The following is a 56,277-nucleotide window of genomic DNA, read 5'->3' as shown; positions in this document are numbered from 1 at the left end:
ACCATCCGCAGGTGATCGCGACGCTGGCCGACCGGGCCAACGAGATCCTCAACGGCGCCAATTTGATGAACTGCCAGATGTGCAAGTACCGGGAGCAGATCCTGGGCTTCGAGGCGGAGATCGGACTGCCGCAGGAAAGCCACCACCATCACGTGGAGGGCGTCGGGTCGGGCTGCGATCTGTGCAACGCGGACGGCAGCTGCAACGGACGCTGCCAGGACGCGGCGCATACCCATGCCGGCGGCGAGCACCACCACGGTCACGACCATCATCACGACGACCATGGCCACGCGCATCATCACGATCATGATCACGGGCACAGCCATTCGCATGGCCATGACCACAAGCATGACGCCGGGCATGACCACGGGCACCACGGCGGGCATGATCATCACCACCATCCCTATCCGCATGCGGACCATCCGCTCGGACCACGCTCGATGAAGCGGCATTGAGGCGGCGATGGAATATCTGCGCGACGGCGCCGAGATCACCCGGCGCTCCTTCGCCATCATCGAGGCGGAGTGCGATCTTGCGGCGGTGCCGGCCGATCTGAAGGCGCTCGCCAAGCGCGTCGTGCATTCGGGCGGCATGCCGGATCTCGTGGGCGACCTTGCCTGGTCGGAGGGGGCGGGAGCGAAGGCCCGCACGGCCCTTGCCGCCGGCGCGCCCATCCTCTGCGACGTCGCCATGGTGGCGGCGGGTATTGCGAGAAAGCACCTTGCCGCCGGCAACGAGATCGAGGTGGCGGTCAGTCAGCCGGATGTCGCCGTTCTCGCCAAGCGCCTCGGCACGACCCGCTCGGCCGCCGGCTTCTCGGCGCTGAAAGAAAAGCTCGGCGGCGCGATCGCCGTCATCGGCAACGCGCCGACGGCGCTCTTCCATCTCCTGGAGCTTGCCGAGGATCCGGCGCTGCGCCCGGCGCTCGTCCTCGGCTTTCCGGTCGGATTTGTCGGCGCGGCGGAATCGAAGGCGGCGCTGATCGCCAACTCCTTTGCCATTCCCTTCGTCGCCCTGCGCGGCCGGCGAGGGGGCAGCGCCATGGCGGCCGCCGCCCTCAACGCGCTCCTCATCGGCGAGGAAGCGGCATGAGGCTCTGGCTTTCGGTGATCGGTCTCGGCGAGGACGGCCTTTCCGGCCTTTCGCCGGCGGCGCGCGCGCTCGTCGAAGCCGCGGAGGTTCTGGTCGGCGGCGAGCGGCATCTGGCGATGCTGCCGGAAGATGGTCGCGAGCGGATTGTCTGGCCGAGCCCGCTCTCGGAACTTGTGAGTCGCCTGACTGACTATCGTGGGCGGGAGGTCGCGATCCTCGCCACGGGGGATCCGATGCTCTTCGGCATCGGCACGACGCTGGCGCGCTCCTTCGCCCCGGAGGAGATGACGATCATTCCGGGCCTTTCCGCCTTCTCGCTCGCCGCCTCGCGGCTTGCCTGGCCGCTCGACAGGGCGGAGATGGTGACGCTGCATGGCCGCCCGCTCGAAAAGCTGGCCCTCGCCCTTTATCCGGACGCCAGGATCCTCGTCCTCTCGCATGACGCGTCGACGCCGGCGGCGGTCGCCGCCTTCCTCAGCGAGCGCGGCTTCGGCGAGAGCCGCATCACCGCGCTCTCGCATATGGGCGGGGAGAAGGAAGCGCGGCTGGAGGGTTCCGCCGAGGCCTGGAGTGGTGAGGTCGCCGATTTCAACACGCTGGCCATCGAATGCGTCGCCGGGCCGGGTGCCGCCTGGCTGCCGCGCACGGCCGGCCTGCCGGACGAGGCCTTCGAGCACGACGGCAAGATGACGAAGCGGGAATGCCGGGCGCTGGCGATCGCCAGGCTCGAGCCGCATCCGGGTGCGCTCCTGTGGGATATCGGCGCCGGGGCCGGCTCCGTGGCCATCGAGTTCATGCGCGCCGCGCCGCATGCGCGGGCGATTGCGCTCGAACCCCGGCCCGAAAGACGGGCGATGGCGGCGCGCAATGCGGAAAATCTCGGCGTGCCGGAGCTCGACCTTCGCCATGGCGAGGCGCCGGCGGGCCTGGCGGGCCTGCCGGAGCCGGACGCGGTCTTCGTCGGTGGCGGTGTCACGCCTCAAACGCTGGAGGCCGCCGCCGCCGCGCTGAAACCCGGCGGGCGGCTCGTTGCCCATGCGGTGACGCTGGAAAGCGAGGAGGTGCTCCTCGCCGCTTCGGCGGCCCATGGCGGGGAGCTGACCCGCCTTGCCGTCGCCCGGGCGGAGAAGATCGGCGCCTATCGCGGCTGGCGCCCGGCGATGCCCGTGACGCAATGGGTTTGGAAAAAGGGCGGGTCTGGAAGAAGGGCGAATAGGCCATGACGGGAACGCTTTACGGCATCGGCGTCGGACCGGGCGATCCGGAGCTCGTCACGCTGAAGGCGGCGCGGCTCATCGCGGCGGCCCCGGTCGTCGCCTATCCGGCGCCGGATTCGGGTGAGAGCTTCGCCCGGCGTATCGCCGCCGCGCATATCGCCTCCGGCACGAGGGAGATCGCCATCCGCATCGCCATGCGGCCGGGCGCGGTGCCGGCCGAACCCTATGACCGGGCGGCCGAGGCGATCGGGGCGCATCTGGAGGCCGGCCGCGGCGTCGCTGTCCTGTGTGAGGGCGATCCCTTTTTCTACGGCACCTTCATGTATCTGCATGACCGGCTCGCGGGCCGGTTCGCCTGCGAGGTCGTGCCCGGCGTTTCTTCGCTGACGGCCGTCGCCGCCGCGGCCGGCCGGCCGCTGACGCGGCGCACCGCGGGGCTCAGCGTCTTTCCGGCAACGCTGGACGACGAGGCACTCACCGCGCGCCTTAACGCCTGCGAGGCGGCCGCCATCCTCAAGGTCGGTCGGCACCTTTCCCGCCTCAAGGCCATCATCGCCGCCCTCGGGCGCACGGAGGAGGCCGTCTATGTGGCGCATGCCAGCCTGCCGGAAGAGAGGGTGGTGCCGCTCGCCGAGCTTGCCGAAGATGAAGCGCCCTACTTTTCCATGATCCTCGTCGCGAAGGCCGCGCCATGAAACCCGTCTTCCTCGCCCTCACCGCCACGGGCCTTGCCACCGCGCAGAGGGCGCGCGCGGTGGCCGGGGGCGAAGTCCACGCGCTGAAGAAGGTCGTGGAGGCCGGGGCCGGGCCCGCGAACCTCGCCTTCGAGGATGTGGGAGCGCATTGCCGCAGCCTCTTTTCGACCGGGCGGCCGATCGTCGGGGTCTGCGCCGCGGGTATCCTCATCCGCTTTCTCGCCCCGCTGCTGGCCGACAAGCGCGCCGAGCCGCCGGTCATCGCGCTTTCGGAGGACGGGCGTGCGGTGGTGCCGCTTCTCGGCGGGCATCATGGCGCCAACGCGCTGGCCCGGCTGATCGCCGGCCACCTGTCGGGCTTTGCGGCCGTGACGACGGCGGGCGACACCCGCTTCGGCATCGCCCTCGACGAGCCGCCGGAGGGATATGTGCTGGCCAACCCCGAAGACGCCAAGGGGGCGATGTCGGCCTGCCTCGCCGGCGCAAGGCTGGAGCTTGAGGGCAGGCTTCCATGGATCGAGACGAGCGAGTTGCCGCGCGGCGCCGACGCCGCGATCCGGCTCGTGGCGACCAGCGAGGACAGAAAGGGCGACGGCCAGACGCTCGTCTATCACCCGAAATCGCTTGCCGTCGGTGTCGGCTGCGAACGTGATGCGGCGCCCGAAGAGGTTCTCCGGCTTGTCGAGGAGACGCTCGGCGAGGCCGGGCTATCGCCGCTTGCCGTCGCGGCACTCGTCTCCATCGACCTCAAGGCCGACGAGGCGGCGATCCTCGCGGCGGCGGAAAAGCTCGGCGTGCCGGCCCGCTTCTTCGATGCCGCGCGGCTGGAGGAAGAGACGCCGCGCCTTGAAAATCCGTCGGAGACGGTGTTCCGCGAGGTCGGCGCGCATGGCGTCGCCGAGGCCGCGGCGCTGGCCGCCGCCGGAGCGGAGGGCATGCTCGTCGTCGCCAAGAAAAAGAGCGCGCGGGCGACCTGCGCCATCGCCGAAGCGCTCGACCCGATCGATGCGAGCGCCATCGGCCGGGGCCGCGGACGGCTTGCCATCGTGGGGATCGGACCAGGAACGGCCGCCTGGCGGACGCCGGAGGCCGCCCAGCTGATTGACGATTCCGACTCTATTATCGGCTATAAGTACTATCTCGACCTTATCGACTCGTTGATCGGCGCCCGCGAGCGGATCGATTCCACCCTCGGGGCGGAGCGCGAGCGGTGCGCCGCGGCGCTGAAGCTTGCCGGAGAGGGCAGGAAGGTCGCTCTCGTCTGTTCCGGCGATCCGGGCATCTACGCCATGGCCAGCCTCGTCATGGAGCTCCTCGAGGCAGAGCCCGACAATTCTCCGGCAAGACGCGCGGAGATGGTCGTGGCGCCGGGCATCTCGGCGTTTCAGGCCGCTTCGGCACGGATCGGCGCCCCCTTCGGCCACGATTTCTGTCTCATTTCGCTCTCCGATCTGCTGACGCCCTGGGAAACGATCCTCCAGCGGGTGGGGGCGGCGGCCGAGGGCGACTTCGTCGTCGCCTTCTACAATCCGGTCTCGCAGAAGCGCCGGCACCAGCTCGCCGATGCGCGGGACATTCTTCTGACCTGCCGGCCGGGCGAAACGCCGGTCCTCATCGCGCGCCTCTTGGGGCGGGAGGACGAGCATCTGAAGCTGACGACCCTTGCCGAACTCTCCATCGACGAGGTCGACATGATGAGCCTCGTCGTCGTCGGCTCCTCGCAGAGCCGAACGTTCCGGGCCGGCGGACGGGACTTCCTCTTCACGCCGCGCGGCTACGACCGCAAGCAAACGCCGGAAAAAGCCAGGGAAGACGCGCTATGAGCGAGACGACCGGCAAGGTTCATTTCATCGGCGCCGGCCCCGGCGCGCCCGACCTCATCACGGTGCGCGGGCTGAAGCTCATCGAAAGCTGCCCCGTCTGCCTCTATGCCGGTTCGCTGGTGCCGGAAGCGGTGGTGGCGGCGGCGCCCGAGGGCGCGCTCGTCAAGGACACGGCGCCGATGGCGCTGGACGAGATCGTCGCGCTGATGGAAGAGGCCTGCCGCGCCGGGAAGGATGTTGCCCGCGTCCATTCAGGCGATCCTTCGCTCTATGGCGCGATCGCGGAACAGATCCGACGGCTGAAGGCGCTCGGCATTTCCTACGACGTGACGCCGGGCGTGCCGGCTTTCGCGGCGGCGGCCGCCGCGCTCGGCCAGGAGCTGACGATCCCGGAGGTGGCGCAATCCGTCATCATCACCCGCACGGCGATGAAATCCTCCAAGATGCCGGAGGGCGAAAGTCTTTCGGCCTTCGCCAGGACCGGGGCGACGCTCGCCATCCATCTTTCGGCGCGTAATCTTCTCGCCATCGAGCGCGAGCTGATGCCGATCCTAGGAGCGGATTGTCCCGTCGTCGTCGCCTACCGCGTCAGCTGGCCGGACGAGGCGTTTCTTCGCACGGACCTTGCGGGGCTTCGCGCGGCGGTGCGCGAAGCCAAGCTCACCCGCACCGTCCTCATTTTCGTCGGGCGGGCGATTGGCATGGAGGATTTCCGCGACAGCGCCCTCTACGATGCGGCGCACGTGCACGTCCTCAGGCCCAAGCGGGCGAAGCGGGCCGGGAATGGCTGAAACCTTCTTCTGCCTGGGCCTGCGGGTCACACGCCGAATCCCGGATTGACCTGGCGGCTGCCGGCGCTTGGGAATATCGCGCAGATTGGCCCGGCCGTCCGGCGGCCGCGCTCGATCTCCGACGAAATGGCCTGTTCCCGGCAGCTTTTCAGCGGCCCCTCCCGTCCCAGACGCAGCAGCGACGGCGCATGCGCGGCTCCTGCTGCAAGGCCCAGCTTGCCCATTCGTTCCTCCCAACGATCCTGGCCGTTTTGCCGCTGCGACGGTTTTCCACGACTATGGAATGCCCTCGGAAGGGCCCATTTGATCCAGATCAAGGCTTTGGGGCGGTGTGGAAAGGCTCGGGGGGCGGGGTTGTCAGGGGCCGAGCGGGTCGATGACGTGGAGGAAGGAGCCCAAGACGTTGGCCCGCCGGAGACCGGCCTCGGCGAGCCGGTCGCCGAAGGCGTCCTCGGCCGCAAAGAGCCGGTCGGCGTCGCCCTCACGGACGATCGAGGCGTAATGGAATTCATGTGCCGCGAGCGGGCCGGGATAGGGCTTGTCGGAGAGGGGGCGAAGGCGCCGATAGCCGAGGTGGAGCTTCCTCTCGCGGAAGGATGTGACGAGCGGCAAGAGCCCGGCCATCTCGTGTGAGACGCCCTCGGCGTCGATGAGCGCTTCGCCGAGGGCCATGAAGCCTCCGCATTCGCCGTAGACCAGCGCGCCGCGCCCCGCCGATGCGGCAAGGCCGGAGCGGAAGGCGGAAGAAGCCGCCAGCTTTCCGGCATGCAGCTCCGGATAGCCGCCGGGAAGAAAGATTGCGTCGGCATCGCCTGCCGGCGCCTCGTCGGCCAGCGGCGAAAAGAAGGAAATCGCGGCGCCGGCCGCCCGCCAGTCGGCGAGCGCGTGCGGATAGGCGAAGCGGAAGGCGACGTCGTCGGCGACGGCAATCCTCTGACCGAGCGGGGGCAGACCGGAAAGCGGATCCGCCCCGGCGAGCGGCGCGGCCGCCTCGCAGATCGCGTCGAGGTCCGTATGGGCCTCCATCAGCCCGGCGGCCCGGGCTATCACCTCGGCAAGACCGCCCTGCTCTTCCGCCTGGACGAGGCCGAGATGGCGGGAGGGGAGCGCCAGCGCATTTTGCCGCGGAACGAGGCCGATAAGCGGCACGGAAGAGCGCGAAAATCCCTCGCGGATCAGGGCGGTGTGACGCTCCGAGCCGGTGCGGTTGACGATGGCGCCGGCGATGGCAAATCCGTCGGCGAGGCGCGTAAAGCCCTCGGCCACCGCCCCGGCGGACTGGGACATGCCATCGGTGGCGACGACGAGAACTACCGGCAGGCCGAGAATGCGCGCGAGCGAGGCAGTCGAGCCGAGCCCGCCCGCGCCGCCGTCGTACAGGCCCATGACGCCCTCGACGACGAGAAGGTCGGCGCCGGCCGCCTGGCTCGCGGCGAGCGCCCCCAGCCGCTCCGGCGACATGGCGAAAGTATCGAGGTTGATGACCGGCGCGCCGCTCGCCGCATCGAGGAATTTCGGATCGATGTAATCCGGGCCGCATTTCGCCGCCCGTACGTTCAGGCCGCGTTGCCTGAGGGCGGCGATCAGCCCCGCCGTCAGCACCGTCTTGCCGGAATGGCTCGAGGCGCCGGCGATGAGGATGGCGCGGGGCTTTCCCGTCAAGCGGTCCTGCCGGTGGCCGGCGTCTCGCGGCCGAGCGGGTCGGGGTCGAGCCTGCGCCCCGAAAGCGCCCCGAGCCAGTCCAGCCCCTGCCGAAGGCGCACCACCTCGCCGAGGACGACGAGGGCCGGCGGCTCCATGCCCGCGGCGGCGCAATCGGCGGCGGCGCGCCCGAGGCTCGTCTCCAGAACCCGCTGGCGGCTCGTCGTCGCTTCCGAGACGACGGCGACCGGCTCCTCCGGTCCGCGTCCGGCGGCGAGCAACTCGCCGGCGATCTTTTCCAAATGCTTGATCGCCATATACATGACGATGACCGGGGAGCCCCTGGCCAGCGCCTGCCAGTCGATCGAGGAGGGCGTCAGCCCGGTCTGGTCATGGCCCGTCAGGAAGGTGACGGCGTGGTTGATGTCGCGGTGGGTGGAGGGAATGCCCGCATAGGCAAGGCCCCCGACGCCGGCCGTGACGCCCGGCACGATGCGAAAGGGCACGTTGTGGGCGACCAGCGTCAGCGCTTCCTCGCCGCCGCGCCCGAAGATCAGCGGATCGCCGCCCTTCAGCCGGCAGACGCGGGAGCCGGCGCGGGCAAGTTCGACGAGCTTCAGGGAAATGTCGCGCTGCTTGGGCGAGGGCTTGCCGCCCCGCTTGCCGGCATATTCGACGACCGCGCCCGCCCGCGCATATTCCAGCACCGAAGGGTCGACCAGCGCGTCGTAGACGACGTGATCGGCCTGGGCGAGAGCGTTCACCGCATGCAGCGTCATCAGGCCGGGATCGCCCGGACCCGCGCCCACGAGCCAGACGGAGCCTGGCTCGAACACGGGTAGGCCGGGAAAGGGGGCGGGGCGGACTTCTTCCATGGCTTCCTTCTGGCAAGGCGCGCGCCACAAGACAAGGTGGCAGAAGCGGCCGTTGGTCGGGGACGGAGAGAGGGCTATAGAGCGGCTGGGATTTGCGGCGGAGACGGGCATGCCGAAGGTGATGATACTCGGGGGAACGGCGGAAGCCGGCGAACTGGCCGCCAGGCTCGCCGGCGATGCCCGCCTCGACACCGTCACCTCGCTCGCCGGTCTGACGCGCCTGCCGAACGTCTCAGGTCATGTCCGGCGCGGCGGCTTCGGCGGCCCGGACGGGCTTGCCCAGACGTTGAGCACGGAGGGCTACGATGCGCTGATCGACGCCACGCATCCCTTTGCCGGCCAGATCGCGCGCCATGCCGCCGAGGCGGCCGAGCGGGCCGGCGTGCCGCGCATCAAGCTGGTGCGTCCCGGCTTTGAGCGCCTGCCCGGCGATCACTTCATCGAAGTCGCCGATATGACGGAGGCGGCGGCGGCGATCCCGGAGGGGGCGCGCGTCTTCCTTGCCGCCGGCCGGCGCGAAGCCCGCGCCTTTGCCGGACGGAAGGATCTGTGGTGCCTCGTGCGCATGATCGAGCCGCCGGTTGCCGGCGAAGAGATGCCGCGCGGCGAGGTGATCCTCGGAAGGCCCCCCACCGATCCGGAGAAAGAGATGGCGCTCCTTGCCGAGCACCGGATCGAATGGATCGTCTCGAAGGATTCCGGCGGGCGGGCGAGCGCCAAGATTGAAGCGGCGCGCCGGCTGAAGATTCCCGTCGTTCTGGTGAGGCGCCCGGCGCCGCCTTCCGGCCCGCAGGCGGCTCAGCTGGAGGCGATCCTCGCCTGGCTTGAAGAGACGCTTTTTCCGGCTCCCTGAGCTCCGCGTCCGTCGCTCTCGATCCAGCGATCCAGGAAGGTGTCGAGCCACCGCCGCACGGGCGGATCGTAGCGGAACCAGCTCGCCATGTGCTCGGTGCGCGGGCGCGCGCCCGGCAGCTTCATGCGCTCGGCCCCGCGCACCGTCCAGCGGCATGCCATGGCGTAGGTGAGCTCGGAATGGAACTGGACGCCGAAAGCGGCAGGTCCGTAGGAAAAAGCCTGGTTCTGGAACAATTCGCCGCGGGCAAGCAGCGTCGCGCCGTCCGGCAGGTCGAAGCCTTCCCGGTGCCACTGATAGACATGGGTCGGCCAGTCGATCAGCTCCTTGCCCTCGATCGTCGGCGAGAGGCGGTAGAAGCCGATCTCGGCGCAGCCCTCGCAATGGCTCGTCACCTGCCCGCCGAGATGCTTCACCAGCATCTGCGCGCCGAGGCAGATGCCCAGAAAGGGGGCTTTTTCAGCGAGAGGCACGCCGATCCAGTCGATCTCGCGCCGAACGAAATCGTCCGTGTCGTTGGCGCTCATCGGCCCGCCGAAGATGATGGCACCGGAATGCTCGTCCATCGATTCCGGCAGGGGATCGCCAAAGCGCGGACGCCGGATGTCGAGCGGATAGCCCTTGGCGCGCAGAAGCTGGCCGAGCTTTCCGGGGCTCGACGTCTCCTGATGGAGAACGATCAGGACCGGCCGGCCGGCCGGTCCGGTCAGCCCGGCGTGGCTACCGTTCATGCCCTTGCCGTTGATGCTCAAACTGTTCATTTCGGCTCAGTTTTCTCCTGCGCCGTCCTGACGGTCGGCCACGGAATGCTTGAGCGCGATGCGCGCGTTCCGGTCGACGCCCAAAAGCTCGGCGACGCGCCAGACGAGGTTGTCCTCGAATTCATGCACTTCGCCGTCGACATAAACGATCTCCCACAGCCTTTCCACCGCACGGATCCGCTCCTCGATGGTCATCTCGCGTTTCAGCACGGAGGTGAAGCGGTAGAGGTCGATCGCCTCCGCATCGACGCGCTCGGCCGCCGAGATGAGCTCCTCCAGATCGGCGCCGGTGAGGGCGTATTCGGTCTGCAGGATGGCGCGAACCTTGGCGCGCTCGGCGCTGCCGGAGACACCGTCGACGGAGACGCAGTGGACGAGCAGCGCGGCGAAGGCGAGGCGCTTGTCGTCGTCCGTGTAGGTCGGCATTCCGCTCGCGCCGCCGAGCGTGCCGAAGAGATTCTTCAATTTGTCGAGCATCGGGCCTGTCCGTTCGTCCTCGCCCTCAAGCTAGGGCACCTGCAAGCGCCTTGCCAATGACGCTCCTGCAACGTTCGGAAAGCATCTGAAGTTGCTCATATTCTTTGAGGAAGCCGCCCGGCGGGCGTTGCCGCCGTTACCGCATACGAAAAGGGCGGCGCTCTAGCGCCGCCCCTCCCGCCGCATCTCCCCGTGGGAAGATGTCTTCAGGCCGCCGCGCGGCAGGCGCCGAAGATCGCCTCCACGTGTCGGTGGTCGGTGCCGCAGCAGCCGCCGAGGACCGAAAGGTTCGGCAAGAGCCGCCGCAGGCCGCGGTAGAGCTCGCCGAGCTCGGCAGGATTGCCCTCGTCCAGCGTCTCCGCCTCGTCGAGTTCGGCGTGGCTGAGGCGCGAGGCATTGGCGCGCACGCCCCGGATACGCTCGCGCCAGCCGTCGCCGGTTTCCAGCACATGGGCGAAATGCTCCGGATGGGCGCAGTTCACCATGTAGTAGGCCGGGCGGGTGGCGGCTGCGGCATCTGTGGCCAGGATCGCCTCGCCGAGCGGCTGGCCGTCCGGCAGGCGGCCGTCCGTCTCCACGGTGAAGGAGAGAACGAGAGGCATCCGCGCCTTGCCGGCGGCGCGGGCGATGCCGATCGCCTCCGGCACGTTGGTCATGGTGATCGCCGAGACCATGTCGGAGCCGGAGGTGGCGAAGGCGCCGATCTGCAGCGCGTGATAATCCTCCGCCTCCGCTGCCGTCATGGAGAGGCTGGCAACGTACCCGTCGCCGCGCGGGCCGATATTGCCGCTCAGCACCGTTCGTGCCGCGCCCGGCACGCAATAGGCGATCTCCGCCATGAAGCGCACGGACTGGCGGTTGATGAGCGCGATCTCGGCGCCGGAATAGCCGAGCTTGTCGCCCCAGTCGGGGCTCGCCCGCCAGGTCGGCGTTTCCAGCACGAAACCGGCGCCCTCGCGCGCGGCCATGTTGAGGAAGGGCAGGTAGTACTCGCGCAGGAGCTGCCGCCCGCCCGAGGTCGCCAGGAGCTCGAAGGCAGCAAAGTGGCGGAGCTCGACGCCGCGTTGGAAGACGAGCCAGGTCTCAAGGCCCGCATCGGTCAGGAAGAGTTCGCCTGAGAGTTGCGGGAGGTTGTCGCGAAATTCTGTCATGGTGGGTCTCACGATTGCCGGCGATTTGCCAGGCGGCGGTATCGGCGATGGGGCAAAAAGCTTCTGTGAGGCGCCTCACGCTCGTACGGGGACCGGCCGGATTCGACGAACTGGAGGCGTCTTTGGGGAAAGCCCAGGAGATGACGACGGACAGCCTGGAGCGCGTGCTGGCGGTCAATCCGTTCTTTGCGGCGCTGCCCCCCGCGGCGCTGAAGAAGATCGCGGGCATCTGCGTGCAGCGACGGCTCGCAAGCGGCGAGGCGCTCTTCTTCAAGGGCGATCCGGGCGACGGCCTTTATGCGATCCGGCGCGGGCAGATCACCATCGGCGTGACCGACGATATCGGCCAGAGGCTGACGCTGAACGTTCTCGGCTCGGGCGACGTCTTCGGCGAGATCGCGCTGCTCGACGGGCAGGAGCGCACCGCCGATGCCGTAGCGGCCGAGCCCACCGAGCTCTTCTTCGTGCCGCGCCGGGGCTTCATCGAGCTTCTCGACCGCGAGCCTTCCATCGCCATCCAGGTGATCGAGCTCCTGTGCGCGCGGCTTCGCTCCGTCAGCGAGCAGATGGAAGCGCGCGCCTTCCTGCCGCTCGCAGCGCGGCTTGCCCGCCGCATCGTGGCGCTGTCGCAGGATTACGGCGCCGAACTCACCGTCTCGCAGGAGGAACTGGCCGCGCTGACGGGCGTGACGCGCGAAACAGTCAATCGCCAGTTGCAGGAATGGAAGGAAGCGGGTTGGCTCGCTCTCGGGCGCAAGCGGCTCACCGTCAAGGATGAGGAAGCGCTCCGAAAGATCGCCGGCCCCGGCGCCTCATGAGATTCGAAAGGAACTGAGATGTCGACAAAACTCCTGATTCTCCTCGCCCTGTGCTTCGCGGCGCTCTCGTCCGGCGCCCAGGCGCAGGAGCTGGCGGGCTGCACGGCGGAGGAGGCGGCCAACCCGCCGCGCGTGATCTATCGCTGCGAGGGCGGTCTCACCATCGAGGCCGAGGAGGGCACCGGTCTTGCCGCGCTCGCCGGGGGCGGCGGGCCGCAGCCGGCGGCGATCGAGGTCGGCAGCAAGGCCGTCCTCATCGACATCGCCCCCGGGCGCGGCGAGTTCCAGGTCCTTACCCCGCATGCGATCGCCTCGGTGCGCGGCACGGTCTATGCCGTCGACGTGGCGGCGGAATCGACCGCCGTCTTCGTCTCCGAAGGCGTGGTCGGCGTCGCCCGCCGCGACAGCACGGACGACGTGCAGCTTGCAGCCGGCGAAGGCGTCGACGTGAAGCCCGGCGAGCCGCTCGAGGTGAAGACCTGGGGACAGGGAAGGGTCGACGCCCTTCTTGCCCGCTTCGGGCGCTGATGGCGCGCGGGGAGGCGCGAACGGGACGCTGATGGCGCGCAGGGGCGCGCGCACGCGCCTGCCGGTCTGGGCCGCCCTCGTCGCCGCGCTTGCCGCGATCGGCTGGACCTTTCTGATCGGCGCGCCGCATCTTGCCGGCGAGCGCAGCCTCCTCGACCGGCTGGAAGCGCCGCTCGCCGATCTCCGCCTCACCCTCATCGGGCCGCGGCCGGCGCCGGAGGAGATCGTCATCGTCGCCATCGACGACCGGACGGTGACGGCCGAAGGCGGCTATCCTCTCAAACGCGGGCGCATCGCCGAGATCCTTCGGGCGCTCCAGGCGGCGGGCGCGCGGGCGGTCGCCATCGACATCCTCTTCCTCGATCCGAGCGACGGCGCCGACGACCGCTCGCTGGCCGAGGCGCTTTCGGGCCTTCCCGCCGTCATCGCGGCGGCGGCCCGCTTCGGCCCGGGCGAGGCGCGGGCAGGCGCCGTGCCGCAGAGCACGGAGGAGCTCTGGCCGCTCGCCGGGTTGCAGCAAGCGGCTGCCACCGGCCTCGTCAACATTTCCACCGACCCTTCCGGCACGCCGCGGCATCTGCCGATGGTCTTCCTCACCTCAAAGGGCCCGGCAGCCTCCTTCACCCTGCGCGCCGCATCGCTCTATTCGGGTTTCGACGCGGCACTCGCCGCGGGCAGGGTTTCTCTCGGCGAGCGCACGATCCGGCTCGATCTCGGCGCGCATCTGCCGATTCGCTTTTACGGGCCGGCCGGAACGATCCGCACCGCCAGCGCCGCCGACATCCTTTCCGGCCGCCAGAGCCCGGCCGAGCTGAAGGGCCGGCTCGCCGTCCTCGGCGTGACGGCGACGGCGGTGGGGGACACGTTCGGCACGCCCTTCGATCCGGTGACGCCGGGCGTCGAGGTGCTGGCGACCGGCATCGGCAACCTCCTTTCCGGCGATTCGCTGGTGCGCGACATGACCGTGCGGCGCATCGATCTCGCCGCCGCCGCCGCACTCGCTGCCGGCAGCGTCCTTGCCGTCTCGCTTCTGCCGCCGAGCGCGGGCATTCCCCTCGCGCTCCTCGCCACCTTCGGCTGGCTCGCCGGCATCACGTTTCTCTTCGGCAACGGGATCTGGTTGAGCGCCGCGCTGCCCATCGCCGCGGTGGTGCCGCCCGTCGGGGCCGTGATGCTGGCAAGGCAGTTCCACGAGCGCCATCAGGCCCGCATGCTCGGCCGGGCGCAGCGGGAACTCCGCCGCCTGCAATCGCCGGTGCTCGCCGAGCGTATCGAGCGCGATCCTTCCTTCCTGCGCGAGCCGGTGGAGCGCGAGGTCGGCATCCTCTTTCTGGACCTTTCCGGTTTCACGCGGCTCAGCGAGCAGCTCGGGCCGGGCCGGACGCGGGATTTCCTGAAGGACTTCCACGCTCTGGTGGAGAGAGAGACGGTCGCCCATGACGGCATCGTCCTTTCCTTCATGGGCGACGGGGCGATGATCGTCTTCGGGGTTCTCGACCGGCGCGCGGATGACGGGGCCCGCGCTTTCGCCGCCACCTTCGCGCTCCTTGACGGCGTGCGGGCGTGGATCCGTCAGACGGAGGGGGCAAGCCGCGATGTCGATGTGCGCCTCGGGGCGCATTTCGGGCCCGTCATCCTGTCGCGCCTCGGCTCGGAAACGCACGAGCACATCACCACGACCGGCGACAGCGTCAACCTCGCCAGCCGGCTGATGGAGGTCGCCAAGGAGGCGGGCGCCGCAATCGTGGTTTCGGCCGAGCTGCTTGCCGCCGCCGATGCGGAGCAGGCGGCGGCGCATCGGCCCGACGAGACGCGCGAGGTCGCCATACGCGGGCGCGTGCGCCCGGTGACGGTGGGGCTTTACCGGCGGCCCCGTCCGCCCGGTGACACCTAGCGCTCTAGGAGATCTCCAGCACCGGCAGGCCGAGGACGTCCGCGACGCCCCGCAGCGTTTCGCGCACATCGCCGTAGACGAGCGCCATATGGTGCTCCAGCCCGGCACCCATGACCGTCTTCAGCAGCGTTTCCGCCGGCGCGTCGGTGCGCATCGTCCCCGAGGTGCCGGAGAAGGGCAGCGGCGCGCGCACCATCTCGGCGCCGGCGATGACGAGCTTTTCCTCCCCTTGCGCCTGGCTGACCCGGGCCAGGGTGATGCGGCCGGGCTTCAAGGGAAACTCGTAGAGGAGCGGCATCCTGCGATTGGAATGGATCGCCGCGCGCGGCTGGAATTCCGGATCGTGCATGGAGACAGGGGCCTGGCCGCAATGCCAGACGACCGAGGTGCCGTCCTCCACGTCGACATCGACAAGGTCGACGAGGAAGGCCGGCGCGCCGGCCGCCTCCTGCATGATGAGCGAGGTGATGGCGCCGTAGACGTCGGCCTCGCAGGCGCAGGGCACGCGCTTTTCGCCCATCATGGCGACCGGGCCGCAGACGGCGCCGCCATATTCTGTGAAGGTCTCCGGCCAGCAGCGTATGGCGAAGGCGGAGTAGCCGCCCTTCTCGCGCAGCTCCTCGAAGGCGCTCTTGAGGCGCAGCGAGCGCTCCAGCTCCGCCTGGTCGATGCCATCGAGACCCGTCAGCGCGGAAGCGGCGAGGGAGCGCGCATCGGCGAGAGCGCCGGGCGAAGCGGCGCGGCCGAGATCGAAGAAAGCGTCAAGCTCGATCGGCTCCACCGAGATTCCGGCAAGGTCCGCAAGGCGCCTGTCGTCGTAGGCGCAGGTGTCGAAGCCGGCCGGATGCTCGCCGATGCGGCCGATGCGGGCACCGCGCAGATGCGCCACGATCTCGGCGGCCCGCGTGCCGGCGCCGGCGGCAGCCCTCCCGGTCGGCACCGACTCCGCCCGGCGCCCGCCGGCGAGAAGCTCGGCAAGCGAGGCCGCAATGCCGGGCGCGTCGGGCGCGGCGTAGAGATAGCCGAAAGGCCGCCCGGCAAGGCCGAGCGCATGGCCGGCGAGATTGAGGCCGCAGAAGGAATTGAGGCGGAGCCGCCCGCCGGTGCGCGGTTCGGGGAAAGCCCAGATGGCGAGCGGGGCGGGGAGCGCCTCGGCGATCTTCACCGTCATGGAAGCGTCGGTGAAGGTGAATTGCAGGAGGAGGACGAGATCGAGCGGATCGCCCGACAGGGTCTCGAGCGCCTTCTCGGCGGCGGCCGCGTCGAAGAGAAGCCCGCGCGGGCCGACGATCTCGTGGCCGCTCGCATCGAGAAGCCGCCAGGCCTTTTCGGCGAGCTCCTCGGCGAAGGCGACGTCGAAATTCGGGCGGCCGAGGGGAAGAATGCCGACGCGCGCCATCATCGTTCTCCAAAGCCGGCATAATGGGTGCGGAAGCTGGCGTCCGGATGGGCAAGGCCAGGCCCGGCGGCGCCATAGGCGTGATGCTCGCGCCAGGGATGGGCTTCGCCGTCCGTGAGGCGGTTGATTTCGGCCATATAGTCGAGCGCCTCCCGGCGCAGACCCATCTCGATCGCCTCCCAGTCCGGAAAAGCGCGGAAGGCATCGGCCCAGATCGCCCGGCCGGCGAGGTAGCCCGAAGCCCCGGCGCGGTAGGCATGGCCGAGGATCCGGCGGAATTCCGCCATGCTGGAGCCGGCCGAGAGCATGACCCAGGGGCGGCCGGCGAGGCGGCCGAGTTCGTCGAAGAGCGACTGGGCGTCGCGCCAGTCCGGCCCGCCGATGCCCGGCACCTCGGCGGCGGGAATGGGGCTTTCCAGCTTGAAGAGGTCGACGCCGTATTCCGGCGCGGCAAAGATCTCCACCGAGCGGAGCACGTCGGCGGCACGCTTCGATCGCATCTCGACGTATTCCTGCGTCTTCTCCCTGTCGTGCGCGAGAGGATAGACGAGGAGCTCCAGCACGAAGGGAATATCGAGCCGGTCGCATTCGGCGCCGATGCGCTTGACGAAGTCGCGCTGGTGGGCGTTGACGTCGCGGCCGGCATCCGGGCGGAACCAGGCGAGCACCTTCACCGCGTCGCCCCCGGCGCGCTTGATCTTCTCCACCGACCAGTCGCCGATCTCCCGCGAATAGCGGCCCTCCGCCGTTTCCTCGAAGGCGGAATCCTCCAGGGTCATGATGAGGCCGAGCCGCGGGTCGAGATGGCCGATCGCGGCCGGGTAGGCGTAGTGCGGGTCGAGCAGGAGCGCGGAAGCGGCCTCCTGCAGCTCGCGAACCAGCATGGCCTTGAAGCGGGCGACGTCCTCCCAGGGCGCCGTGTCCCGCTGAAGGGCCTTGCAGATCGGGCCCTCGATGGGCGGGCGCTGGTCGACGGCCACCATCTTGAAGCGGCCGGAGGCGTCGGCGAGGCGGGCAAGGCCGCGGAATTTCCCGGCAGAGAGGTTCATGCGGCATGCTCCATCAGAAAGGACTCCACTTGCGGTCGGTCGGGAATGGCGGCCCGGCCGCCGAATCCGGTGCATTTGATGGCGGCGGCCGCCGAGGCGAAGCGAAGGGCGGCCACCTCGTCGCGGCCCTCGGCGAGGGCGAGCGCAAAGGCGCCGTGCCAGACGTCGCCGGCGGCGAGCGTGTCGACGACCTCGACCTCGAAGGCCGGGACGTGGCCGCTCTCCGCCCCCTTGCGGAAGAAGGTGCCGTCGGCGCCGTCGGTGACGCAAAGGAAGGCGTCGGTCCTTTCTGCCGCCACGGCGAGGCCTTCCTCGATCTCTTCAGTGCCCGCCCATTCGGCGAGGCCGTCGCGCGAGAAGGCGAGATGCGTCGCCGCCGCCATGGCCTCTGTGGCGGGCGCCACCGGCGGCTCCACGTCGAGCACGCCAGGCAGGCCGGCGGCGCGGGCGCGGCGCAGCATCGTCGCGGCGCCGCCCGTCCAGCGCGTATCGACGAGAATTCCGGCAAGGCCGAGCTCGGCCGGTTCGGGCAGCCAGTCCGTCTCCTCCGGCAGGCCGGGATCGCGATAATTGACGATCATGCGCTCGCCGGTGGCGTCGACGAGCACCATCGACAGGGAAGAGCGGCAACCGGCAAAGCGGCGGGCAAGACGGCAATCGACGCCCTCGGCTTCAAGCTCGGCGACGATGGAGGCGCCGAGCGCGTCCTCGCCAAGGCGGGTCGCCAGGAAGGCCGTACCGCCCAGGCGGGAAATGGCGACGGCGGCGTTGGCGGCGATGCCGCCGCCGATCGTGGTGAAATCCGTGGCGCGGTATTTGTGCGGTTTTTTCGGCATTTCCGGCAGCGCGAAGACGTAGTCCTCGACGGCGACGCCCAGGCAGAGGAGACGCGCGCTCATGCTGCGCCGCCTTTCCTGCGCTCAGCCCCTGGCAAAGCGGAATTCCGATATCTGATCGTAGGTCTCGCCGGGGCGCAGGATCGGCGAGGGAAAGCCCTCATGGTTGATCGCGTCCGGCCAGATCTGGGGCTCCAGGCACAGGCCCGACCAGGGCGCGTAGCGGATGCCTTCGAGCCCCGGAACGGGCGGCTTCACCTTGTGGCCGGCGTAGAACTGGATGCCGGGCTCGGTGGTGGCGACGTCGAGCCGCAGGCCCGAGCGCGCGGCCGTGACGGTGGCGACGCGGCGGAGGGGGCCGCGCGCTTCTGCCAGACAGAAATTGTGGTCGTAGATCACCTGTTCGCCGCCTTCCTCGCAGCGGATCGGGCGCGCTTTTCGAAAATCGAGGACCGTGCCGGCAACGGGCAGGATCTTGCCCGTCGGGATCAGCTCGTCGGTGACGGGCAGGAAGGTCCCGGCCTCGATCTCCAGCCGGTGATCGAGGATCGGCGTCGCGCCCCCGTCATCGAGATTGAAATAGCTGTGCTGGGCGAGGTTGCAGAGCGTCGGCCGGTCGGTCGTCGCCCGGAGTTCGACGCGCAGTGCGCCATCCGCGGCCAGCCGATAGGTGCAGAAGGTCTCAAGCCGGCCGGGATAGCCGGCCTCGCCATCGGGCGAGACGACGACAAGCGTGACGAAATCGGCGCCGGCATCGGCGACCTGCCAGTTGCGCTTGCCGAAGGCGGCCGAGCCGCCATGCAGGTTGTGGCGGCCGAGGAAGTTGCGGTCGAGCTGATAGGCCGTGCCGTCGATGGCAAAGCGCGCATCCGCGATGCGGTTGGCGGTCGGGCCGGCCAGCGCGCCGAAATGCGGGGAATGCGCGGGATAATCCGCAAAGCTCTCGAAGCCGAGGACGAGAGGCGGGGCGTGGCCCGCAAGGCGGAGATCCTGGATGACGGCGCCCCAGGTGAGGATATGCGCCGTCAGCCCGCCGCCGGAGATGGCGATCCGGCGCACCTCCTCGCCTTCTTCCGTCGTGCCGAAGATCTCGCCTGCCATGCGTTTTTGTCCTTCCTCCATCGTCTTTGCTAGCGCAGCTCCGGCTCGGGCAGCGCCGTCACGAGGTCGAGCGCGGTGACGCGCGCATCGGGGTGGCGCTGCAGCAGCGAGGCGGGGACGGCGGCCGTCACGGGGCCGTGCAGCAGCTTGCGGACGATCGCGCATTGCCAGGGCCGGTTCATGTAGAGGCGCACGCGGCGGGCGCCGAGGATCTCGCGCATGCCGACCGTGACGGCCAGCTCGGGAACGCGGTCGATGCTGCCGCGGGCGGCGGTGATGGCGTTGTTGACCCGCGTCTCGCGCGACAGCCGCACGATGCGGGTGGGCAGGGCGGCGAATTCCTCCAGGCCCGTTTCGTCGCCGGGCTCCGGCGGGTCGTTGAAGGCAAGGTGGCCGGTGATGCCGACGCCGCCGAAGCAGGCGTCGACGCCGCCAAGCCGGTCGATCAGCTCGGTCGTCGCCTCGGGGCGCCTCGGATCGGGAAAGATCCGCGCCTCTTCTGGCGGGGAGAGCGCCGGATCGAGCAGGGAGAAGAACTCGCGCTGCATATGGGCGCGGAAGGAGAGGGGGTCGGAGAGGGGGATGAAGTCGCTGCCGTCCTCCGTCAGGTACTCGTCCATGTTGACGAGGACGAGGTCGGAAAGGCTGGTGCCGGTCTCGTTGCAGGCGGCCGCCCAGAGCGGATACTGGCCGACCGGGCCGACCGGAACGATGAAGACGACCCTGTCGCGGCCGGCTGCCTTGGCGGCCCGGTATTCGCCCATCATGTCGGCGGCGAAGCGGGAGATGAGCGCGGCGTCGTCCGGCACCACCTCGAAGCCGATCGGCGAGCCGCGCCCGACCGCGTCGGGCGGGATGGCAAGCGGATTGGCGCGGCTGCCGGTCTTCAGGCTAGGCCAGAGCATCGATGCGCCTTTCCGTCTCGGCGTCGAAGAGGAACATCTTGCCGGGCTCGACCGCGAGGGAGATTTGGCTGCCCTCGCGAAGATGCGGCAAGGGCGGCAGGCGGGCGATCACCTCCGCCCCACCCAAGGTGAAGAAAGCGAGCGTGTCGGAGCCGAGGGGCTCCACGAAGCGGACGGTGACGTCGATCCTTCCGGCGGCCTCGCCATCGGCGAGCGTGAAGGCCTCCGGACGAAGGCCGAGGACGAGCTTCTTTTCCGGCGGGCCGAGATTGCCGGCGGCGCCTTGCGAAAGCGGCAGGACGGGCCCGTCGGCGATCCGGATCGCCGGGGCGCCGCCCTCCGCCGGATGGCAGGGAATGCGGTTCATGCGCGGGGCGCCGATGAAGCCGGCGACGAAGAGGTTCGCCGGGCGGTTGTAGACCTCGTCGGGCGAGCCGATCTGCTCCACATGGCCGGAGCGCATGACGACGATGCGCTCGGCGAGCGTCATCGCCTCGACCTGGTCGTGGGTGACATAGACGACGGTGGTCCTCAGCTCCTGATGAAGCTTCTTGATCTCGGTGCGCATGTCGGCGCGCAGCTTGGCGTCGAGATTGGAAAGCGGCTCGTCGAAGAGGAAGACCTTCGGATCGCGCACGATCGCCCTTCCCATGGCGACGCGCTGGCGCTGGCCGCCGGAAAGCTGGGCGGGGCGGCGCTCCAGGAGAGGGGCGAGGTCGAGAATGCCGGCGGCGCGCTCGACGCGCTGGCGGATCTCGTCCTTCGGCATGCGGCGCATCTCCAGCCCGAAAGACATGTTCCGGTAGACGTTGAGATGCGGGTAGAGCGCATAGTCCTGGAAGACCATGGCGATGTCGCGGTTCTTCGGCGCCAGCTCGTTGACCACCTGGCCGCCGATGACGATCTCGCCGGAGGAGACGTCCTCCAATCCGGCGATCATGCGCAGCAGCGTGCTCTTGCCGCAGCCCGACGGGCCGACCAGCACCAGGAATTCGTGATCGGGCACGTCGAGATCGATGCCATGCACGACCTCGACCTCGCCAAAACGCTTCGTTACGCGACGCAGACTGACCTCGGCCAAAAGCTCCTCCCCAGGACTGCCGGGCTGGCCTCACGCAGGTTTTGGTTGCAGTTTTTGCGTGAAACCGCTTACAAACTAGCATCCGTATTTGCTGCCGTCGAGACGCAATGACGACCGAGCCCACCCATCCCGGCGAAAGCCCGTCGGCGCCCGCAGAGGGCGAATGGCGGCCGGCCGGAATGCGCGAGGTGGCGCAGCTCGCGGGCGTGTCGATCGCCACGGTGTCGCGCGCGCTCAACGAGCCGTCGCGGGTCAGCGCCGAAATGCGCCTCAAGGTGGAAAACGCCGTCCGGAGCCTCGGCTATATCCGCCACGGCGCGGCGCGGGCGCTTTCCCTGCGGCGCGCGCATGCCATCGGTGCGATCATCCCGACGGTCGACAATGCCCGCCGCGCCGACAAGATCGCGGCGCTGCAGATGCGCTGCCGCGAAAGAGGCTACAGCCTCGTCCTGGCGCTGTCGCAATACGACCTTTCGATCGAGCTGCAGCAATGCCGTAGCCTGGTGGAGGTCGGCATCGACGGGCTGATGCTGGAGGGTGGGGAGCACGATCCCGCGATCTACGAACTGCTGGAGAAGCGGGGCATCGCGGTCGTCAATACCAGTGTCTATGACCCAGCGGCGGCACAGCCGAATATCGGCTTCGACAACAGTGTGGCGGCGCGGCGCCTGACCGACCATCTCCTTGATCTTGGACATAAAACCGTCGGCATGATCGCCGGCCCGGTGGCCGGCAACGACCGTGCGGGTGGGCGCCTTGCCGGCGTGCGCGCGGCGCTGGCGGCGCGCGGGCTTCCGCTGCCGCCGGACCTCGTCGTCGAGCGGCCCTACAGGATCGGGGAGGGGCGGCTCGGCCTGCGCACGCTGCTGGCGCGGCAGCCGCGGCCGACGGCGGTGATCTGCGGCAACGACGTGATCGCCATCGGCGCCCTGATCGAGGCGCAGGCGCAGGGCCTCGACGTGCCGCGCGACATCTCCATCGCGGGCTTCGACGATCTCGACCTGGCGGCCCAGATGCCGCCCGGCCTCACCACCATGGCGCTGCCGGCACGCGAGATCGGCGAGCTTGCCGCGGACCACCTGATCGACAGTCTGGAAGGCAAGCCGGTGGCGCATGCGACCGAGGTGGAGGTGAAACTCATCCTGCGCGGCTCGACCGGCCCGGTCCCGTCGGAGGCGTCCCCTTTGGGCGTGAAAAATCCCGCCGAGACGCGGGAGCGCGATCCGGCGGGATGAAGGTTGCCGATTGACAGGCCGGCCATTTGCGGGGTCTAATCTTGGTAAGCGGTTACAAAGAAGCCGCATCAAGATCATATGAGGGAGGGGCCCGTCTTGCAGTTTGGGCTAATAGGCTACGGCCTCTGGGGCAAGCATCACGCCGAGGCGATCGTGAAGGCGCCCGGCGCCGAACTCGCCGCCATCGCCTGCCAGAGCGAGGCGACGGAAAAGGCCGCGCGCGAGCGCTTTCCCGACATTCCCGTCCACCGCGATATCGGCGCGCTCCTTGCCGACGCCTCCATCGAGGCCGTCGACATCGTGGTGCCGAACCATCTCCATGAGGAGATCGGCGTCGCCGCGCTCAATGCCGGCAAGCACGTTCTCCTGGAAAAGCCGATGGCGCTTTCCGTCGCCGCCTGCGACCGCCTCAACGCCGCCGCCATGGCGTCAGGCAAGGTGCTGACGATCGGGCACGAATTCCGCCTCTCCACCCAGTGGGGGCGAATCCGGACGCTGATCGAGGAAGGCGCCATCGGCTCCCCTCTCTACGCGATGGTGAGCCTGTCGCGCTTTCCCTACCGCCAGGGCTCGGGCGGCTGGCGCTACGACCGGGAGCGCGTCGGCTCCTGGATCCTGGAAGAGCCCGTCCACTTCTTCGACAGCGTCATGTGGTACTTCGCCGAGCTCGGCGATCCGGACCGGCTCGTCGCCTTCGGCAATTCGCGCCCGCGCCCCGATGGCGGCGGCGCCTCCATGGCCGACAACTTCACCACCGTCATGCACTGGCCGGGCGGCCAATATGCCGTGATCAGCCAGTCGCTCGCCGCCTTCGAACATCATCACGTCATGGAGGTGGTCGGCACCGAAGGCGCGATCCGCACCTGGTGGTCGGGGGCGGAGGACCGCACCCGGGAGCCGAGCTTCGAGCTGAAGGTCAAGCGGGCCGGCGCGGAGAAGGCCGAGATCGTGGAACTGGGCGCTTCCGGCGAGCTCTTCGAGCTCGACGAGGAACTGCGCCTCGTCATCGACGCCTTCAAGGCCGGCCGGCCGATGGTCTCCGGCGAGGAGGCGCGCAAGCGCATCCTCGTCTGTCTCGCCGCCGAGCAGTCGCTGGCGGAAGGGCGGGAGGTGCCGCTGAGATTTTAGGGATCCCCGGTCGTCGTCGCAGGCAGCGCCGGGCGCAAGCGGGCGGAAAAAGCCCGCCTCAAAGGGAGGAACGTGATGAGAAAGCTCGCAATCGCCTTGGCTGCCGGTGCAGCCACGCTCGCGATGACGCTTCACCCGGGCAGCGCCAGCGCCCAGGAGAAGAAGATCACCGTGATGACCTGGAACATCCCCTACTTCACGGAAGGCTTCGACAAATGGGTCGCCGCCTTCAAGAAGGTCCATCCGGACTTCGAGGTCGAGCGCATCGACATGAAGGGCACGGAGCTGCCGACCTTCTACCAGACACAGGTCGTCGCCGGCACGCCGCCGGACATCGTCGACGTGCAGGGCGGCCTGTGGCTGCAATACGCCTCGCAGGGCGGGCTGAAGAACCTCGACCCGTATCTGGAGCGCGACAAGGACTACACGGACCGCATCAACCCGCAGATCCTCGATAACTGGAAGTACGAGGGCCACCATTACGGCGTGCCGCTCTACATCTCCAAGACGCTGCTCTTCCTCAATCGCAACATGATGAAGGAAGCCGGGATCACCGAGGATCCGACAAGCTTCGACGAGATCATGGCCGATGCCGAGAAGATGACCGGCGGCGAGAATACCGGCTTCATGACGCTGAACTTCGACTGGCTCTACTGGCCGCTCTTCGCCATGAACGGCGTGGAGTTCGTCGGCGACGACGGCAAGGCGGCCTTCAACACGCCGGAGGCCGTGGCCCTCGTCAAGCGCCTCGCCGACCTCACCGAAAAGGGCGTCATCAACAAGATCTCCTGGACCGGACGCTGGGTGGAGCCGAACGGCGCCTTCGCTGCCGGCAATGTCGGCATGCTGCACGCCCATGCCCCGGCCTTCCTCTGGTTCAAGAGCAAGGCGGACTGGGTGAACGACGAAAGCGTCGGCGCCATGAACATGCCGGGCGGCTGGTCGACGCCGAACTCGCATTCCCTCGTTCTTTCGGAAGGCAGCAAGTGGCCCGAGGAGGCATGGGACTTCATGAAGATCGCCACCAGCGGCGACGGCGCCTACGCCATGGGCACCGGCACCAACAACCTGACCGGCGACATGCAGGTCAACGAGAAGCTGATGGGCTACTTCAAGGAGAACCTGCCGGCCGTCGTGCCGATCCTGGAGACGCAGCTGCAGGATCTCGACAAGCTGACCGGCAACTGGCCCTTCGCCCAGGATGCGGCGATCAAGGACGCCTTCTATCCGGAGCTGCAGGCGGCCTTGCTCGGCGAAAAGAGCGCCGAGGACGCGCTGAGCGAGGCCGAGCGCAAGGTCAACCGCATCCTGCAGCGGCGCTGATCCATGGCTGGCGGGGCAGACAACGCACCGGCGCTCGAAGGGCGCCGGCGCGGCCTTGCCGGCCTCATTCCCGGCTCGCGCAAGCGCAGCCGGGATCTGGCGCTGATCTGGCTTTTCCTCGCCCCTTCGCTGGCGATCTTCGCGATCTACCGGATCGTGCCGCTGATCTGGAACGCGGTGCTCTCCTTCCAGTTCTGGTCGCCCTACAAGCCGGCCGAATTCGCCGGCCTCTACCATTACGAGGAGATGCTGTTCTACGACGACGCCTTCTGGCAGACGCTGTGGAACACGCTGATCTTCATGGCCTCCGCCCCGGTCGGCATCGTCTTCGCGCTCGCCGTGGCGCTCCTCGTCGACACCAATATCCGCGGGCGCAACGTCTACCGGACGATCTTCTTCATGTCCTATCCGGTGATGACCGTGGCCGTCGGCATCATCTGGCAGTGGCTGTTCAACGAGAATGTCGGGCTGATCAACTACGTCCTCATCGAGCTCGGCATCATCGACAGGGGCATTCCCTTCCTGGAGAGCTTCGACTGGGCGCTGCCCTCGGTGATCCTCGCCTCGATCTGGCAGGTGATCGGCTTTTACATGATCATCCTCTTGACGGGGCTGCAGAGCATCCCGCCGAGCCTTTACGAGGCGGCGGCGATCGACGGGGCGAACGCGCTGCAGCGCTTCCGGCGGATCACGCTGCCGCTCATCCGGCCCTCGCTCTTCCTCTGCTTCGTCGTCGGGATCATCAATTCCTTCACCGCCTTCGACCTCATCTTCGTGATGACGGGGGGCGGGCCGGGGCACGCGACGGACCTTCTCATCACCTACATCTACTCGATCGCCTTCCGCCTTTCGAAATTCGACTATGCGGCGGCGATCACGGTGGTGAATTTCCTGCTCTTCCTGGCGCTCGCCTTCCTCGCCAACCGCCTCGCAGGCGGCGAGGCCGGCGCGGTCAAGACCGGAGGCTGACCATGAGCCGCTATCCGCACTGGCCGATCCATCTGGCCCTTTCCATCGCCTCGGCGGCGATGCTGGTGCCCTTCTACTGGGTGCTGAAGACGAGCCTGACGGGCGAGAACATCTTCACCTTCCCGCCGTCGCTCCTGCCGGAGAGCCCGCACATCTTCTATTACGTCGATGTGTGGTACGCGATCCCGTTCCTGCGCTACCTCTTCAACTCGATCATCGTCTCGGTCATCGTCGTCGTCGCCAATGTCGTCCTCAACGCCATGGCCGGCTACGCCCTGACGCGCGACTTTCCGGGCAAGGGCGCGACGATCCTGCTCTTCCTCTCCTGCATGATGATCCCCTTCCAGGTGACCATCATCCCGGCCTATCTCATCACCTCGGAGATGGGCCTGCTCAATTCCTATGTCGGCATGGCCCTGCCGCTCGCCTCCACCATCGTGTGCATCTTCGTCTTCAAGGCGGCCTTCGAGGCGATCCCGAAATCGCTGATCGACGCGGCCAGGATCGACGGCGTGCCGGACTGGATGATCGTCTTCCGCATCATCCTGCCGCTGACCAAGCCGGCGATCGCCACCAACGTGATCCTCTCCTTCATCTGGTCGTGGAACTCGTTCCTGTGGCCGCTCGTCATCGTGCGCGACGCGCAGATGCAGACGCTGCCGCTCGGCCTTGCCCGCTTCCTTTCCGTCGTCGAGGACACGACCGGCGCGCTCTACGCCTTCTGCGTCATGGTGCTGGTGCCCGGCCTCATCATCTTCCTGCTCGCCCAGAAGGAGTTCATCACCGGCCTCACTTCGGGCGCGACGAAGGGGTGAGAGGATGGGCTGGCTGAAGAACCGCTTCGTCTACACCTTCGGCGGCATCGCGCTCGCCATCCTCGCCTGGAATGTCTGGGTCGTTCTCAACGACGACGGCATCATCCGGGGCGAGGTGGTCTCCGCTTCCGGCGCGCCGGTGGAAGGCGCGACGGTCAAGCTGACCGAACGCACGCTCCTCGTGGCGCGCCCGCGCGGCGAGACGCTCACCGATGCCGATGGGCGCTTCACCTTTACCGGACACGACCTGCACCATCTTTTCCTGGAGGCCTCCAAGGAGGGCGCCGGCCATGCCGGGCCGCTCGAGGTGCGGCTCTATTTCAAGGGCGAGAACGTCAATCTCCACACGCCGCTCCGGCTCGACGGCACCACGTGAGCCGGGCGAGATGAGAAGGTCCGCGCCATGAGTGAGGACGAGCGCCCCCTCGTCATCTTCGATCCCTTTCCGCGCTCGCGCGAGCTGATCTTCCGGGACGACACCTGGGAGAAGCTCGCCGCCCGAACGCGCATCGTCTCGCATGAGGGCGAGCGCATGCCGGAGGCGCTTGTCGACAAACATATCGGCGAGGCCGCGCTCGTCATCGGACAAAGCGCGCTGCCGGCCGAGCGGCTTGCCCGCGCGGGGAAACTTCGCGGCGTCATCAACGTGGAAGGCAACTTCCTGCCCAACATCGACTATGCCGGCTGCTTTGCGCGGGGGATCAAGGTGCTGGCCATCGCGCCGGCCTTTGCGAGGCCCGTGGCGGAGATGGGGCTCGGCTTCGCCATCGATCTTGCGCGCGGCATCACCCGCGCCGACAACGACTTCCGGAAGGGCAAGGAAGGCTACGGGCTTTCCGGCAATCAAGGTGCCTTCCTTCTCTCCGGCGCCGATATGGGCTTCGTCGGCTTCGGCAATCTGGGGCAGGCGCTCCTGCCTCTCCTGCAGCCGTTCCGGCCGACGATCCGCGTCTTCGATCCCTGGCTGCCGGAAGGGTACCTCACCGATTTCGGGCTCGTGCCGGCGAGCCTCGATGAGGTGCTGTCGCGCTCCAGGGTCACTTTCGTGCTGGCCGGCGTGACGGAGGAAAACCGCGGCATGATCGGGGCGCGGGAGTTTTCCCTCGTCCCGGACGATGCGGCCTTCGTGCTCCTGTCGCGCGCCGATATCGTCGACTGGGACGCCTTTCTCGAGGCGACGCGGGGCGGGCGGTTCAGGGCGGCCACCGACGTCTTTCCGGTCGAGCCGGTGCCGGCCGGCGATCCGGTGCGCGGCCACCCGCATCTCCTTCTCTCCTCGCACCGGGCGGGCGGGGTGCGCGAGGTCTTCCTGCGGATCGGCGAAATGGTGCTCGACGACGCGCTCCTCATTCTCGCCGGCCTGCCGCCGGTGCGCCTGCAGGCGGCGCGGGCGGAGACGGTCACGAGACTGCGCTCCAAGCCCGGCCGCTCCTACGCCAGGGGCGAGGTCTGATGGAACGCGCGGAAATCCTGCGCCGGCTCGGCCTCGATCCCGCCCGCCGGGCGGCGATCCTGCACGAGGACGATGCCGGCATGTGCCACGGCGCCAACACCGCCTTCGTGGAACTTTCGAAGGCCGGCGCGCTCACCTCGGGCTCCGTCATGGTGCCCTGCCCGTGGTTTCCCGAAATGGCCCGGCTCGCCTATCGCGACGACAGCCTCGACCTCGGCATCCACCTGACGCTGACCAGCGAATGGGCGGGCTATCGCTGGGGGCCGCTGACGCGCGCCGGCAGGGCTTCCGGCCTCGTCGACGAGGAAGGCTATTTCCACCGCACGGTGGCGGCGCTCGGCGAGAAGGTGGAGCCCGAGGCGGCCGAGGCGGAGATGCGCGCCCAGATCGAGCGGGCGCGCGCCTTCGACATCGATGCCACGCATATCGACACGCATATGGGCGCGGCGCTGCATCCGCGGCTCGCGGAGATCTATTTCCGGCTCGGCGAGGAATATCGCCTGCCCGTCCTGTTGCCGAAGCGGGCGGAGAGCTATGCGCGGGTGCTGAAATACGAGCCTGACGAGGTGCTGCCCATCTGGTCGGCGGCGGCGGAACGGCTGGAAGAGCAGGGCGTGCCCCTCGTCGACGATTTCGACATGACACCGGGGGTGGCGAGCGCCGACAGCGAGGCCGCCTATCGCAGGCTGGTCGAGGAACTGCCGGAAGGCCTCACCTTCGTCGCGCTGCATCCGAACGCGCCGGGCGACATCGAGACGATCGTGCCGCCCAGGGCGCATTTCCGCACCGACGAATACCGCCTCCTCGGCGAGGGGCGGATGGCCGAGTGGCTGGAGGCGGCCGGCGTGCAGACGCTCGGGATGCGGCCCTTGCGGGAACTTTACCGGGAGAACCTCGCCCGGCGCGGGTGATATCGTCGCGGGCGAGATCGCATGCCCGCTCCGGCACGCGCCATGCATGTCGCCCGGCAGGCCCCGATCCCGGAGGCCGGAAACGAGGGGCGCAAGGCTGGTCAATTTCCTGCTGCTTGCCGGGGCGGCGATCCTGTGGGGATCGAGCGCCATCGTCACGGGCCATCAGGCCGGCTACGGCGAGATCGAGGTCTCCGTCGGCTACCGGATGCTCGCGGTCAGTCTCTTCATGTTCTGCTTCTGCCTGGCGGCCGGCACGCCGATGAAAGTGCGCGGGCGCGATCGGCCCTTCGTCGCGCTGCAGGGCGTCCTCTTCTTCGCCCTCGCCTTCATTTCCTTCTACCGGGCGACGACGACGATCCCGAGCGGCGTTGCGGCGCTCATCCTCTCCACCTCGACACTCTTTGCCGCCCTCATCGGCCGCGCCTTCCTCGGCACGCAGCTCTCCGGGCGCATGATCGCCGGCATCCTGTGCGGCATCGGAGGGCTCGTCGTCGTGGTCGCGCCACAGCTCATGGCGCTCCAGGCCGATCCGGCGACATTGTCGGGCTTTGCCTGGGCCGCATCGGCCGCCACCTGCACGGGCGCGGGGACGGTGGCGGCGACGCGCAACCAGAATGCCGGCATCGCGACCGCCGCCCTCATCGGCTGGGGCGCCGGGACGGGCGGGCTTTTCGCGCTGGCGCTCGCAGCGCTCAACGGCGAACGCTTCTTCGTCAGCCTGTCGCCGCTCTATTTCGCCGATCTCCTCTATCTGGCGATCGTCGCCTCCTGCCTCACCTTCTTCATGTATTTCAGCCTTGTGCGGCGCGTCGGCCCGGCGATCGCGGCCTATACGCTGGCGCTGGTGCCGGTCGTGGCGATCCTTCTTTCCGTCCTCTTCGAGGATCTGGCGCTGACCGGACCCATCCTCGCGGGCATCGCCTTCATCCTCGCCGGCAACGTCCTCGTGCTGACGAGCGCGCGCAATGCACCGCGGCGCGATCCGGCCAAGGAAGGCGGCACCGCCTGAGCGGGCGATCGGCCTTCGATGACGCGGCGGAGATCCCGCGGGCGGGGTGTTTGAAAGATTGTGGAGGCTTGAGAGAGCGGCGTCGCGCTGCCGTCGGGAATGGTGCCGCATGCCGGACTCGAACCAGCGACCCCCTCATTACGAATGAGGTGCTCTACCAACTGAGCTAATGCGGCTTTCCGGGCAATCCTAGCGACTGCCGAAGCTTCCGGCCACCCGGCCGTGCCGCCGAAGCGGTGGCGGCGCCGGAAGGCGCGCACCTCTTAGCGAAATCGGCCGGTGCCGGCAAGCTTGGCGAGTGCGCTTTCGGTCGCGTCCCGCAAGCCAGACGAAAGCCCGCGAACAAACCGGTCAGAAGAGGCGGAAGCGGCTTTTCTTGTCTTCCTCGTCGCCTTCCTCGGGCCCCGGATCGTCCGGCGGACGCATATGGCTCTCCGAGCCGTTCAGCTTCGGGTGCTCGTCCTCTTCGTCGTCCGAATCGCCCAGCGCGTTGCGCGCCGCCAGCTCGTCGCGCTCTTCGGCCGGAGGCGTGGGCGGCGGCGGAGCCGGCCGCTCGGCGGGGCCGGCAGCGGTTGCCGCCGGTGCCGGGGCGGGGGCGGATTTCGTGCCTTCTGCCTTCTGGCTCGCGGGCTTTGCGGCAGCCGTTTCAGGCGGGCTTTTCGGTTCCGTTGCAGCCGCGGCCACGGTCGCTTCGGTTTTGGAAGCCGGGGCCTTGGGGTCAGAGCCTTTCGGAGCAGGGGATGGGTGGCCGGACGAGGTGGGGGCGCCCGCGGCCTGCCGCCCGGCGCTGCCGGCATCGGATGGCGGCGAAGCGGGCGACGCGCCCGGCGCCGGCGTCACCGGATCGCCGTGCCTTGCCGCCGTATCCGGCCTTGCGGCTTCGCCCGTCACCGCCGCAAGCTCCAGCGGCTTGAAGCTATCCTCGTCGATATCGATCATCCGGCGGCTTTCCGGCTCTTCCACCGGGACGCGCCATTCGACCGCGTCGAGGCGGCCGGTGACCGGCGAGATCGGCGACCATTCCTCCAGAACGACGCCGTCGGCCGTCCAGACCGGATCGCGCGGCGCATGCACGGCGCGCGACAGCCATTCGCGCATGCGGCCGCGATTGCCGTGCTCGCCTTCCTCGATCTCGGCCATGAGAAGGAGGGCGTTCTGCGTCGGGCGCGTCTTCACCACCGGCGTCAGCGCCTCGCGGGCAAGGCTCCAGTCGCGGGCGTTGATGGCGGCGCGGGCCATGACGAGGCGGGCGGCATCCTCGTTCGGGCGCATTTTCATCAAGGTTTCGATGCGCTGGAAGCGATCTCTGGCCGAATCGCCGGGGCGCACATGCGCATAGGCATCGGCGATTTCCGGATGCGGATTCGCCTTCCAGGTGGTCTCCAGGATCTTGGAGGCGCGGCGGATATCGCCGAGACGGGCAAGAAGCCTTCCGGCGACGACGGCCGCCGGGACGAGACCCGGCTCCAGCCCGTGCGCCTCGATGGCGGCTTCCTTGGCCTTCTCCGGCTCGGCGTCCTCGCGCCCGAGCGCTTCGGCGGTGAGGATGACCGCGCGCAGGCGCCGGGCGCTCTTGCGGTCGATCGCCTTGGTTTCGGCATAGCGCGACAGCGTCTTCAGCGCTCCGCCCCATTCGCCTTCGGCCGCCTGGTAGCGCAGGAGCGCGCGCGAGGCCCAGGGCGTGGAGGCGGAAAGGTCGCGCGCCTGTTCGGCATAGGCGCGGGCGGCCTCGTGCTCGCCCTCGCGGGCCGCCTCGATGAAGAGGCCGCGCAGGCCGACGATGCGCGTCGGCTCGTGCTCCAGCATCGCCTGGAAGGCATTGCGCGCGGCGGCGTGGTCGCCCTTCAGCTGCGCCGTCTGCGCCTTAAGGAGAAGGGTCAGCGGATCGTCGCCGCGGCGCGACAATTCATGGGTGGCGCGCTCGGCGGTGGAAATGTCGCCGGCGGCGATGGCGAGGAGGCCGGTGGAGACCGCCTCGCGGTAGCGCTTCTCGCGGCGCTGGCGCCAGGAAAGCCGCGCCTTCATGGGCAGACGCAGAAGGAAGACGATCAGCCCGACGACGACGAGCGCGGCGAACAGGAGGATGAGCGCCGCCAGAACCGCGCGGGCGAGGCCGATCGTGTAGGCCGTGCCGGCGAAGATCACCGTCACCTCGCCGGGCGCGTCCTTCAGCCAGGAGAAGCCGAGGACGACGGCGAAGAGGGCGGCGATGAGAAGGAGAAAGCGGATCATGATGGTCCTCAGCCCGCGGCGTCGAGGCGGGTCAGCGATTCATTGCGCAGCCGCGCGGCCAGTTCCTCGCCTGCAACGCGTGCCTCCAGCTTGCTGCCCCATTCGGCGGAAGCCTGCCGGGAAGCCTCGGGCAGGCTCTTCCATTCGGAAAGCGCCCTGTCGAAATCGCCGGAGCGGAGCGCCGCCTCGATACGGGATGTGACGGAGACGGCGTCGTCGCCCGCGCGCGGCCCGGCCGGGCGGACCTCCACAAGGTTGAGGGCGCTCGCCTTGAGGCGGTCGACCAGGCTTGCATCCGGGGCCGGCGCGTTGGCCTCCTGGGTCAGCTTCGGAGCGATGTCGCGAAACTCGGCAACCAGCGCGGCGCGGGAGGGAAGGCCGCTCCCGGCGAAAGCCTCAAGCGCATCCGGCGCCTCGATGCCGAAGGAGGCCGCGGTCCGGAGCTCGGCCTCGTAGGGCCGGCCGGATTCCAGCGCCGCCGTCAGCGCCTGGCCCGCGACGCCCGGGGCGAGCGCGGCGGCACGCTCGCTCGCCGTGGCGACCTCGTCGATGCGCGCGCTCAGCGCTTCAACGGAATTTTTCAGCGCAGCCAGATTTTCGGCGGTCGCGGCCGCCGCAACGTTGCTCTGAAGCTGTGCAATCGCGCTCTCATTGGCGACGATCTTCTCCTGCAGCGGCGCGATGTCGACCGGCTCGGCGCCTTCCATGGTGGAAACGCGGCCGGCGACGTCCTCCAGCCGCGAGGAGATCGTCGAAAGCTCGTCCTGCGTCTCGGCGGAAGCGCTCGAGGGGGCCGATTTCAAGGCTTCCACTTCCTGCGAAAGGCTCTGGAGCCGCTCATCCACATCGCTTCCGCCGCCGCCCGGCGCGGTGCCGGAGGCGACGGCGTTCTCCAGGTCGCTGAGGCGCGCGCGCACTTCCTCCAGAGCGGCGGAAGAACCGGTCCCGCCGGAAGCGCCGCCCTCGGAGAGCGAGGCGATGGAAGCCTCCAGCCGGTTGATCTCCTGACGCAGATCGGAAGAGCCGCCGCCGGATACCTGGTTCTCCATCGCGTCCAGACGCTGGCGCATGTCGTTTTCGGCCGAGCTCAGCGAATCGGTCTGGGCCTTGAGCTGTTCTTCGAGCGAGGCGATGCGCGCCTCGTCACTGCCGCCCGTGCCGGGCATGCCGCCGGGGCCGATCAGGCCGAGGCCGTAGGCGCCGCCGAGGGCGATGACGGCGCCAAGAAGGCCCGCGCCGAGGAGCGGCACGAAGCCCGGGCCGCTCTTTCCGGGGGCGCCGGCGCCCTGGGGGCGCGGCGGAGGCGTCTTGTCGCTGGAGGCGGCGATGGGGCGCTCGCTTTCCTTTTTCTTTTCGGGAGCCTTGTCGGCGGGGCCTGCCGGACCCGAAGCGCCGGGCTTTGCGCTCTCGGCCTTCCTGTTCAGTTCGGCGGCGGAGGCTGTCGGAGCCTCTCCCGCTTTCGGGCCGGTGGGGGAAGTCGTGCCGGCAGACATCTTTTCGGGGGAAGCTTTCGCGTCGGCCGCCGTCTTGCCGGCGCTGCCCGCGTCGCCGCCGCGGCTCGAAGTGCCCTTCTTCACCGCGTCTTCCTCCTGCGCCTTGTCGGGTGCTGCGGCCTTGTCGGCCGCCCTTGCGTCCCCCGCATGCGGGGCGGCGCTCGCAGCGCCCTTCTTCATCGGCTCCTCGGAAACGTGCTGGTCGCCCGGCTGTTCCCCGGCGGCCTCGGCCTTCTTCACTTCCTCGGCCTTCAGGTCGAGCGTCACGGGCCTGCGCCTGTCCGGCGAGCCGGCACCGCGCCTGTCCTCAGGTTCCTTGACCAAATAACCCTCCCGCACCGAATTCGGGCCGCAACGACCAGTTTGCCCTCTTATGCCCCAACGCGGCCGGCGGCGAAACGGCCTGCCCGGAATGGCGGTCCATCCGTCGCAAGATTAACGGCGGCCCTCGATCAGCTCAAAGAGCGAAGCTTCGTTGGGACGATTCGCTACCAGAATCGGGCCCTCACCCAGGTTTCGCAAGGGGCCTGCCATCTGCTCGGAAAGGCAGAAGTAGGTAGCCGACTTCTTCAGCGGGCGAAGCCCGGCCGCTTCCACGGCCCTGGCGAAGGCGGCGGCGCTCTCGGCGGAATAGACGAGAATTCCGATCTCCTCGCCGTCGGCGAGGGCGGCCTTCGCCTCCGGCGTGAGGGTCTCGGCCGGAGTGGAGCGGTAGATCTCCTTGAGGATCACCGAGAATCCCGCAGCGGCGAGTTCGTCCTCCAGATGGCCGGCGCGGCGGTCCGCGGCGAGGTAGAGGAGAGGGCCGTCGGAAGGCGCCACGCGCTCGCGGATGAGCTCGGCGAGATCGGCGGCATTGCCATGGGCGCTGTCGACGGAGGCAAACCCCAGATGGTGGGCCTCGGCCGCCGTGCGGTCGCCGACGGCGTAGAGGGGCAGATGCTGCAGGCTCTGAAGCTCGCCATGCACCTGCAGGGCCCGAACCGCATTGGCGCTGGTCACCAGCACCGCCTGCAGCCCGTCTTCGGGAAGGTGGGCGTCGATCGGCTCGATGCGGATCGCGGGCGAGACGAGCACGTCGTGGCCGCGCATCCGCAGGGAACGCGCCGTGCGGGTCGCGTCGGGATCGGGCCGGGTGACGAGAAGGCGCGCCATCCGCCTTCAGCCGATACCGAGCCGGGCAAGAAGCGCGGCGGAGGTGCGTCCCCGCACGTCGCTGCCGACATGACGGCCGACTTCCTCGGCGTCGTCCTGGGTGCCGGAGCCGGTGCCTTCGACCACCTCGTCGCCATCCGGCGAGAGCAGCAGGCCGCGGAAGGAGAGCGAACCCTCCTTCACCTGCGCCCAGCCGGCGATCGGCGTGCGGCAGGAACCGTCGAGCGTGTCGAGGAAGGCGCGCTCGCAGGCAACGGCGAAGCCGGTCTCGGCATGGTCGATCTTCGCCAGCGTCTCGCGGGTCTCCGCGTCGCCCTCGCGGCACTCGATGACCACGGCGCCCTGGCCGCAGGCGGGCGGGAACTCGATGGGATCAAGGAGGGCCGTCGCATGGCCGTCGACGCCGAGCCGGCGCATGCCGGCATAGGCAAGGAGGGTCGCGTCGAGCTCGCCTTCCTCCACCCGCTTGATACGCGTCGGCAGGTTGCCGCGCAGCAGCGTGATGTTGAGATCGGGGCGCACGCGGCGCAGCATCGCCTCGCGGCGGAGCGAGGCGGTGCCGAAAGTCGCTCCTTCCGGCAGCTGGTCGAGGCCGCCGCCATGGCGCGAGATCAGCGCGTCGCGGATATCGGCGCGCGGCAGATAGGCGGCCAGCGTCAGCCCGTCCGGCAGGCGCGTCGGCATGTCCTTGGCCGAATGCACGGCGATATCGATGGAGCCGTCGAGAAGGGCTTCCTCGATCTCCTTGGTGAAAAGGCCCTTGCCGCCCGCTTCCAGAAGCGCGCGGTTCTGGATGCGGTCGCCGGAGGTCTTGATGACGACGATCTCGATCGCCGCCTCGTCCATGCCGGAGGCCACGAGCGCGTCGCGTGTGGCATGCGCCTGCCAGAGCGCGAGGTCGCTGCCGCGTGTGCCGATCCTGAGCTGTTCCATTGCCCGTTCTGCCTGCCCGATGCTACAGCCGTGCGGTCTAACCAGCCTACGGGACAAGTGCAATGGACCGGGTCGGCACACCGGCCACGCTCACCGTGCTCGGCATCGAAACGAGCTGCGACGAAACCGCGGCCGCCCTCGTCTCCCGGCAGGCGGATGGCAGCAGGGCGATTCGCTCCAGCGTCGTTTTGAGCCAGGTCGAGGAACACCGCGCCTTCGGTGGCGTGGTGCCGGAGATCGCTGCGCGCGCGCATGTGGAAGCACTCGACGGCATCGTCGCGGCGGCGCTCGACGAGGCGGGGCTGGAGCTTGCCGATCTCGACGGCATCGCCGTGACGGCGGGGCCGGGGCTCATCGGCTGCCTTCTCGTCGGGGTGACGACGGCGCGCGCCCTTTCGGCGGCGAGCGGGGTGCCGCTCATCGGCGTCAATCACCTCGAAGGCCACGCCCTGACGCCGGTGCTGACCGACGGGGTGGCGTTCCCCTATCTCCTGCTTCTGGTCTCCGGCGGGCACACGCAGCTCGTCGGCGTCGCAGGCTTTTCGGATTACCGGCGGATCGGCTCCACCATCGACGATGCGCTGGGCGAGGCCTTCGACAAGGTCGCAAAGCTCCTCGGCCTCGGCTATCCGGGCGGGCCGGAAGTGGAGAAGGCGGCCGCGGGCGGCGATCCGGAGCGCTTCGCCCTGCCGCGCCCGCTTGCCGGCACGCCGGGCTCCGACTTTTCCTTTTCGGGCCTCAAGACCGCGCTGCGGCTGCGGGCCGAGGCGATCGCCCCGCTTTCGGACCGCGATATCGCGGATCTCTGTGCCTCCTTCCAGGCCGCGGTGGCGGAGATCGTCGCAGAGCGCACGTCGCATGCCCTTGCAGAGGGCGACTTTACCGCGCTCGTCGCTGCCGGCGGCGTTGCCGCCAATGGCGCGATCCGCGCCGCGCTGCAGCAACAGGCGGATAAAGCGGGCGTGCCTTTTGTTGCGCCGCCGCCGTCCTTGTGCACCGACAATGCGGCGATGATCGCCTTTGCGGGTCTGATGCATCTTGCCGCGAACGACGTATCTGCGGATGTCGTGGCGCGGCCGCGCTGGCCCCTCGATGCCGCCGCCGAGCCGATGCTCGGTTCCGGCCGGCTCGGAGCCCGGGTCTGATGGGGGCGGGCCGCAAGGTCGCCGTCGCCGGGGCCGGGGCCTTCGGCACGGCGCTGGCGCTCGTTGCCCACCGGGCCGGCAACGAGGTGAGTCTCTGGAACATCGACGCCGAGATTGCGCAGAAAATTGCCGCGCGCCGCGAAAATACGTTCTTCCTGCCCGGGCCGAAGCTTCCGGAAGGGATCCGCATCACCGCCGAGATGGCGCCGCTCGCCGAGGCGGAGATGGTGCTGCTCGCCGTGCCGGCGCAGGCGACGCGCTCGCTGCTTTCCACCATCGGGCCGCATCTTTCGGCCGATTCGGTCCTCGTCGCCTGTGCCAAGGGGATCGAGCAGGAGAGCGGCGCCCTGCAGAACGAGATCGTCGCCGCCGCGGCGCCCGCCCATGCCGTCGCCGCGCTTTCGGGGCCGGGCTACGCGGCCGAGATCGCGCGCGGCCTGCCGACGGCCGTCACCATCGCGGCAGCCGATATCGCGCTTGCCGAACAGGTCGCCGCCGCGCTCTCCTCGGAGAGCTTCCGCGGCTATGCGAGCGACGATGTCGTCGGGGCGGAGCTCGGCGGGGCCCTGAAGAACGTCGTCGCCATCGCCGCCGGGATCGTGGAAGGGCGCAGGCTCGGCGAGAGCGCGCGGGCCGCGCTCGTCACAAGGGGGCTTGCCGAGATGAGCCGGCTCGGGGCGAAGATGGGCGCGCGGCCGGAAACCTTCATGGGGCTTTCCGGACTTGGCGACCTGATGCTGACGGCGATGAGCAGCCAGTCGCGCAATACCAGCTTCGGCATCGCGCTGGCCGAAGGAAAGTCGGTCGCCGAACTGACGGAGCCCGGCAAGCCGCTCGCCGAAGGCGCCTATACGGCGGAGATCGCCGCCGCGCTGGCGAGGCGCCATGGCGTCGACATGCCGATCACCACCGGCGTCGCGGCCGTGCTTGCCGGAAAGCTGACACTCGACGAGGCGATCGGCGCGCTCGTTTCACGGCCGCTCAAGCAGGAAACCGGCTAGGGCACGGCCTCGGCCAAAAGGGGGAGAGATGGGATACTGGCTGTTCAAGTCGGAGCCGCACAAATGGTCGTGGGACGACCAGGTGAAGAAGGGCGCCGGCGGACAGGAATGGGACGGGGTGCGCAACTATCAGGCGCGCAACTTCATGCGCGCGATGAAAAAGGGCGAGCGCGGCTTCTTCTACCATTCCAACGAGGGCAAGGCGGTGGTCGGCGTCGTGGAGATCGTCGCGGAGGCCCACCCCGATTCCACCGACGGGACCGGCAAGTGGGAGTGCGTCGACATCAAGGCGGTGGCGCCGCTCAAAAATCCGGTCACGCTCGACGACATCAAGGCCGACGGGCGTCTCGACGAAATGGTTCTGGTGAAGAACTCAAGGCTTTCCGTTCAGCCCGTGAGCTGGAACGAATTCCAGACCATCTGCGCGCTCGGCGGCATCGATCCGAACGAAGTGAAGGCCGGCTGATCGCTTTCGTGCCGCAGGGGCCTGGCGGACAGCGCGCAGTCTCCTCGCGCTGCGGGCAGGAACCGGGCATTGTCGCAGGCGGCCGCTTTTGCCCATAGTGGCCGGACTTGATGAAGGCGGTTCCGCAGGGGGCCCGCCGAGGCACCGCGGGGTCCTTTCGTTGCTCCTCAAACCCACCCTGGCGGGAAGCCTGCCGAAACCCTTCTGGCTCGCCGAGCCGGAAAAGCTCTGGCCGCAATGGCGCTATGCCGGCGCCGAGCTGGAATCTGCCAAGCGCGACGCCGCGCTCCTCTGGCTGAAGGAGCAGGAGGATGCGGGGATCGCCATCGTCAGCGACGGCGAGCAGTTCCGCAGCCATTTCGTCCACGGTTTCCTGGAGAAGATCGAAGGCATCGACTGGCAGCGGAAGACGAAGATGGGCATCCGCGCCGGGCGCTACGAGGTGGAGGTGCCGACCGTGACGGCGCCGGTCGTGCGGCCGCGCCCCGTGCATCTCGAAGAGGCGGCCTTCTGCCGCGCCCATACCGGACGCGAGCTGAAGTTCACCCTGCCCGGGCCGATGACCATCTGCGACACGATCGCCGACGGCCATTACGGACGCCGGGCCGACATGGCGATGGCCTTCGCCGATCTCCTCAACGCGGAGGCCCGCGACCTCGCCGAAGCCGGCGTCGACGTCATCCAGTTCGACGAGCCGGCCTTCAACGTCTTCCCCGACGATGTGCGCGAATGGGGGGTCGCGGCGCTGGAGCGGGCGGCGGCGGGGCTTTCGGCCAAGACGGCCGTGCATATCTGCTACGTACGGGATCGAGGCGAACATCCTGTGGAAAGAGGGGCTCGGCCCCGAATGGCGGCAGTACGAGGCGATCTTCCCGGCGCTCAACGCCTCCGCGATCGGTCAGGTCTCGCTCGAATGCGCCAATTCGCGGGTGCCGCTCTCGCTCCTGAAGCTCCTTTGCGACAAGGAACTCCTCGTCGGGGCGATCGACGTCGCCAGCCACGAGGTGGAGAGCCCGGAAGTGGTCGCCATGACGCTGAAGGCCGCCCTTGCCTTCACCGACGCCGAGCGGCTTTATCCCTGCACCAATTGCGGCATGGCGCCCCTGCCGCGCGCGGTGGCGTCGGGCAAGCTGCGCGCCCTCGCCGAAGGGGCGGCGCTGTTGCGGCGCGAACTGGAGTAGGAAAGGAAGCCAGATGGCCTTCGCCGGCATCAACTATATCGCGGTGATCGTCGCCGGCTTCGCCGCCTTCGGTTTCGGCGCCATCTACTATGCGGTGCTCGCCAAGCCGTTTACCGCGGCCACGGGGCTCGTCCAGGTCAAGGTCGAGCACGGCGAGGAGAACGTCGACCGCACGCCGCTCCTCGTCTCGCTCACCGGCGAGACCTTCATGGCCTGGATGCTCGCCGGCCTTATCGGCCATCTCGGCCAGGTCTCGATCCTAACCGGCCTCGTTTCCGGCTTCTTCGTCTGGTCGGGCTTCATCCTGGTGCCGCTGGTGGTCAACCACCGCTACCAGATCATGCCCTGGACGCTGACCTTCATCGATGCGGGCCACTGGCTCGGCGTCGTCCTCCTGCAGGGTTTCATCATCGGCATCTTCGGGGCCTGAGGCGGCGCCTGGAGATTGAAAGGCGCAAGATGAATTTCGGAGCCATGAACTATCTCGCCATTCCGGCCGCGGCCGTCGCCGGCTGGCTGGTCGGGGCCGTCTGGTACATGGCGCTGGCGCGTCCCTGGATGGCGGCCCAGGGCTGGGGCTCGAAGGAGGAAATGCCGAAGCGGCAGGGCCTTGCCGCCGCCGCGCCCTTTCTCATTTCCTTCCTGGCGCTTCTCGTCATGGCCTTCGTGCTCGCCGGCGCCATCGGCCATCTGGGGCCCGGCCAGGCGACGATGAAGAACGGCGTCATCTCCGGCGCGATCCTCTGGGCCGGCTTCATCGCGACCACGGTGACGGTGAACTATGCCTTCGCCGGCAAGAAGGCCGCGCTCACCCTCATCGATGCCGGCCACTGGCTCGCGGTCCTTCTCGTGCAGGGATTCGTGCTCGGCGCCCTGGGGGCGTGAAGGCCCGCCACTGAGCCGGCAAAGCACCCGCATCGGCTCCCCGCCGCGCCCTGCTTGGCCGAAAGTGCGAGGTGGGCGGCATGGACAGGCGCGCCGCTCTCGGCATAATGCGCGGCAATAGACAAGGGTCGGGAAGACCCCGCCAACGACATATGGGGAGGCTTTCAATGTCGGACGGAAAACTGCATCCCGTAAGCAAGGAATGGGCCGAGCGCGCCTTCATCGACAAGGCGAAGTACGAGGAGATGTACGCCAGCTCGGTGAACGATCCGGAAGGCTTCTGGCGCGAGCACGGCGCGCGCATCGACTGGATGAAGCCCTACACCCGGGTGAAGAACACCTCCTACGATTACCACAACGTCTCGATCAAATGGTTCGAGGACGGCACGCTCAACGCCTCGGTCAACTGCATCGACCGGCACCTTGCCGACCGGGCCGACCAGGTGGCCATCATCTGGGAGGGCGACGAGCCGAGCGAGGACAAGAAGATCACCTACCGGCAGCTGCACGAGCATGTCTGCCGGCTCGCCAACGTGATGAAGGCGCATGGCGTCAAGAAGGGCGACCGGGTGACGATCTACATGCCGATGATCCCGGAGGCGGCCTATGCGATGCTCGCCTGCGCCCGCATCGGCGCCGTCCATTCCGTGGTCTTCGGCGGCTTCTCGCCGGATTCGCTCGCCAACCGCATCGAGGATTGCCGCTCCGACTTCGTCGTCACGGCCGATGAGGGCGTGCGCGGCGGGCGCAAGATTCCGCTGAAGGCCAATACCGACAAGGCGATCGTGCGCGCCGAAAAGGACGGCGCCTCGGTGCGCAACGTCCTCGTCGTAAAGCGCACGGGCGGCGAGGTTGAGATGCAGGAGGGGCGCGACCTCTGGTACCACGAGGAGGTGGAGAAGGTCTCCGCCGACTGTCCGGCCGAGGAGATGAACGCGGAGGATCCGCTCTTCATCCTCTACACCTCCGGCTCGACCGGCAAGCCGAAGGGCGTGCTGCACACGACCGGCGGCTACTGCGTCTATACATCGATCACCCACCAGTACGTCTTCGACTACCATGACGGCGACATCTACTGGTGCACGGCCGATGTCGGCTGGGTGACGGGCCATTCCTACATCGTCTACGGACCGCTGGCGAACGGCGCCACGACGCTGATGTTCGAGGGCGTGCCGAACTATCCCTCGGGCTCGCGCTTCTGGGAGGTCTGCGACAAGCACGGCGTCAACATCTTCTACACCGCGCCGACGGCGATCCGCGCGCTGATGGGCGCCGGCGACGAGGCGGTGACGAAGACCTCGCGCAAATCGCTGCGGCTCCTCGGCACGGTCGGCGAGCCGATCAATCCGGAAGCCTGGGAATGGTACTACAAGGTCGTCGGCGAGGAGCGCTGCCCGATCGTCGATACCTGGTGGCAGACGGAAACGGGCGGCATCCTGATCACGCCGCTGCCGGGCGCCATCGACCAGAAGCCGGGTTCGGCGACGAAGCCCTTCTTCGGCGTGCAGCCGGCGCTGGTCGATGCGGAGGGCAACATCCTGGAGGGCGCGACGGAGGGCAATCTCGTCATCCTCGATTCCTGGCCCGGCCAGATGCGCACGGTCTACGGCGACCATGAGCGCTTCGTGCAGACCTACTTCGCCACCTACCGGGGCATGTACTTCACCGGCGACGGCTGCCGGCGCGACGCGGACGGCTATTACTGGATCACCGGCCGCGTCGACGACGTCATCAACGTCTCCGGCCACCGCATGGGAACGGCCGAAGTGGAATCGGCGCTGGTGGCGCATCCGAAGGTCTCCGAGGCCGCCGTGGTCGGCTATCCGCACAACATCAAGGGACAGGGCATCTATTGCTACGTCACGCTGATGTCGGGCGAGGAGGCGACGGACGAACTGAAGAAAGAGCTGCGCGACTGGGTGCGCAACGAGATCGGGCCGATCGCCTCGCCGGATCTCATCCAGTTCTCCCCCGGCCTTCCCAAGACGCGCTCGGGCAAGATCATGCGCCGCATCCTGAGGAAGATCGCCGAGGACGATTTCTCCAATCTCGGCGATACCTCGACGCTGGCCGAGCCCGCCGTCGTCGACGACCTCGTCGAGCATCGGCAGAACCGGCCCGCATAGGCTCTTTGCGATTTTGAGGCGGAACGGGCGGGCCATGGCCCGCCCTTTTCGTTTCCGCCGGTCTTCGCAGCGGGTTGTGGCGCCCGTCGGTGCGAGCCGCCATCGCCGGGCCGATTTACTTAAACTCTAAACCAAGTCCGCAGGATCCGCTGCCGCCGCGGCGACAGGCGCGGCATATTCTCCCGAAGAACGGCACCTTCGGGGGATTCCCATGCAAAAAAGGATACAGCGCGCTTTCGGCGCGGTGGTCGCGATGGGCTTTGCTTTGGTGCTCGCCGCCGGCGCAAGCCAGGCAGAGGCGCGCGAGACGGTGCGCTTCACCGACAGCTACCGGCCAGGCACGATCGTCGTGAAGACGGGCGAGAGGCGGCTCTATCTCGTCATGCGGGGCGGCAAGGCCATGCGCTATCCGGTGGGCGTCGGACGGCGCGGCAAGCAATGGCAGGGCCGCACGCGCATTACCCGCAAGGTCGTCGATCCGACCTTCACGCCACCGGCGCAGGTCAAGCGCGACATCCCGAGCCTGCCGGACCTCATTCCGCCGGGCCCGCGCAACCCGCTCGGACCGCGCGCCATGACGCTCGCCCGCGGCGAATACGCCATCCACGGCACCAACCGGCCGAATTCGGTCGGCGGCTACGTCTCCTATGGCTGCATCCGCATGTACAACCAGGACGTCGTCGACCTCTTCGAGCGCGTGCGGGTCGGAACACCCGTCGTGGTCCTGCCGTAGGTCACTTGCGCAGGGAAGCGCTCTCCCCGCACCAGGGTTTCCTGGGACCGCCCGCATAGGCGCGGGCGTGACCGGAGGCGCGCAGCAGGGCCGAAAGGTTCTCTCCGTCGGCGCGGGCGACGTCGGCGACGACACGCCCGCCATACTTGTCTTCCTCGATCATGGAGATCGTCACGCCGGCCTCTCCCACAAGGCGCGCGAGGGCGGCCCTGGCCGCTTCGGCCATCTCGCGCTCGGCCGCACAGCGGGCCCTCAGCTCCGGGGCATCGATGCCGCGAAGGCGAACCAGCACCTCCACGTCCTGTCCGAGCCAGATGCGTGCCCGCACGGCCAAAGTATCGCCGTCGACGACGCGCTCCACCTCTGCCCGATAGGGACCGGGCAGCTCGGCCGCATTCGCTCCGCCTGAAAGCAGGCCGGCGAGGAGACAGAGCGGAGCGGCGCGAATCGCGCGAATGAGGAACATATTCCTATACTAGCGCCACTGTTGGCCCCTGGGAAGCGCTTCCGGCGCAGCCCGCCAGCGTAACAAGCGGCCTCAGAAATCGACGGCCTTGCCTTTCCTCTCCCAGTCGCCGTAGCGGGCCGGTTCGGGGCCGGACGGGCCGTCGAATTCCTCCGGGCGAGCCTCGCCTTCTCCGGCCGCTTCCGCCGCCTTTCTCTCCCTCGCCTCGGCGAGGGCGCGCTCGGCCGCCTCGGCGATCTTCCTGCGACGGGTTTCGGACGCCGAAAGCCCGGCCCCATCCGCCTCGGACACGGCCGGAGCGGCGTCAGCTTCGTTCGCCATCATGCCTCCTTGCGCCTCTTCACGCGCACTTGTCATTGCAGCGGCGTTCACCGCACCCAAAATATGCCCCGACATAGGCCCTTCTTTGGTGGAGCCCAAGACGATGAACATGATGAAGACCGCCATGCTTCTCGCCGCGCTGACGGCGATCTTCATGGGTGTCGGCTACCTGATCGGCGGATCCGGCGGCGCCATGATCGCCTTCCTCGTTGCCGCCGGCATGAATCTCTTCTCCTACTGGAACGCGGACAAGCTCGTGCTTCGGATGCACAACGCGCATGAGGTGGACGAGCGCTCGGCGCCGGAATTCCACCGCATGGTGCGCGACCTCGCGGCCCGGGCGAACCTGCCGATGCCGAAGACCTATCTGATCGAAAGCGATCAGCCGAACGCCTTTGCGACGGGCCGCAACCCGGAGAATGCCGCCGTCGCGGCGACCACCGGCCTCCTGCGCACGCTCTCCTACGAGGAGGCGTCGGGCGTCATGGCGCACGAACTCGCCCATGTGAAGAACCGCGACACGCTGACCATGACGATCACGGCGACGCTCGCCGGCGCCATCTCCATGCTCGGCAATTTCGCCCTCTTCTTCGGTGGCTCGCGCAACAACAACTCGCCCTTCGGCTTCGCCGGGGTGCTTCTGGCGGCGCTGACGGCGCCCTTCGCCGCGATGCTGGTGCAGATGGCGATCTCGCGTACCCGCGAATACTCTGCCGACCGCGATGGTGCCGCGATCGCCGGCAACCCCTTGTGGCTCGCCTCCGCGCTTGCGAAGATCGCCGGCGGCGCGAAGCGCCAGCCCATGGCCAGCGCGGAGCACAATCCCGCGACGGCGCATCTCTTCATCATCAACCCCCTCAACGGCGAGCGCATGGACAGCCTCTTCTCCACCCATCCGGCGACGGAGAACCGCATCGCGGCGCTCGAAGAAATGGCCCGCCAGGGCGGCATTTCGGAGGGGCCGCGGATTTCCCGCGAAACGCCGATGCGCAGCGAGCCGTCTGCCGGCCCCTGGGGATCGGCGGGCCGATCGCGCCGCCGCGCCGGGCCGTGGGGCTGAGCCCGCCAGGGAGCCATCTGATATTGTGAGCGAAGACGAGGCGCGCGGCGCCCAGGCAAGAGGAAGTGGGGGGCGCAACGCCAAGAGCCTCCATTCGGGAAAGGGCCGGCCGGGTATCGCGAGGGCAGGTGCCGGAGGCGGCAGGCCGGCCGGCGGAAAGGCGCAGCCGGGGCCACCGGGCCTTGCCGCGCGCGAGGCGGCGCTCGCGATCCTGATCAAGGTGATCCGCGACCGCGTCCCGCTGCCGGCGCTTCTCGACGAGGCGAGCGCGCTGCCCGGCTTCAAGGCGCTTTCGGCGCAGGACAAGGCGCTGGTGCGGGCGATGCTCGATACGGCGCTGCGCCATCGCGGCGAGATCGAGATGGCGATCACCCGGCGCCTGGAGCGGCCGCTCGACGCGGCGGCGCACCGGCTTTCGGCGCTTCTCCATCTCGGCGCGGCGCAAATCCTCTATCTCGACGTGCCCGACCATGCGGCGATCAACCTCGCCGTCACGGCTGCCGGGCGCGACCGGCGCACCGGGCGCACCAAGGGGCTGGTGAATTCGGTGCTGCGGCGGATCGCGCGCGAGCGCTCCGAGGTCCTCGCCGGTGCAGAGCCCGAAGAGAACGCGCCGGGCTGGCTGCGCACGCGCTGGCTGGAAAACTGGGGCGCGGCGCGGGCCGAGGCGATCTTCGCGGCGCATGCCGAGACGCCGCCGCTCGACCTTTCGGTGCGGGGCGATCCCGCCGAGGTGGCGGCCCTTCTCGGCGGCAGCGTGCTGGCGACGGGTTCGGTGCGGCTGGCGCGGCGGCCCGCCGTCTCCACGCTCGCCGGCTACAACGAGGGCCTTTGGTGGGTGCAGGACGCCGCGGCGGCGGTGCCGGCCCAGCTTCTCGGCGAGGTGGCGGGCAGGCGCGTCGCCGATCTCTGTGCCGCGCCGGGCGGCAAGACCGCCCAGCTTGCCGCCTCCGGCGCGCATGTGACGGCGGTGGAGAAATCCCGCTCGCGCGTCAGGCGGCTCGCCGGCAACCTTTCGCGCCTGCGCCTTTCCGCCGAACTCGCCGAGGCCGACATCCTCTCCTTCACGCCGGCCGAGCCCTTCGATGCCATTCTTCTCGATGCGCCGTGCACGGCGACCGGGACGGCGCGGCGCCATCCCGACCTCGTCTGGACGAAGGCGCCCGAAGAGATCGCCTCGCTCGCCCTGCTGCAGGCGAAGATGCTGGAAAGGGTCGCGGGCTGGCTGAAGCCCGGAGGGATCCTCGTCTATGCCACCTGCTCGCTGGAACCGGAGGAGGGCGAGCGGCAGGCCGCCGCCTTCACGGCCGGGCGCGGCGACGTTGAATTCCTGCCGCTGACGGCCGGCGAGTTTCCCGCTCTCGCCGCCTTCATCACGCCGGAGGGCTACTTCCGCAGCCTGCCTGGAATGCCGCTCGGCGAAGGCGAGGCGGGGGCTGCCGGAATGGACGGTTTCTTCGCCGCGCGGTGGCGCCGAGCGGGCTGATTGCCGAAAAACCGTGCAGCTACTGCCCGCCGAGGCGCGGTGCAGCTTGCCACGAATCAAAAAGCGCTATAGCGCCAGCAAGATGGCACAGATCGCGCCGGGCGATAGATGGCGATTGAATCTCTCGCGTGCCGAGCGCGTGGGACGCCGGCTTCGCCTGACAACGCTGGTAGGGCTTCCCGCCTGGGCGGGGGGTGGCGGCCGCTCGCAATTGCTGATTGCTCCGCCTGACCTCCGGACCGCCGACCCGACCATCGCCGAGGAGATCTATTCCGGTCGCTTCGTCTTTGCCGGCCAGTCGGTCGAGACGGAAGGCCGCTCGCCCTTCGAGGTCGTGCCGCCGAGCGAGGACTGGGAAGCGGCGCTGCACGGCTTCGGCTGGCTGCGGCACCTCAAGGCCGCGGCGACGCCGGTCGCCCGCTCCAATGCGCGCGCCATCGTCGGCGACTGGCTGGCGGGCGAGCGCAAGCACGGCGCCATCGCCTGGCGGCCGGAAGTGGCGGCGCGGCGGCTCATCTCCTTCCTGTCGCAGTCGAACCTCATCCTGGAAGGGGCCGATCACGACCTCTACCGCGCCTTCGTGCGCTCTCTCTTGCGGCACGGGACCTTCCTGAAGAAATCCTACCTCGCGGCCGAGCCGGGGCTGAAACGGATGCAGGTGGCGATCGCGCTCGCCATGGCCGGGCTGTGCATGTCGCGCCAGGAGCGGCTCTCCCGGCGCGGCCTGGAGCGCGTCGGCCAGGAGGTCAGCGCGCAGTTCCTTCCCGATGGCGGACATGTCTCGCGGAGCCCCGCCGCGATCCTGGAGGCGCTCCTCGACCTGTTGCCGCTCCGCCAGACCATCGTGGCGCGCGGCCAGAACCCTCCGGAGGCGCTTCTCGGCGCCATCGACCGGGCCATGCCGATGCTGCGCTTCTTCCGCCACGCCGACGGGGCCTTCGCGCAGTTCAACGGCGCCTCGGCCGGGGCGCGCGACCAGCTCTCCACCGTGCTCGCCTATGACGAGGCGCTCGGCAAGCCGGTCGCCTCGGCGCCCTATTCCGGCTTCGAGCGGCTGGAGGCCGGGGCCGCCGTCGTCATCGTGGAATCCGGCACGCCGCCGCCGCTCGCCTACAGCGCCGAGGCGCATGCCGGCACGCTCGCCTTCGAGTTTTCCCATGGAAGCCACCGGCTGATCATCAATTGCGGCGCGCCGCAGGCCCGCTACGAGGCGCTGCGCCGGGCGGCACGGCTGACGGCGGCGCATTCCACGGCGACGCTCGCCGACACCTCCTCCAGCCATCTGGAGCCGGAGGGCGACCGCGTCCTGCTGATGGCCGGGCCGAAGAAGGTGGAGCGCCAGCGCCGCACCGAATCGGACGGCACGATCCGGCTCGAGCTCACCCATGACGGCTACATGAAGACGCTCGGCTTCCTGCACCGGCGCCATCTGGTCCTCGCCGGCGACGGGCTGTCGCTCGCCGGACGCGACGCCTTCGAGGGGGACGGCCCGGCGCGCACGCCCTTCGACATCCGCTTCCATCTGGAGGCGGGCGTGAGCGCCGAATTCGCCGAGGAAGCGCAGGCCGGCCATATCGACCTCGTCCTCGCCGATGGCGAGCACTGGCGCTTCACGGCCGATGCGCCGCTGGCGATCGAGGAAAGCACCATCTTTTCGCCCTCGCGCGGCTCCAGCCGCAGCCTGCAGATCGTCCTCAGCGACGAGGTCGGAGACCGGCCTGCGGTCGAATGGAGGCTTGCGCGTCTCGCCTGAGGCGGTAAGAGGCGTTCTTTCCTCCTTCCATTCCAGACCGCCGAGGCATTCGATGTCGGCTTCCCCCCATAAAGGCTCTTCCGGACCGGCGAAGGTCGCCGTCAAACGCGCGCTGATCTCGCTTTCCGACAAGACGGGCGCCGTCGATTTCGCCAGGGCGCTCGCCGGCGCAGGCGTGGAGCTTCTTTCCACCGGCGGTACGGCCAAGGCGCTGAAGGAGGCGGGGCTTTCCGTCACCGACGTGTCCGAGGTGACGGGCTTTCCGGAAATCATGGACGGGCGCGTGAAGACGCTGCATCCGTCCGTACATGGCGGCATCCTTGCCGTGCGCGACGCGCCCGAGCACGTGAAGGCGATGGAGGCGCACGGCATCCGGCCGATCGATCTCGTCGCCATCAACCTTTATCCGTTCGAGGCGACGGTCGCGAAGAGCGACGATCCGCTGGAAATCATCGAGAACATCGACATCGGCGGGCCGGCGATGATCCGCGCCGCGGCGAAGAACGCCGCCTTCGTCGTGGTTGTCACCGATCCGGCCGACTACACCCGGGTCGCCGAGGCGATTGCCGCCGGCGGGGTGGAAAAGCCGCTGCGCACGGAGCTGGCCGGCAAGGCATTCGCCCGCACGGCCGCCTATGACGCGGCGATCTCCGGCTGGTTCGCCGGCGAGGCGGGCGAGAGATTTCCGGAGCGGCTGACGGTCTCGGCGAGCCGCGCCGCGGAGCTGCGCTACGGCGAGAACCCGCATCAGAAGGCAGCGCTCTACCGCACCGCGGGCGAGGCGCCCGGGGCGGCGAGCGCGCGCCTTGCCAACGGCAAGCCGCTCTCCTTCAACAATCTCGGCGATGCCGATGCCGCCTACCAGCTCATTGCCGACCTCGACCCGTCCGAGCCGGCCGTCGCCATCATCAAGCACGCCAATCCCTGCGGCGTCGCCATCGGCGCCTCGCTGGCGGAGGCGCACAAAAAGGCGCTGCGCTGCGATCCCGTTTCCGCCTATGGCGGCGTGGTGGCGGCCAACCGTGCCCTCGACGCGGAGGCGGCGAAGGCCATCACGGCTCTCTTCACCGAGGTCGTGATCGCGCCCGAGGCCGACGAGGAGGCCATGAAGATCTTCGCGGCCAAGCCCAATCTTCGCCTGCTCCTCACCGGCGAGATGCGCCCGGCGGGCGGCATCGTGATGCGCTCCATCGCCGGGGGACTGCTGGTGCAGGAGGCGGACGGTGCGCAGGTGACCGAGGCGGACCTGAAAGTCGCGACCAAGCGCGCGCCGAGCCCCGAGGAGCTCGCCGACCTCCTCTTCGCCTTCCGCATCGCCAAGCACGTGAAATCGAACGCCATCGTCTACGCCAAGGGCGGCGCGACGGTCGGTATCGGCGCCGGGCAGATGAGCCGCGTCGATTCGGCCCGGATCGCGGCCTGGAAGGCGGCGGAGGCGGCGCGCCATGCGGGCGAGGAAACGGCGCTGACGGAAGGCTCCGTCGTCGCTTCCGACGCCTTCTTCCCCTTCGCCGACGGGCTGATGGCGGCCGCCGAGGCGGGCGCCACCGCGGTCATCCAGCCGGGCGGCTCGCTGCGCGACGAGGAAGTGATCGCGGCGGCCGACGAGGCCGGCCTTGCGATGGTGCTAACCGGCCTTCGCCATTTCCGCCACTAAGGCGCTTTCGGAACGCGATCTGACGGCCTGCTGCTCGGCGAGTTCGACGAGAAGGCTTGCCGCGACGGTCGCCTTGGCGGTCGTGGCGCGCCCGTCGGCCAGGATCGAGCCGACGCGCGCCGCCGTGGCGCCGACCCGGTTGCCGTTGGCCTTTTCCCAGGCCGCGACATCCGGGCGCCCCTTCCCGGATGTGGCCAAAAGATCGGCGGCGAGGGCGCGGTGCGCCGCGGCGAGACTGTCGCGGGCCTTCTCCACGGCCAGAAGCTCGTAATAGTCCGAGCTCTCCACGGCGAGAATCATGGCTTCCAGCCGCGAGAACGAGAAACGCTCGGCGATCTCGTAATAGGCCGCGGCGGCCGCCTTCAGCTTGCAGGCGCAATGCTCGGCGACGAGCGCGATATCGATGGCGTTAGCCACCTCCGGCAGAAGCGCGAGTTCGGCGGCGGTTTCCTTCGGCACGCCTGCCTCGGTCAGCTCCGCTTCGTGCTCGGCGACGGCATGGGCGGCAAATTCTGGCAGGAGCCCCGGCAACAGCTTGCGCAGCTCGGCGAGGGTGGCGCGGTAATGCTCGACCACGGCGGCGATGCCGCCGGACAGGTCGACGTTCCTCAGGAACCAGCCGACGCGGTCGATGAGGACGTCCTGGACCTTCAGGTAGAGCTCCAGCTGCAGCTGGCCGGGGATCCGGTTGTCGAGCGCGTCGATATCCTCGTGAAGCTCGCGCATCGAGAAGGCGTCGCGCACGGCCGTATAGGCGCGCGTGACCTCGGCGGCCGAGGCGCCGGTCCGGTCGCGCAGGCGCACCAGAACGGTCGGGCCGCCGCGGTTGATGAGCGAATTGGCGAGCTGGGTCGCGATGATCTCGCGGCGCAGCCGATGCATGGCGATCTCCTCGGCGAATGGCGCCTGCATCTTTTCGGGGAAGTAGCGCACGAGCTCGTGGGCGAGATAGTCGTCGTCCGGCAGGTTGCTCGCCACGAGGTCGTCGAAGAGGGCGATCTTGGCATAGGAAAGCAGGATGCCGATCTCCGGGCGGGTCAGCGGTTCGCCCTGCGCGGCGCGTTCGGAAAGGCGCGCATTGTCCGGCAGGTACTCGACCTCGCGGTCGAGATAGCCGTCCGCCTCCAGCTCGCTCATCAGCCGCGCCTGGTTGGCGAGGTTGTCGAGGCCGCGCAGACTTTCCAGGCTGATCGCCAGCGTCTGCTGGTAGTTGTTGCGCAGGACCAGCTCGGCGACCTCGCCGGTCATGTCGGCCAGGAGGGTGTTGCGGGCCGCAAGCTCGATCCGGCCGGAGCGCAGCGCCGGGGCGAAGGCGATCTTGATGTTGACCTCAAGGTCGGAGGAATTGACCCCGCCGGAATTGTCGATCGCATCGGAATTGCAGCGCCCGCCCGCGAGCGCGTAGGCGACGCGGCCGCGCGAGGTGACGGCAAGGTTGGCGCCCTCGCCGATGACCCTCGCCTCGAGTTCGGCGGAGGTGACGCGGATGGCGTCGTTGGTCTTGTCGCCGACCTCCGCGTCGCTTTCGTTGGGGGCACGCACATAGGTGCCGATGCCGCCGAACCACAGAAGGTCCACCTGCATCTTCAGGATCGCCCTGATCACCTCGTTCGGCCGGGCGGAACTGCCTGAAAGGCCGAGGAGGGAGGCGATTTCCGGCGAGATCGGCACCGATTTGTCGTGGCGCGAGAAGACGCCCCCGCCCCTGGAGACGAGACTCGTGTCGTAGTCCTTCCAGGAGGAGCGGCCGAGCTCGAAGAGGCGCCGGCGTTCCTCGTAGCTCGTCTCGGCGTCGGGATCCGGGTCGATGAAGATGTCGCGATGGTCGAAGGCGGCGAGAAGGCGGATCTGCCTTGAAAGAAGCATGCCGTTGCCGAACACGTCACCCGACATGTCGCCGACGCCGGCGACGGTGAAGGGCTCCTTCTGGATGTCGACGTCCATCTCGCGGAAATGGCGTTCCACCGCCTCCCAGGCGCCGCGGGCGGTGATGCCCATCACCTTGTGATCGTAGCCGGCCGAGCCGCCCGAGGCGAAGGCGTCGCCGAGCCAGAAACCGTGCGCCTCGGAAACGGCGTTGGCGGTATCGGAGAAGGTCGCGGTGCCCTTGTCGGCGGCGACGACGAGATAGGGATCGTCCTCGTCATGGCGCACCACGGCCGCCGGCGGGACGATATCGTCGCCCTCGATGTCGTCGGTGACGGAAAGCAGCCGGTCGACGAAGGCGACATAGGCGCTCTTGCCGGCCTCGAAGATTTCCTCGCGGCTGCCTTCGGGCGGCAGCAGGCGCGGGAAGAAGCCGCCCTTGGCGCCGACCGGCACGATGACGGCGTTCTTCACCTGCTGCGCCTTGACGAGGCCGAGAACCTCGACACGGAAATCCTGCGGCCGGTCGGACCATCTCAGCCCGCCGCGCGCGACCGGGCCGAAGCGCATATGCACGCCCTCCACCTGCGGCGAATGCACGAAGATCTCGCGGAAGGGACGGGGCGGGGCGAGGAAAGGAAGGTCGCGCGGCTTCAGTTTCAGCGTGATGGCGATCGGCGGCAGACCGTCCTCGTCGGCCATGTAGTAGTCGGTGCGCTTGGTGGCGACGATGACGGACCTGTAGGCCCGAAGAATGGTGTCGTCGTCGAGGCTGGCAACGGTGTCGAGTGCCTTGGCGAGCTTCTCGTCCGCCTCTTCCTCGGCCTTCTTGCGGCCTTTCTGCGCGGGATCGAAACGGGCGGTGAAGCGGGCCACGAGGAGCGAGGCGATCTCGCCGTTGCGGCCGAGCGTGTGCCAGATGTAGTCGAGCGAATAGGGCAGCTGCGTCTGGCGCAGATAGCGCCCGATGGTGCGCAGAAGCGCCGCTTCCCGCCAGGAGATTCCCGCCTCGAGCACCAGGGCGTTGAAGCCGTCATTATCGGCCCGCCCGGCCCAGATGGCGCGGATCGCCTCTTCCAGCCGCGGCGCGGCCGCGTCGATGGCGGTGCCGCCCGTGCCCTTCGGGGCAAGCGTCATGTCGTGAATATAGACGGCCGGCGCGGTTGCCGGCCGCATGAGATAGGTCCGCTCGTTGACGACGGCGAAGCCGAGATTTTCCAGGAGGGGCACGCGGCGCGACAGGGGAATCGGGGTTTCCAGGTGATGGAAGCGCAGCATGGTGCGCTCCAGCCCGCCGAAGGAACGGGTGCTGAAATGCGCGGCGATCATCGACTGGCCCGATAGGGCGCGACCGATACGGATGTCCTCGATGGCGTCGTCCGCGGTGTGGGCGGCGCGGTATTCGCGTCCAAAAGCCTCGCGGTACTCGCCGAAGAGGCCGTTTTCCTCGGGAAACGCGTTGGCGAGCGTTTCGCGCAGGTCATCCTCGAAGGTGCGGGTGATCGCCCGGATGCGCGCTTCGACCTCGGCCTGCGTCGGGTCGCCCTGGAGGAAGTTCTCTTCTTCCGGGGCGGGGTTGCGGCCGATGATGAAATGGACGCGGGCGAGATGGCCCTCCGGGAAGGAGGGGAAGGCGGCGGAAACGCGGGCGGAGAACATCTCGGCGAGCGCCTTGCCGACCTCCTCGCGAACCTCGGAGGAATAGCGTTCGCGCGGCACGTAGACGAGGACGGAGACGAAGCGGCCGTATCGGTCCGCGCGGATGAGGGCGCGGATGCGCGGGCGCTCCTGCAGGTGCAGGATCGCCATCGCCTGGTCGAAGAGCGTATCGACATCGGCCTGGAAGAGCTCGGTGCGCGGGAAGCTCTCTAGGATGTTGAGGAGCGTCTTGCCGGAATGGCTGAGAGGATCGAAGCCGGCGCGGTCGACGATGCGCTCGGCCTTGCGGCGGATGAAGGGGATGGAGGTGACGGAGCGGGTGAAGGCGGTCGCCGTGAAGAGGCCCACGACGCGCAGTTCGCCGGTGACGCGGTTCGCCTCGTCGAAGATCTTGACGCCGATATAATCCATGTAGTCGCGCCGGTGGACGCGGCTGATGACGTTCGCCTTGATGATGATCAGCGGCTCGGGGCTGAGGAGAAACTCGCGGATCTGCGGGGTCATGGTGACGAGCTCGCCGCCGCGGCGCAGGATCTTCACGTTCGGATCGCGCAGGAGGCCGAGCCCCTCGCCATCGCCGGCCTCGACGCTTTCGCCGGCGCTCGCGTCGTAGGAAAGCTCGCGCATGCCGAGGAAGGTGAAGTTGTCGTCCTCCAGCCATTCCAGGAGCGCGATCGCCTCCTCAAGCTCGTCCTCGTCGAGCTGCGGCGGGTCCTTGCGGTAGTCGCGGATCGCCATCCGGAGGCGGTTGCGCATCGCCCGCCAGTCCTCGGTGGAGACGCGCACTTCCTGCAGGAGGCTCTTCAGCGAGGCTTCCAGCGCGCTCCTGGCCTCCTCGTCGGGAAGCTTGGCGATCTCGATATGCAGGTAGCTTTCCCGCTCGGCCTTCTTCTTCGATTCCGTGCCGGCGGCGAAATGGACGAGCCTGCCGTTCTCGTCACGCTCCACCTCGAAGATCGGATGCAGGACGAGGCGGATCGGCTGGCCGGCGGCCTGGATCTCGCCGATGACCGAATCGAAGATGAAGGGCCGGTTCTTGCCGACGATATCGATCGCCGTGACGGCGCGGCCTCGCTCGTCGGCCGCCTCGATGTCGCGCAGCGTGACCTTGGGCACCTGCGGGTCGCGCTCGGCGATGTACGCGAAGGCCGCCTCCACCATGCCGGCGAGGTTCTCGGGCGGATAAAGGGCGATGTCCTCGCCCGCCGAATGGGCGAAGAATATTTCAGCGAACTGCTGCAGTGTCCGGGGATCGTCGGCCTTGCTGAGGAGTTTCTTCGCCGCGGCGATTCGCTTCTTCTTCTCCGGTTCGTACCGGTCCGGCATCTTTCCTCGCTTCCGCCCGGCTTGCCGGGACTTGTCTCATTGGCGCGTGCAACATCACATGTAGGCGCTGGAAGCCACAAGGCGACGGGAGGCAAACCAATGACAGAGACTTCAAACGAACGCGTGACGGCGCTGGGGCTTGGCGTGGCCGATCCGCTGAGCGAGGCGACGCAGGCCTATTTCGCCAAATGCGAGGAAAAGCTCGGTCTCGTGCCGAACGTTCTCAAGGCCTACGCCTTCGACGAGAAGAAGCTGCGGGCGTTCACCGATTTCTACAACGACCTGATGCTCGGCGAGAGCGGGCTCTCCAAGCTGGAGCGGGAAATGATCGCCGTCGCCGTCTCCAGCGTGAACCATTGCTACTACTGCCTGACGGCGCATGGGGCGGCGGTGCGGACGCTTTCGGGCGATCCGGAGCTCGGCGAGATGATGGTGATGAACTACCGCGCGGCCGAGCTTTCGGAGCGTCAGAAGGCGATGCTCGACTTCGCCGTGCTCCTGACGGAGCAGCCGGAGGCGATCGAGGAGGAGGACCGGCAGGCGCTGCGCGATGCCGGCTTCTCGGAGCGGGACATCTGGGACATCGCGGCCGTCGCCGCCTTCTTCAACATGTCGAACCGCGTCGCTTCGGCGACCGACATGCGGCCGAACCGGGAGTACCATTCGCAGGCGAGGTGAGAGAGGCGGGCCTGAACGGAGGGCGCCTCACACCTCGACGAGCTTGTCCGGCAATTCGTTCGGGTTGCGCGTGCCGGCCGGCACGTGCTCGGCGAGGATCTCGCCGCAGCCTGCAATCGCGCTGACGAGGCCGGGGCCGAGGTTGCCGGCGCGGATGTCCTCGGTCAGCTTCTCGATGAGGCCGTCCCAGACCGCCTGGCCCACCTTTTCGTTGATGCCCTCGTCGGCGATCACCGCCGCGTAGCGTTCGGCGAGCGAGACGAAGATCAGGATGCCGGTGCGCCCGTCCGTGCCATGAAGGTTGTGGGCGAGGAATTGCTGCATGGCGTGCCGCTCGGCGCGCTGGCGGCGGATGAAGCCGGGCACCAGAAGCGGACGGATCGGCCCGAGCGAGGCGAGGATCGCCAGCACGATGAAGAGGACGATCTCGGCCGCCGCCACGGTGCGCGCGTCGAGGCCCGGCCCGAAGACCTCCGGCGCCTGCGCCAGCCATTCGCCGGCCTGCGGAGCGGCGATGAAGCCTTCCAGCACGGGATAGAGGAAGGAGGCGGTAATGCCGGCGAGGAGCGTCGCCAGCGCCGCCCACATCAGCGGGATGAAGCGGTAGCTGTCGCTCGCCGCGGCCGCGACGGCGAAGATCTCGCCGGCCGTCCTCCGTTCGGCGGTGCGGATCGCTTCGGCGACCTCGTCATGCTCGGCTTTGGTGAGTACCGCCATCTTGTCCGTTTTCCCTACCAGCTGCCCGAGGAGCCGCCGCCGCCGAAGGAGCCGCCGCCGCCGGAAAAGCCGCCCCCGCCGAAGCCGCCCCCGCTGCCGCCGGAG

At 68.7% G+C, this 56,277-nt stretch carries 51 protein-coding genes, 1 tRNA gene and 1 pseudogene (1 of these 53 only partly in view); 32 read left to right on the top strand and 21 right to left on the bottom strand.

From position 1 onward, the window contains the following. The 6 genes in view from CLD20_RS17135 to cobM are tightly spaced (at most 7 nt apart) and all read left to right on the top strand, a layout consistent with a single transcriptional unit that may run on beyond the window. Positions 1-455: the final stretch of a sirohydrochlorin chelatase gene (locus CLD20_RS17135; protein ID WP_224407886.1), read on the top strand. The gene continues 736 nt to the left of window position 1, outside the view; 455 of the gene's 1,191 nt are visible here — the last part of the coding sequence; its start codon lies off the left edge, out of view; the stop codon is at positions 453-455. A 7-nt stretch (positions 456-462) separates the two neighbouring features. Continuing rightward, on the top strand, positions 463-1,092 hold the full coding sequence (locus tag CLD20_RS17130) for a precorrin-8X methylmutase (protein WP_224407885.1): 630 nt from the start codon (positions 463-465) through the stop codon (positions 1,090-1,092). Continuing rightward, entirely contained in the window at positions 1,089-2,315 is a 1,227-nt protein-coding gene (cbiE, locus tag CLD20_RS17125; RefSeq protein ID WP_224407884.1) for a precorrin-6y C5,15-methyltransferase (decarboxylating) subunit CbiE, read from the top strand. Before CLD20_RS17130 ends, cbiE begins: the two co-directional genes overlap by 4 nt. Beyond that, positions 2,312-3,004: a precorrin-2 C(20)-methyltransferase gene (gene cobI, locus CLD20_RS17120; protein ID WP_224407883.1), complete on the top strand. Its 693-nt coding sequence runs from the start codon at positions 2,312-2,314 to the stop codon at positions 3,002-3,004. The genes cbiE and cobI overlap by 4 nt, the downstream gene beginning before the upstream one ends. Continuing rightward, positions 3,001-4,827, top strand: coding sequence for a precorrin-3B C(17)-methyltransferase (gene cobJ / locus CLD20_RS17115; RefSeq protein WP_224407882.1), 1,827 nt, complete (start codon positions 3,001-3,003; stop codon positions 4,825-4,827). The genes cobI and cobJ overlap by 4 nt, the downstream gene beginning before the upstream one ends. Beyond that, the gene (gene cobM / locus CLD20_RS17110; protein ID WP_224407881.1) at positions 4,824-5,618 is read left to right on the top strand and encodes a precorrin-4 C(11)-methyltransferase; all 795 of its coding nucleotides are present in this window, start codon (positions 4,824-4,826) and stop codon (positions 5,616-5,618) included. Before cobJ ends, cobM begins: the two co-directional genes overlap by 4 nt. A gap of 26 nt (positions 5,619-5,644) precedes the next feature. Here the strand turns inward: cobM and CLD20_RS17105 are convergent, their stop codons facing one another. From CLD20_RS17105 to cobA, 3 genes are all read right to left on the bottom strand, one after another. Next, positions 5,645-5,842, bottom strand: a complete 198-nt coding sequence (locus CLD20_RS17105) for a hypothetical protein (RefSeq protein ID WP_224407880.1) — start codon at positions 5,840-5,842, stop codon at positions 5,645-5,647. Positions 5,843-5,975: 133 nt separating this feature from the next. Next, positions 5,976-7,280 carry a cobyrinate a,c-diamide synthase gene (locus CLD20_RS17100; RefSeq protein WP_224407879.1) on the bottom strand — a complete coding sequence of 435 codons (1,305 nt, stop codon included), beginning with the start codon at positions 7,278-7,280 and terminating at the stop codon, positions 5,976-5,978. Continuing rightward, complete coding sequence (cobA, locus tag CLD20_RS17095) at positions 7,277-8,134, bottom strand: uroporphyrinogen-III C-methyltransferase (RefSeq protein WP_224407878.1); 858 nt, start codon at positions 8,132-8,134, stop codon at positions 7,277-7,279. Before cobA ends, CLD20_RS17100 begins: the two co-directional genes overlap by 4 nt. A 109-nt stretch (positions 8,135-8,243) precedes the next feature. Here cobA and CLD20_RS17090 point away from each other — a divergent pair, with 109 nt between their 5' ends. Further along, positions 8,244-8,987, top strand: a complete 744-nt coding sequence (locus CLD20_RS17090; protein ID WP_224407877.1) for a cobalt-precorrin-6A reductase — start codon at positions 8,244-8,246, stop codon at positions 8,985-8,987. On the opposite strand, the gene CLD20_RS17085 is transcribed toward CLD20_RS17090, so the two are convergent. From CLD20_RS17085 to CLD20_RS17075, 3 genes are all read right to left on the bottom strand, one after another. After that, positions 8,933-9,718 carry a glutamine amidotransferase gene (locus CLD20_RS17085; protein WP_224407974.1) on the bottom strand — a complete coding sequence of 262 codons (786 nt, stop codon included), beginning with the start codon at positions 9,716-9,718 and terminating at the stop codon, positions 8,933-8,935. The genes CLD20_RS17090 and CLD20_RS17085 overlap by 55 nt on opposite strands. A gap of 36 nt (positions 9,719-9,754) precedes the next feature. Beyond that, positions 9,755-10,225: a TerB family tellurite resistance protein gene (locus CLD20_RS17080; RefSeq protein WP_224407876.1), complete on the bottom strand. Its 471-nt coding sequence runs from the start codon at positions 10,223-10,225 to the stop codon at positions 9,755-9,757. Between the two features lie 206 nt (positions 10,226-10,431). Further along, entirely contained in the window at positions 10,432-11,376 is a 945-nt protein-coding gene (locus CLD20_RS17075) for a homocysteine S-methyltransferase family protein (protein ID WP_224407875.1), read from the bottom strand. A 140-nt stretch (positions 11,377-11,516) separates the two neighbouring features. On the opposite strand from CLD20_RS17075, the gene CLD20_RS17070 reads away from it, so the two are divergent. From CLD20_RS17070 to CLD20_RS17060, 3 genes are read left to right on the top strand one after another with little or no spacing between them, the layout of a single operon-like run. Further along, complete coding sequence (locus CLD20_RS17070; protein WP_224407874.1) at positions 11,517-12,194, top strand: Crp/Fnr family transcriptional regulator; 678 nt, start codon at positions 11,517-11,519, stop codon at positions 12,192-12,194. Between the two features lie 18 nt (positions 12,195-12,212). Beyond that, positions 12,213-12,722: a FecR domain-containing protein gene (locus CLD20_RS17065; protein ID WP_224407873.1), complete on the top strand. Its 510-nt coding sequence runs from the start codon at positions 12,213-12,215 to the stop codon at positions 12,720-12,722. A gap of 31 nt (positions 12,723-12,753) precedes the next feature. Further along, on the top strand, positions 12,754-14,616 hold the full coding sequence (locus CLD20_RS17060; RefSeq protein WP_224407872.1) for a CHASE2 domain-containing protein: 1,863 nt from the start codon (positions 12,754-12,756) through the stop codon (positions 14,614-14,616). 4 nt (positions 14,617-14,620) lie between these two features. On the opposite strand, the gene CLD20_RS17055 is transcribed toward CLD20_RS17060, so the two are convergent. From CLD20_RS17055 to CLD20_RS17030, 6 genes are read right to left on the bottom strand one after another with little or no spacing between them, the layout of a single operon-like run. Beyond that, positions 14,621-16,018, bottom strand: coding sequence for an L-fucose/L-arabinose isomerase family protein (locus CLD20_RS17055; protein WP_224407871.1), 1,398 nt, complete (start codon positions 16,016-16,018; stop codon positions 14,621-14,623). After that, positions 16,015-17,064: a tagatose 1,6-diphosphate aldolase gene (locus CLD20_RS17050; protein WP_224407870.1), complete on the bottom strand. Its 1,050-nt coding sequence runs from the start codon at positions 17,062-17,064 to the stop codon at positions 16,015-16,017. The genes CLD20_RS17055 and CLD20_RS17050 overlap by 4 nt, the downstream gene beginning before the upstream one ends. Beyond that, complete coding sequence (locus CLD20_RS17045; protein WP_224407869.1) at positions 17,061-17,963, bottom strand: PfkB family carbohydrate kinase; 903 nt, start codon at positions 17,961-17,963, stop codon at positions 17,061-17,063. Before CLD20_RS17045 ends, CLD20_RS17050 begins: the two co-directional genes overlap by 4 nt. Before the next feature lie 21 nt (positions 17,964-17,984). Next, on the bottom strand, positions 17,985-19,001 hold the full coding sequence (locus tag CLD20_RS17040) for an aldose epimerase family protein (RefSeq protein ID WP_224407868.1): 1,017 nt from the start codon (positions 18,999-19,001) through the stop codon (positions 17,985-17,987). Positions 19,002-19,030: 29 nt separating this feature from the next. Continuing rightward, positions 19,031-19,906 (bottom strand): glucosamine-6-phosphate isomerase, encoded by an 876-nt coding sequence (locus CLD20_RS17035; protein WP_224407867.1) that lies wholly within the window; start codon positions 19,904-19,906, stop codon positions 19,031-19,033. After that, complete coding sequence (locus tag CLD20_RS17030) at positions 19,893-20,987, bottom strand: ABC transporter ATP-binding protein (RefSeq protein ID WP_304504369.1); 1,095 nt, start codon at positions 20,985-20,987, stop codon at positions 19,893-19,895. Before CLD20_RS17030 ends, CLD20_RS17035 begins: the two co-directional genes overlap by 14 nt. Before the next feature lie 107 nt (positions 20,988-21,094). Here CLD20_RS17030 and CLD20_RS17025 point away from each other — a divergent pair, with 107 nt between their 5' ends. The 9 genes from CLD20_RS17025 to CLD20_RS16985 all read left to right on the top strand — a co-directional run bounded on the left by CLD20_RS17025 (position 21,095) and on the right by CLD20_RS16985 (position 29,833). Further along, a complete protein-coding gene (locus CLD20_RS17025) occupies positions 21,095-22,222 on the top strand; it encodes a LacI family DNA-binding transcriptional regulator (protein ID WP_224407866.1) in 1,128 nt (375 codons plus the stop codon). Positions 22,223-22,318: 96 nt separating this feature from the next. Next, a complete protein-coding gene (locus CLD20_RS17020) occupies positions 22,319-23,350 on the top strand; it encodes a Gfo/Idh/MocA family protein (RefSeq protein ID WP_224407865.1) in 1,032 nt (343 codons plus the stop codon). A 75-nt stretch (positions 23,351-23,425) separates the two neighbouring features. Then, on the top strand, positions 23,426-24,673 hold the full coding sequence (locus CLD20_RS17015; protein WP_224407864.1) for an ABC transporter substrate-binding protein: 1,248 nt from the start codon (positions 23,426-23,428) through the stop codon (positions 24,671-24,673). 3 nt (positions 24,674-24,676) lie between these two features. After that, a complete protein-coding gene (locus tag CLD20_RS17010; RefSeq protein WP_224407863.1) occupies positions 24,677-25,642 on the top strand; it encodes a carbohydrate ABC transporter permease in 966 nt (321 codons plus the stop codon). 2 nt (positions 25,643-25,644) lie between these two features. Then, complete coding sequence (locus CLD20_RS17005) at positions 25,645-26,457, top strand: carbohydrate ABC transporter permease (RefSeq protein WP_224407862.1); 813 nt, start codon at positions 25,645-25,647, stop codon at positions 26,455-26,457. 4 nt (positions 26,458-26,461) lie between these two features. Beyond that, the gene (locus CLD20_RS17000; protein WP_224407861.1) at positions 26,462-26,833 is read left to right on the top strand and encodes a carboxypeptidase-like regulatory domain-containing protein; all 372 of its coding nucleotides are present in this window, start codon (positions 26,462-26,464) and stop codon (positions 26,831-26,833) included. 27 nt (positions 26,834-26,860) lie between these two features. Beyond that, a complete protein-coding gene (locus tag CLD20_RS16995) occupies positions 26,861-27,910 on the top strand; it encodes a hydroxyacid dehydrogenase (RefSeq protein ID WP_224407860.1) in 1,050 nt (349 codons plus the stop codon). Continuing rightward, entirely contained in the window at positions 27,910-28,821 is a 912-nt protein-coding gene (locus tag CLD20_RS16990; protein WP_224407859.1) for a polysaccharide deacetylase family protein, read from the top strand. The genes CLD20_RS16995 and CLD20_RS16990 overlap by 1 nt, the downstream gene beginning before the upstream one ends. A gap of 46 nt (positions 28,822-28,867) precedes the next feature. Further along, positions 28,868-29,833, top strand: coding sequence for a DMT family transporter (locus tag CLD20_RS16985; RefSeq protein WP_224407858.1), 966 nt, complete (start codon positions 28,868-28,870; stop codon positions 29,831-29,833). Between the two features lie 100 nt (positions 29,834-29,933). Here CLD20_RS16985 and CLD20_RS16980 read toward each other — a convergent pair. From CLD20_RS16980 to hemC, 5 genes are all read right to left on the bottom strand, one after another. After that, a tRNA-Thr gene (locus tag CLD20_RS16980) sits at positions 29,934-30,009 on the bottom strand. A gap of 175 nt (positions 30,010-30,184) precedes the next feature. Beyond that, complete coding sequence (locus tag CLD20_RS16975) at positions 30,185-32,065, bottom strand: heme biosynthesis protein HemY (protein ID WP_224407857.1); 1,881 nt, start codon at positions 32,063-32,065, stop codon at positions 30,185-30,187. Positions 32,066-32,073: 8 nt separating this feature from the next. Continuing rightward, positions 32,074-33,882: a COG4223 family protein gene (locus CLD20_RS16970; protein WP_224407856.1), complete on the bottom strand. Its 1,809-nt coding sequence runs from the start codon at positions 33,880-33,882 to the stop codon at positions 32,074-32,076. A gap of 111 nt (positions 33,883-33,993) precedes the next feature. After that, on the bottom strand, positions 33,994-34,713 hold the full coding sequence (locus CLD20_RS16965) for a uroporphyrinogen-III synthase (RefSeq protein WP_224407855.1): 720 nt from the start codon (positions 34,711-34,713) through the stop codon (positions 33,994-33,996). Between the two features lie 6 nt (positions 34,714-34,719). Next, positions 34,720-35,646, bottom strand: a complete 927-nt coding sequence (gene hemC, locus CLD20_RS16960; protein ID WP_224407854.1) for a hydroxymethylbilane synthase — start codon at positions 35,644-35,646, stop codon at positions 34,720-34,722. Between the two features lie 62 nt (positions 35,647-35,708). On the opposite strand from hemC, the gene tsaD reads away from it, so the two are divergent. The 8 genes and pseudogenes from tsaD (at position 35,709) to CLD20_RS16920 (ending at position 43,183) form a co-directional block, all read left to right on the top strand. Then, positions 35,709-36,791 carry a tRNA (adenosine(37)-N6)-threonylcarbamoyltransferase complex transferase subunit TsaD gene (gene tsaD, locus CLD20_RS16955; protein WP_224407853.1) on the top strand — a complete coding sequence of 361 codons (1,083 nt, stop codon included), beginning with the start codon at positions 35,709-35,711 and terminating at the stop codon, positions 36,789-36,791. Further along, positions 36,791-37,792, top strand: a complete 1,002-nt coding sequence (locus CLD20_RS16950) for an NAD(P)H-dependent glycerol-3-phosphate dehydrogenase (protein WP_224407852.1) — start codon at positions 36,791-36,793, stop codon at positions 37,790-37,792. The genes tsaD and CLD20_RS16950 overlap by 1 nt, the downstream gene beginning before the upstream one ends. 28 nt (positions 37,793-37,820) lie before the next feature. Next, on the top strand, positions 37,821-38,258 hold the full coding sequence (locus CLD20_RS16945; protein WP_224407851.1) for an EVE domain-containing protein: 438 nt from the start codon (positions 37,821-37,823) through the stop codon (positions 38,256-38,258). 160 nt (positions 38,259-38,418) lie between these two features. Further along, a pseudogene (locus CLD20_RS16940) lies at positions 38,419-39,439 on the top strand (methionine synthase). Positions 39,440-39,452: 13 nt separating this feature from the next. After that, positions 39,453-39,869 carry a DUF1761 domain-containing protein gene (locus CLD20_RS16935; protein ID WP_224407850.1) on the top strand — a complete coding sequence of 139 codons (417 nt, stop codon included), beginning with the start codon at positions 39,453-39,455 and terminating at the stop codon, positions 39,867-39,869. A 29-nt stretch (positions 39,870-39,898) separates the two neighbouring features. Further along, a complete protein-coding gene (locus CLD20_RS16930) occupies positions 39,899-40,324 on the top strand; it encodes a DUF1761 domain-containing protein (RefSeq protein WP_224407849.1) in 426 nt (141 codons plus the stop codon). A 167-nt stretch (positions 40,325-40,491) separates the two neighbouring features. Beyond that, complete coding sequence (gene acs / locus CLD20_RS16925; protein WP_224407848.1) at positions 40,492-42,450, top strand: acetate--CoA ligase; 1,959 nt, start codon at positions 40,492-40,494, stop codon at positions 42,448-42,450. Positions 42,451-42,661: 211 nt separating this feature from the next. After that, the gene (locus CLD20_RS16920; protein WP_224407847.1) at positions 42,662-43,183 is read left to right on the top strand and encodes a L,D-transpeptidase; all 522 of its coding nucleotides are present in this window, start codon (positions 42,662-42,664) and stop codon (positions 43,181-43,183) included. 1 nt (position 43,184) lies between these two features. On the opposite strand, the gene CLD20_RS16915 is transcribed toward CLD20_RS16920, so the two are convergent. Together CLD20_RS16915 and CLD20_RS16910 are read right to left on the bottom strand one after the other, a co-directional pair. Beyond that, a complete protein-coding gene (locus tag CLD20_RS16915; protein ID WP_224407846.1) occupies positions 43,185-43,649 on the bottom strand; it encodes a thermonuclease family protein in 465 nt (154 codons plus the stop codon). Between the two features lie 72 nt (positions 43,650-43,721). After that, complete coding sequence (locus tag CLD20_RS16910) at positions 43,722-43,886, bottom strand: DUF1674 domain-containing protein (protein WP_370636934.1); 165 nt, start codon at positions 43,884-43,886, stop codon at positions 43,722-43,724. A 187-nt stretch (positions 43,887-44,073) separates the two neighbouring features. Between CLD20_RS16910 and htpX the strand changes: the two genes are divergently transcribed. The 4 genes from htpX to purH all read left to right on the top strand — a co-directional run bounded on the left by htpX (position 44,074) and on the right by purH (position 49,926). Then, positions 44,074-45,030 (top strand): zinc metalloprotease HtpX, encoded by a 957-nt coding sequence (gene htpX, locus CLD20_RS16905; RefSeq protein ID WP_224407845.1) that lies wholly within the window; start codon positions 44,074-44,076, stop codon positions 45,028-45,030. Positions 45,031-45,055: 25 nt separating this feature from the next. After that, positions 45,056-46,516, top strand: a complete 1,461-nt coding sequence (locus CLD20_RS16900; protein WP_224407844.1) for a transcription antitermination factor NusB — start codon at positions 45,056-45,058, stop codon at positions 46,514-46,516. A gap of 211 nt (positions 46,517-46,727) precedes the next feature. After that, on the top strand, positions 46,728-48,269 hold the full coding sequence (locus CLD20_RS16895) for a heparinase II/III family protein (RefSeq protein ID WP_224407843.1): 1,542 nt from the start codon (positions 46,728-46,730) through the stop codon (positions 48,267-48,269). 52 nt (positions 48,270-48,321) lie between these two features. Next, positions 48,322-49,926 carry a bifunctional phosphoribosylaminoimidazolecarboxamide formyltransferase/IMP cyclohydrolase gene (purH, locus tag CLD20_RS16890; RefSeq protein WP_224407842.1) on the top strand — a complete coding sequence of 535 codons (1,605 nt, stop codon included), beginning with the start codon at positions 48,322-48,324 and terminating at the stop codon, positions 49,924-49,926. Here the strand turns inward: purH and CLD20_RS16885 are convergent. Beyond that, positions 49,897-54,777 carry an NAD-glutamate dehydrogenase gene (locus CLD20_RS16885; RefSeq protein WP_224407841.1) on the bottom strand — a complete coding sequence of 1,627 codons (4,881 nt, stop codon included), beginning with the start codon at positions 54,775-54,777 and terminating at the stop codon, positions 49,897-49,899. The genes purH and CLD20_RS16885 overlap by 30 nt on opposite strands. A 99-nt stretch (positions 54,778-54,876) precedes the next feature. Here CLD20_RS16885 and CLD20_RS16880 point away from each other — a divergent pair, with 99 nt between their 5' ends. After that, a complete protein-coding gene (locus tag CLD20_RS16880) occupies positions 54,877-55,455 on the top strand; it encodes a peroxidase-related enzyme (RefSeq protein ID WP_224407840.1) in 579 nt (192 codons plus the stop codon). A gap of 27 nt (positions 55,456-55,482) precedes the next feature. On the opposite strand, the gene CLD20_RS16875 is transcribed toward CLD20_RS16880, so the two are convergent. Beyond that, entirely contained in the window at positions 55,483-56,172 is a 690-nt protein-coding gene (locus CLD20_RS16875) for a TPM domain-containing protein (protein ID WP_224407839.1), read from the bottom strand. Positions 56,173-56,277: the final 105 nt, after the last annotated feature.

It is taken from the genome of Afifella sp. IM 167 (assembly GCF_020144925.1).
Classification (GTDB): domain Bacteria; phylum Pseudomonadota; class Alphaproteobacteria; order Rhizobiales; family Afifellaceae; genus Afifella.
The sequence above is the reverse complement of the archived record's forward strand: the minus strand, read 5'-3'. Positions and strand labels throughout refer to the sequence as shown.

Coding starts and splice junctions, on each gene's coding strand:
- cobA (WP_224407878.1), bottom strand. CDS start 8,134: ATGGAAGAAGTCCGCCCCGCCCCCTTTCCCGGCCTACCCGTGTTCGAG.
- CLD20_RS16875 (WP_224407839.1), bottom strand. CDS start 56,172: ATGGCGGTACTCACCAAAGCCGAGCATGACGAGGTCGCCGAAGCGATC.
- CLD20_RS17050 (WP_224407870.1), bottom strand. CDS start 17,064: ATGAACCTCTCTGCCGGGAAATTCCGCGGCCTTGCCCGCCTCGCCGAC.
- CLD20_RS17025 (WP_224407866.1), top strand. CDS start 21,095: ATGACGACCGAGCCCACCCATCCCGGCGAAAGCCCGTCGGCGCCCGCA.
- CLD20_RS16965 (WP_224407855.1), bottom strand. CDS start 34,713: ATGGCGCGCCTTCTCGTCACCCGGCCCGATCCCGACGCGACCCGCACG.
- CLD20_RS16915 (WP_224407846.1), bottom strand. CDS start 43,649: ATGTTCCTCATTCGCGCGATTCGCGCCGCTCCGCTCTGTCTCCTCGCC.
- CLD20_RS17045 (WP_224407869.1), bottom strand. CDS start 17,963: ATGAGCGCGCGTCTCCTCTGCCTGGGCGTCGCCGTCGAGGACTACGTC.
- CLD20_RS17060 (WP_224407872.1), top strand. CDS start 12,754: ATGGCGCGCAGGGGCGCGCGCACGCGCCTGCCGGTCTGGGCCGCCCTC.
- CLD20_RS17005 (WP_224407862.1), top strand. CDS start 25,645: ATGAGCCGCTATCCGCACTGGCCGATCCATCTGGCCCTTTCCATCGCC.
- CLD20_RS17070 (WP_224407874.1), top strand. CDS start 11,517: ATGACGACGGACAGCCTGGAGCGCGTGCTGGCGGTCAATCCGTTCTTT.
- CLD20_RS16995 (WP_224407860.1), top strand. CDS start 26,861: ATGAGTGAGGACGAGCGCCCCCTCGTCATCTTCGATCCCTTTCCGCGC.
- CLD20_RS17035 (WP_224407867.1), bottom strand. CDS start 19,906: ATGCTCTGGCCTAGCCTGAAGACCGGCAGCCGCGCCAATCCGCTTGCC.
- CLD20_RS17055 (WP_224407871.1), bottom strand. CDS start 16,018: ATGATGGCGCGCGTCGGCATTCTTCCCCTCGGCCGCCCGAATTTCGAC.
- htpX (WP_224407845.1), top strand. CDS start 44,074: ATGAACATGATGAAGACCGCCATGCTTCTCGCCGCGCTGACGGCGATC.
- CLD20_RS17010 (WP_224407863.1), top strand. CDS start 24,677: ATGGCTGGCGGGGCAGACAACGCACCGGCGCTCGAAGGGCGCCGGCGC.
- CLD20_RS17015 (WP_224407864.1), top strand. CDS start 23,426: ATGAGAAAGCTCGCAATCGCCTTGGCTGCCGGTGCAGCCACGCTCGCG.
- CLD20_RS17085 (WP_224407974.1), bottom strand. CDS start 9,718: ATGAACGGTAGCCACGCCGGGCTGACCGGACCGGCCGGCCGGCCGGTC.
- cobI (WP_224407883.1), top strand. CDS start 2,312: ATGACGGGAACGCTTTACGGCATCGGCGTCGGACCGGGCGATCCGGAG.
- CLD20_RS17090 (WP_224407877.1), top strand. CDS start 8,244: ATGCCGAAGGTGATGATACTCGGGGGAACGGCGGAAGCCGGCGAACTG.
- cobJ (WP_224407882.1), top strand. CDS start 3,001: ATGAAACCCGTCTTCCTCGCCCTCACCGCCACGGGCCTTGCCACCGCG.
- CLD20_RS16975 (WP_224407857.1), bottom strand. CDS start 32,065: ATGATCCGCTTTCTCCTTCTCATCGCCGCCCTCTTCGCCGTCGTCCTC.
- acs (WP_224407848.1), top strand. CDS start 40,492: ATGTCGGACGGAAAACTGCATCCCGTAAGCAAGGAATGGGCCGAGCGC.
- CLD20_RS17065 (WP_224407873.1), top strand. CDS start 12,213: ATGTCGACAAAACTCCTGATTCTCCTCGCCCTGTGCTTCGCGGCGCTC.
- purH (WP_224407842.1), top strand. CDS start 48,322: ATGTCGGCTTCCCCCCATAAAGGCTCTTCCGGACCGGCGAAGGTCGCC.
- tsaD (WP_224407853.1), top strand. CDS start 35,709: ATGGACCGGGTCGGCACACCGGCCACGCTCACCGTGCTCGGCATCGAA.
- CLD20_RS17075 (WP_224407875.1), bottom strand. CDS start 11,376: ATGACAGAATTTCGCGACAACCTCCCGCAACTCTCAGGCGAACTCTTC.
- CLD20_RS16950 (WP_224407852.1), top strand. CDS start 36,791: ATGGGGGCGGGCCGCAAGGTCGCCGTCGCCGGGGCCGGGGCCTTCGGC.
- CLD20_RS16945 (WP_224407851.1), top strand. CDS start 37,821: ATGGGATACTGGCTGTTCAAGTCGGAGCCGCACAAATGGTCGTGGGAC.
- CLD20_RS16885 (WP_224407841.1), bottom strand. CDS start 54,777: ATGCCGGACCGGTACGAACCGGAGAAGAAGAAGCGAATCGCCGCGGCG.
- CLD20_RS17040 (WP_224407868.1), bottom strand. CDS start 19,001: ATGGCAGGCGAGATCTTCGGCACGACGGAAGAAGGCGAGGAGGTGCGC.
- CLD20_RS17130 (WP_224407885.1), top strand. CDS start 463: ATGGAATATCTGCGCGACGGCGCCGAGATCACCCGGCGCTCCTTCGCC.
- CLD20_RS16985 (WP_224407858.1), top strand. CDS start 28,868: ATGTCGCCCGGCAGGCCCCGATCCCGGAGGCCGGAAACGAGGGGCGCA.
- CLD20_RS16920 (WP_224407847.1), top strand. CDS start 42,662: ATGCAAAAAAGGATACAGCGCGCTTTCGGCGCGGTGGTCGCGATGGGC.
- CLD20_RS16935 (WP_224407850.1), top strand. CDS start 39,453: ATGGCCTTCGCCGGCATCAACTATATCGCGGTGATCGTCGCCGGCTTC.
- CLD20_RS17080 (WP_224407876.1), bottom strand. CDS start 10,225: ATGCTCGACAAATTGAAGAATCTCTTCGGCACGCTCGGCGGCGCGAGC.
- CLD20_RS16990 (WP_224407859.1), top strand. CDS start 27,910: ATGGAACGCGCGGAAATCCTGCGCCGGCTCGGCCTCGATCCCGCCCGC.
- CLD20_RS17105 (WP_224407880.1), bottom strand. CDS start 5,842: ATGGGCAAGCTGGGCCTTGCAGCAGGAGCCGCGCATGCGCCGTCGCTG.
- CLD20_RS16880 (WP_224407840.1), top strand. CDS start 54,877: ATGACAGAGACTTCAAACGAACGCGTGACGGCGCTGGGGCTTGGCGTG.
- cobM (WP_224407881.1), top strand. CDS start 4,824: ATGAGCGAGACGACCGGCAAGGTTCATTTCATCGGCGCCGGCCCCGGC.
- hemC (WP_224407854.1), bottom strand. CDS start 35,646: ATGGAACAGCTCAGGATCGGCACACGCGGCAGCGACCTCGCGCTCTGG.
- CLD20_RS17000 (WP_224407861.1), top strand. CDS start 26,462: ATGGGCTGGCTGAAGAACCGCTTCGTCTACACCTTCGGCGGCATCGCG.
- cbiE (WP_224407884.1), top strand. CDS start 1,089: ATGAGGCTCTGGCTTTCGGTGATCGGTCTCGGCGAGGACGGCCTTTCC.
- CLD20_RS16930 (WP_224407849.1), top strand. CDS start 39,899: ATGAATTTCGGAGCCATGAACTATCTCGCCATTCCGGCCGCGGCCGTC.